Source organism: uncultured Marinobacter sp., from assembly GCF_947259545.1.
Lineage (GTDB): Bacteria > Pseudomonadota > Gammaproteobacteria > Pseudomonadales > Oleiphilaceae > Marinobacter.
Genome location: NZ_CAMYMK010000002.1, coordinates 571,903 through 628,148 on the forward strand (window position 1 = coordinate 571,903; position 56,246 = coordinate 628,148).

The window sequence follows — 56,246 nt, forward strand, 5'->3', positions numbered from 1 at the left end:
GGCTGTTATACGCGTTACTGGGTGATCAGGTCATGGAGTGCGAGACTCTGGCCCCGGTAAGCAGTTTTACCCGGGCCGAAAGGAAGCTCTTGATCCAGTCGCTCAGGGCCGGCCTGAACGCGCCGGAAACCTCAAGTGTGGGGCGACTGTTTGACGCGGTGGCGGCCTTGTCTGGCATTTGCCAGCAGGCGAGTTACGAGGGGCAGGCGGCGGGCGAGCTGGAGGCGGCCTGTGGTCGCGATAACAGGGCATCGCCCTATCCGTTCGAGTTGTCGGCACCGGAGGCAGGCCGCCCCTGGCAGGTGGATTGGGCGCCGGCGATTGATGCGCTGTTGGAAGACGTCCGGCGCGGGCGATCTGTGTGGGGGATATCTGCAGCCTTTCACCAGGGGCTGGTCAACGCCATTGTGGCGGTGGCCAGACAGGCTAAACTGTCGAGAGTTGTGCTGGCTGGCGGGTGTTTCCAGAACGCCTGCCTGCTGGAGTCGACCATAACAGCCCTTGAGGGCGCCGGATTCCAGGTGTTCTGGCCGTGCCGGATACCGCCTAACGATGGCGGGCTGGCGCTGGGTCAGTTGGCCTGGGCGAGCGGAGCACTTCGGGGCAGGGAGGGGGCATGTGTCTGGCCGTACCGGGACGCCTGATTAGTATTGACGGCGACGATCCGCTTACCCGTCAGGGGCGCGTCGATTTTGGCGGTGTTATCAAGTCAGTCAATCTGGCTTACGTGCCGGAGGTGCAAGAGCAGGACTATGTGCTGGTGCATGTGGGATTTGCCATTACCGTCGTCGACCCGCTTGAGGCCGAGCGTGTTTTCGAGTACCTCCGCACCCTGGAACAGGAGGCGGACGAGCCGCAATGAAGTATCGTGACGAATACCGCACCCCTGATGCCGCCCGCGGCTATGCGGATGCCATCGCCCGCATCACCACAAGGCCCTGGACCCTCATGGAAGTATGTGGTGGACAGACCCACGCCATCGTGCGCTTCGGGATCGATCAACTGCTGCCGGACACGATCTCCCTGATCCATGGCCCCGGATGCCCGGTGTGTGTGACCCCCATCGCTTACATTGACAAGGCTTTGGAAATTGCCGGACTCACCGGGGTCATTCTCTGTACCTTCGGCGATATGCTGCGGGTGCCCGGGACGCATTCGGACCTGTCCGCTGCCCGGGCGTGTGGGGCGGATATCCGGGTGGTGTATTCGCCGCTTGAAGCGCTGACGGTGGCCAGAGAGAACCCTGGCCATGAAGTGGTTTTCTTTGCGGTCGGATTTGAAACCACCGCCCCGGCCAATGCGATGGCGGTATATCAGGCCGAGCGGGCAGGGCTTGAGAATTTCTCGGTGCTGGTCTCCCAGGTGCTGGTGCCACCAGCCATTCGCGCCTTGCTGGAACGTCCGGGCAATCAGGTTCAGGGGTTTCTGGCCGCCGGCCATGTCTGCACCATCACCGGGTATGAAGCGTACGAGCCCATTGCCCGCAAGCACGGTGTTCCCATTGTGGTGACCGGCTTCGAACCCCTGGACATTCTTGAGGGGGTGTACCGTTGCGTGCGCCAGCTGGAGCAGGGTGAGAGCTGTGTTGAAAACCAGTACAGCCGGGCGGTCCGCCGCCCGGGTAATGCCATGGCCCAGCATGTGATGCAGGCGGTCTTCCAGGTGGTGCCCAGGCAATGGCGGGGCATGGGAGGCATCCCGGACAGTGGGCTGGGGGTGTCACCGGCCTACAGATCCTTCGATGCAGAAGCCCGTTTCGGCACCGTGAATGGCGAGGCTGAGACGCAGGGCGAATGCCTCAGTGGGGCCGTGTTGCGGGGCGAAATCCGCCCTGACCAATGCCCCGCCTTCGGCACCCGCTGTACTCCGGAGCGTCCGCTGGGGGTGACGATGGTGTCCGAGGAGGGCGCCTGTGCCGCCTATTACCGTTATCGCCGACCGGTGGGAGATCAAGCGCATGACTGACAGCTGCAACAATCAATGCCCTCCGTTGAACGATGATCACGATGTGGTAAAGATGGCCCACGGTGGTGGCGGCCGGGCGATGGCGCAGTTGCTTGACGATATTTTCCGCCCGGCATTTGATAACCCCTGGCTGGCACAGCAACACGACGGCGCGGTAGTGGAGATGCCCGGGGCCATGGCGTTCACGACGGACTCTTACGTGGTGCGGCCGCTGTTCTTTCCGGGATCTGATATCGGAACCATGGCGGTGCATGGCACAGTCAATGACCTCGCCATGTGCGGAGCCAGGCCGCAATACCTGAGCGCCGGTTTTATCCTCGAAGAAGGTCTGCCGCTGGCCACGTTGCGCCGGGTCGTGGATGCCATGGCCGCCGCAGCCGTCGAAGCCGGCGTGCAGATAGTGACTGGCGATTTGAAGGTAGTGGAACGCGGCAAGGCAGATGGCGTGTACATCAACACCGCTGGGGTCGGGAAAGTGATGGCCCCCAAATCTGTGGAACCCACCCGGGTGCAGGCCGGTGACCGGATTCTGCTCAGTGGCGATCTTGGACGACATGGCGTCGCGGTGATGACCGCACGGGAGAAACTGGACCTGGAATCAGCGATTGAGAGCGATTGCGCTTCAGTTGTGCAGCCGGTCCTGGCATTACTGGAAGAAGGGATAGACGTTCGCTGCCTCCGTGACCTTACTCGCGGGGGGCTCGCCAGTGCACTGGTGGAAGTATCGGAAAGTGCCGGTCTGGCAGCCGAGATCAGGGAAGTGGATATTCCGGTGCGGGAGGATGTATCGGCGTTTTGCGAGCTGCTGGGACTGGATCCCCTGCATGTGGCCAACGAGGGCCGCTTTATTGCCATCGTGGCCGAGCAGGATGTGGCTCGGGCAGCCGATATTCTCAGGCGGTATCCGGTGAGCGAGGGGACGGTTGAGATCGGCCATTTCGTGGAAGGAGCCGCCGGATTGGTAACAGCATCCAGCATGATTGGTGCCAGCCGCGTCATCGACAGACTGTCTGGCGAACAGCTGCCTCGTATCTGTTAGGACGCAGGATCAGCAAATTTCGCTCGACTGAAGCAGCGAGTAAACAACTTGACGGGAAAGGGGTGTGCTGGGATCTTTGTGCCTGTTGCGTTTCCAATCACTCACTTTGATGCCAGCTTTTCAGGAGAACAGGCCCGTGACCGAACTTGTTAGTTATGAACTGAACGACGGAATTGCCACGATTACGATAGCCAATGGTAAGGCTAACGCCTTAAGTCATGAGGTATTCGAGGGCCTGAACAGCGCGCTGGATCAGGCGGAACAGGACAAGGCGGTGGTTATCCTGACCGGTCAGCCAGGTGTTTTCTCCGCTGGCTATGATCTGAAGCAGATGCAAAAGGGCCCTCAGGAGGCCGCTGAACTTGTAAAGGTTGGTTCCACGTTGACGCGCCGCCTGGCCGCCTTTCCCCTTCCGGTGATTGGTGCCTGCAGTGGTCACGCGATCGCTAAAGGTGCGTTTATCCTGTTGTCTGTGGATCATCGCATCGGGGTCGAGGGGCCGTTCAAGCTGGGCCTGAACGAAGTGGCCATCGGAATGACCATGCACCACGCTGGTATCGAGATTGCCCGTCATCGTCTGGCGCCGGCGCACTTCTATCGCTCGGTGGTGAACGCGGAAATCTACAACCCGGAAGGCGCCGTCGAAGCCGGTTTTCTGGACGAAGTGGTACCCCAGGATGCATTGCTTGAGCGGGCCGGGGCACTGGCCACCCAGTTCAAGCAGCTCAACATGCGCGCGCACCGCGAGACCAAAGTGAAAGCCAAGGCGGACTACCTGGCGTTGCTGGACCGTTGTATCCAGCAGGACGCCGAGAGTCTGGGGTTGAACGGCTGAGAGTCTTATCCCGGTTGCCGGGTGGCTGGTTGCCCGGCCGTTGATTATCCCTTCTGAAAGGTGTCGTTAAGAGCCTGCAGGTGGCTCCGCAAGGTTGGTTCGAACGCCATTTTGAAGACCGTCAATGGTGGTTGCTCTATGGCCTTGCGCGCGGCTTCCGGTGGGTGTGTCATGTGCCAGCACCCGATCAGCGCCTGCTGGCACTGCATCAGGAACTGAAAACAGGCGGCCTCATCGCGGCCGCTGGCGGACTTGATGGGTTCTGCCAGTTGCCGTGACTGTTCCAGAAGGAACAGTTTGAAATCACGAGCCTCCTGTTCGGTCAACCCGGTTTCCAGAGCCATGTGCAGAATGGCGGTCAGGCTGCAGAAAAGCGGGTGCGCGATTAAAAGATCGGTCAACTCGTCGGACGAGGCCATCGAAGCCCTGGATTGTGCGTCCTGCACCAGAGCTTTGAATGCGCGCTGGTAAATGGCGATGAACAACAGCTCCTTGCTTCTGAAATAACGGTACAGCGCAGCCTTGGTCAGTCCGCTGGCCGCAGCGACGTCCGCCAGTGTCAGCTGGTCGTAGCGGCGGCTGACGAACAGGTCTGCGGCCGCATCGAGAATCTGTTGTTCCCGCGTGATCTTTTCCGCTTCCGTACGTGCCCGTTTTCTGCCACTGCAAAGCCTGCTCTTCATAGTGTCTTTATGCCTGTAGCCATCCCGCAATGCGCCGGTTAATGAGTCGGGGAGAAATTTTGCCCAACCATACCATCAACCGGTTACGCAGTCCCGGAATGACAATGGCGTTGCGGCGCTTGGCGAGCGCCCGTTTTACGACGGCTTCAGCCGACATGGCGCCGGCCTTGAAGAGCTTGGTGTCGGTCATGTTGGCTTCAGCCGCGAACTCTGATTGGGTCGCGCCCGGGCACAGGGCATTGACTGCCACGCCAGAATCCCGCAACTCCTCATGCAGAGCCTCGGAGAAGGACAGCACAAAAGCCTTGGTAGCGTAGTAGATGGCCATATTGGGGCCGGCCTGGAAGGCGGCGGTGGACGCGACATTGATAATGAAACTGCCCTGGTTTTCCTTCAGGTTGGGTAAGAGCTTCCAGGTGAGTGATACCAGCGAAGCCACGTTTACCTGGATCATGTTCAGCTGACGCTCCAGAGAAAGCTCGCTAAAGGCGCCCCGGTCGCCAAACCCGGCGTTGTTAATCAGGCCGCCAAGCTGCCAGCCGGAGGATGCGACCGCCGCGGCAACCTGTTCGGCACCATCCCCTGCGGCCAGGTCTGCGGCCAGAACTTCAACGGACACTCCATGCTGTTCAGACAACTCGCTGGCCAGAGCGGTCAGGCGATCTTCTCGTCGGGCCACGAGAATCAGGTTCTGCTTTTCTGCTGCAAGTTCGCGAGCAAACACTTCGCCAATGCCGGCACTGGCGCCGGTGATCAGTATATAGTTCATGGTTCCAACCTCATTAAGTGAACGATGGTTACTTAATATACGGAAGCCTTCCTGTGGTGTAAATAACCATTGGTCACTTATTTCTGAAGCCTGATCAGTTATGGGCCGGTAGAACCCTTTGGCTGGGCGATGGGGGTCAGCCAGCCGTGGCACGCGATCTTTGCTGCCGCCCGGCGAGATCATTCCGTTGCCGGGAGTAGCGTTTGGGTTGACTCCAATCAATCTTGCGATTTCCAGATCAGTGCTACTCTGATAACACACACATAGGAAAGAGGTTTCGTCATGGACAAAGGTTCCCAAAGCATTGTTGTTGCCTGCGATGGTTCGGCACAATCGCTGAGCGCAGCAAAAACGGCCGCTGACCTGGCTGATGCCACGGGCCACCCACTGAAACTGTTAGCGGTGTCGCCTTATTCACAAACCGAAACACTGGTGATTGCCGGCTATGAGCAAACCAAGGTTGATGCTGCCAAGGAACAATATGGCCGCAAAGTGTTCGATGCCACCAAGGAGGCTCTGGGTGGCCGGGCTGACTCCGCGGAAGAGATTCTGCTCAGCGGAGATCCGGCGCATGAAATCATCGAGTATATACACAGCAACCCCGGCACCCACCTGGTACTGGGTCGACGCGGTTACTCGGCGGTGCGCAGTCTTACCCTTGGCAGCGTAAGCGAAAAGATAGTCAGGCACGCCACCGGACCCGTTACCGTGGTAGGGCCATAGACCTGTCCCGGGCTTTCGCTCGCCATGGGAGAATAGCGGCAAGGGGGAATGAATATGCGGCGCTTTATACGTCACCCTACGGATTTCCCGATCCTTGTGTTCTCAAAGGATGACTCCCATGGCGACGAGGCCAGCTTGTGTGACATCAGTCAGGGTGGTCTGGCCTGCAATCTCAAAAGAAAGTTCCGGCGTGGTGAATCGGTTGCGCTTGGGATTCCATCATTACAACAGGATTACCAGATCTCGGGCCAGATCGTGAGATGCAGACGCTGCGGCAAGGGCTATCGGGTTGGCATCCAGTTCAGCGATGAAACCGAAGCCTTTAAAAGCAAAATGGTAGAGCAGGTCTGTCAGATAGAGCACTTCCGCCGGGAGCTCTGCCGGGATGGCTGTGAAATGGACATTGAAACAGCGGCGCGTGAATGGATTGAACGCTATGGTAGTCAATTTGCGGATATCTTTTCAGGATAGATAAACGTGGGCTCAGGGAGGCGTGTTATTGGAAGTATTTGAGCTCGTGTTCAAAGCATGGTTATGGCCTGGGTTATCGGCAGTTCTTGCCGTGGTCGTTACGTTTGTAATCTACCGGCTGGCTCTGGCACTGGTTCGTCATTTCTCTGAGTCGAGAGCTGTGCCGAGATTGTTTCTCGATGCTGCGGCCAGAGCCCTTGGTGTGGTGGTGTGTCTGCTGGCACTGACAGGGTCGTTAAAAGCAGCGCCGGACGATTTGCCATGGTTGGCCGGGATTCAGCAAGCCACGACTTTATTCCTCATTCTTGCGTTGACTTGGGTGGTGGTTCGGCTGACTTCCGCCATCGGCGATGTCATTGTCGTACTGAACCCGGCATTGGAGGGCCAGTGGAAACGGGCCCGCAAGGTGGAAACCCAAACCCGATTCCTGGTCCGGGCCCTGAACATTCTCATCGTGATCATTGGTTTTGGCGCGGCCCTGATGACCTTCGAGTCGGTTCAGCATATGGGGGCGAGCCTGCTCGCTTCCGCCGGTGTTGGCGGCCTTATTCTCGGGTTCGCAGCCCGCCCGGTGCTGAGCAACCTGCTGGCCGGGATGCAGATTGCACTCACACAGCCATTCCGTATAGACGATGTGCTGTATGTACAGGGCGAGTGGTGCTGGGTGGAGGAGGTGACTGCCACTTATGTCGTGTTAAGGGTCTGGGACCTGCGCCGGCTGGTCGTCCCGTTACAGTGGTTTATTGAGAACCCGTTCCAGAACTGGTCCAGAAACAGTTCCGATTTGCTGGGCACGGTGTTTGTCTGGGTGGATTACACCATGCCGGTAGAGCCACTTCGACAGGAGTTCAACCGTTTGTTGGGTGAGTCGAATCTTTGGGATGGTAAATTGGCGACGGTGCAGGTCACGGACACCAGTGACCAGGCCATGCAGGTGCGGTTTTTGATGAGCGCCTCAAGCTCCAGCAATAACTGGGACTTGAGGTGCGCTGTTCGTGAGGGGCTGGTCAAGTTTATTCAGGAACACTATCCCGCCCAACTGCCCCGCCTGAGGGCTCGGGTGGTTGATAGTTGAAGGCGAGTTCATGCAACCCGATTACGCCCATTGCTTTTAGCCTGGTATAGTGCTTGGTCTGCCTGGGTGATAAAGCGATCCTCGTCCATATCGATAGCTGGTATCACTGTAGAGACGCCAATGCTGATGGTTAGCCAGGGGCTGGTCGGTGACGCTTCGTTGGGGATCCTCAGGTCGGCTACCGAGTGGAGTAATCGATTCGCCAGCTCCCTGGCTTGGTCCTCAGAGGTATTACTCCAGATCAATGCGAACTCCTCTCCGCCATAGCGGGCACAGCTGTCCCCCGGCCGGTTGGTGAATCCGGTGAGTGTCTGTCCGACCTTTTTGAGACACGTGTCGCCTACGGGGTGTCCATAAGTGTCGTTAATCAGTTTGAAGTGGTCAATATCCAGCATGGCTAATGATAATGGCTGGCCTTCCCTTCGTGCCCGCTGCCATTCATCGTGGAGAGTCTGATCAAAGGTGCGCCGGTTTGCCAGTCCGGTGAGGGCATCGACCCGGGATAACCTGCGGACTTGCTGTTCGGCCAGTTTCCGGTCGGTGATATCCTGATGGGTAATGACATAGTATTGATGGCTCGCCAGATCAAACGGCGTTACCCTCATGGTAAACCATCGTTTTGTCTGGGGGCTGTGGCATGGATATTCGTAATAGAAATAGGGCAAAAGTCCTTTGATAACCGCGCGGACTCCCTCAACTGCCTCTCCGGCAGTTTTATCCCCTCGCCATACCGCACGGTCGCAAATTTCCAGGTAGTTCTGGTGTAACCAGTCTCCATCGCGAGTGCACGCGTTGTCCTGCCCGAATGTTATCCAGCTATTGTTGACAAAGGCAATGCTGCCATGACAATCGATAACAACAATATGCTCGGTAATAGAGTTCAGAACCGATCTAAGAAAACCATCAGGAATGTTTGGAAATTCAGGCATTGAGCTCATCCTGGATTAAGGTTCCAGCAGTTTGTCATTGTGGTAACCGCTTGCCAGACCAGTTCTCCATCAGCCGGCAGGTGATGAGGTCTCCGGTGACGTTAATGGCAGTACGGCACATATCCAGAATCCGGTCCACACCCATTATCAGGGCTATCCCGCTGGGAGGCACGCCCACTGACTGCAGTACCATCGACAGGATAACGATACCGACCCCCGGTGTTGCAGGCGAGCCAATGGAGGCGCCCACGGCCATAGCGACCACGAGCGCCATACTGCCCAGGCCCAGATCAATGCCGTAAACTTGTGCCAGAAAAATGGTTGCAACGGCCTGATAGAGAGCCGTCCCGTTCATGTTGATGGTGGCGCCAAGCGGAATCACAAACTGGGAAACAGAAGGCCGTACCCCTAGTTTGTCTTCCGCTGTGCGAATGGACAGCGGCATTACAGCGGCGGAGCTTGATGTCGAGAATGCAAGCAGCAATACATCCCGGCTGTCTTTCAGGAACCGCAGCGGTGACTGGTCCGCCAGAAACTTCAAAATGAGCATATAGAACCCCAGCAGTACGATCAGTCCGGCAATAACGGTAGCCACATAGGATGCCATGCCCAACATTGCCCGAAATCCAAGCGTCGTCGTCAGCTGCGCCATCAGACCGAACACCGCAATGGGGGCAAGCCGCATGGCCCAGCGAACGACCGTCATGCAGACTTGTTGGAGGGAGTCGAGTAAATCAAGCAAAGGGCGGGATTTTTCCGGAGCCATGCTGACCAGGGCAATCCCGACAATGATGGAAAAAATCACCACCTGCAGCATCTGGCCCTCGACCATCGCATCCAGGGGATTGCCCGGTAACAGTCCAATCAGGGTTTTTGGCAACTCATCGATGCCCGGCATCGTGGCGGCGGGTACGTTGTTTTGTCCGGTCACGGCTGGGGTCGCCAGTCCTTTCATCATGCTGCCGGGATTGATCAGCCCACCAATCCAGAGACCAATCGATGCCGCAATAGCGGTCGTGACGATGAAGAAACCGGTTACCCTCAGCCCGAGTTTTCTCAGTTGATCCAGATCCTCGCTGGCAGCGAGACCTCTCACGACGGAGGCAATCACCAGGGGAATCACGATCATCTGGATGGTGGCAAGGAACAGTTGCCCCGGGAAGGCCAGCCAGTTACCAAACAGGGTTCCGGTTTTCGGCTCGACCAGGCCCACGGAGGGACCAAGCAATGTGCCGGTCACCAGCCCGAGAAACATACCGACCAAAACTTTCAGCCAAAGCTTTCCCTGCACGAGCCCTGAGAGATAGCTGCTCAGGTGACGAAGAGGGCGGGGATAAAGGTTGCCCGCGTGGTTTGCCATAGCCGCGAATTCTCCGGGATTCCTGAATTTTTCCAACAGAAAGCTTAGTGCATCTGGCCCAGGAAAAGGCTGAGCCAGATCAAGAAGAAAGGCAGCGACAGGTTAATCTTGGGCGAACGTTGAGCGGTCAGGCTAGCGTCGCAAGCAGATCGTTAATCGCCCTGGCAAAGGGCACCGGTGAATCCTCCTGGAGGAAATGACCGCCTTTGAGGGTGACATGAGGCTGATCTTTGGCGCCCGGAATTCGCTTCTGCATGTACGCATCCCCCCCGCGGGTAATCGGGTCGCCGTTGCTGAAGGTGGTGAGAAAGGGTTTCTCCCAGCGTTCGAGAACCTTCCACGCCTTGCGGTTGGCTTCGCTTGCCGGGTCATCCGGGCGCATCGGAACCAGGCGAGGAAATGCCCGGGCGCCTGCCTTGAATTTCTTGCTTGGGAAGGGAGCATCATACGCCCGTAATTCATCCGGGCTCAATTTCCGGAATGAACCAACATTGATGATTCGGCCAATTGGAAACCATGGGCTGTGCAGTGCAAAGTTCTTCCAGATCTTGAACGCTGCTGGTGCTTGCTGGTCACCGGTGGGCAGCATCCCGTTTCCGATTACGATGGCACGGAAACGGTCAGGGTTTTCGGCGGCGAGCCGAAGGCCCAGAAGGGAGCCCCAGTCCTGGCACACCAGCGTGATGTTGTTCAGTTCGAGCTTATCAATGAACAGCTGCATCCATTCCATATGCCGTTGATAGCTGTAATCATCGATGGAAGTGGGTTTGTCGGATTTGCCGAAGCCAATCAGGTCTGGCGCAATCACCCGATGGCCGGCCGCTGAACATATGGGAATCATGTGGCGGTAGAGATAGGACCACGAAGGCTCCCCATGCATCATGAGAACGGGGTTGGCATCGCTCGGCCCTTCATCCACGTAATGCATCCGCAGGCCGTCCAGCTCGACATAATGTGGATCGAAGGGGTAGTCGAGCAGTCGATCAAAGCGTGCATCCGGGGTTCTTACAAAATCCATAACCTATGCCTTTCTGTTCTTTATTGTGTGGGAACTTCCTCGAACAGTCTGCCCAGTCCAGACTGGGGTGTCAGTTTCCCACATAAACGCAGGGCTTCCCAGAAACTGACCTGGTTCGCTGTCAGAACTGGCTTGCCAGTGGCTTGCTCCAGATCGGTCAGCCACGCGGCAGAGTGCAGGGCGGTGTCAGGAATAAGCAGCGCGTCAGCGTCCTGACGGGTGTTTTCCAGTGCAAAGCTGATCACTTCTTCTTTGCCCAGGGTGCCAACTTCGGCCGCCGTTACAATGCCCCGGCTTGCATGGTGTACCACACTGATATCGAAGTGGTTGAGGAACTGGCGGAATCGCTGGGCAATGTCTTCCGGATAGGTGGCGGCAATGGCCACCGTTTCTGCGTCAACGGCTTTGACCGCCCGGGCAAACGCCATGGCTGTTGTGGAGGCGGGTACACAGAGCATTTTCTCAAGAGCATCAATCTGTTTGCTGATGCCATCCAGGCCGAGGACAAAGCTTGCGCTGGTGGAGGTCCACATGACGGATTCAATCTGTGAGCCGGCAAGGGCTTCCGCGCCTTTTGATAGTCGGCCGATACTGCCCATTTCACTGAGTGCTTCAACGGTGTGGGCGTCTTCGCGAAACTCGGTGTGGATCAGGGTGATCTGGGCTGGTGGCTCTATCATGGTAGCCATCAGAGGGTAGTCATCCTCGGCCGCGTAACCTGGATAAAGAAACCCGAGTCTGGCTGGAGGCGATGTCTGGCTCATGTGTCGCTCCTTGTGTTCCGCGCGAATTAAGGGACCGGTCTATCTTCCCCGGACTATCTCCTTCAGTGCGTTCCCGGAGGCGCGTTCCGAGGCAAGACTCCTGGACTTTACGCATAGGGCGCCACTCGCAGCGGCGAGTTGCAGGCATTCGCGCTCCGGCAAACCCCTCAGGTAGCCAAACAGGAAACCACTGAAAAAGGCATCACCGGCGCCGTTGCTGTCCTCAACCTGGTTGACCGGGTAAGCCGGCTGTTCCAGCCACTCGCCTTCAGCATTGGCCAGGGTGGCGCCAGCCGCTCCATGGGTACAGACCACCAACCGTTTCCCCTGCAGTAGAAGTCGTGCCATAACCTGACGATAGTCCGGCAGGTTGTCACTGGCCAGGAACACAACGTCAGCAGCGTCGATAAAGGCCTGGTGGTGGGCATTGCTGCCATCGTAATCGTGCAGGTCCGTCCAGATCGGGACACCGAGCCTGACGGCTTCCTCCAGTATAGGACGGGTATAGTCCAGAATGTTGATAACCGCGATGCTGCAGCCCTTCAGGGCTTGATCGATGGAGGACCATTCCAGCGTTACCTTGCGAGCTGGCGGCTGGACGAAGATCGAGAGACGCTCACCCGTGGGTGCCATGAGGTTGACGTGCTGCTCGGTTGGTTCTGCGGTTTCGCTGATGAGAGTCTCGACCCCAGCCTGTTCCAGTGTCTGGCGGATCATCTGTCCCTCCCGGTCGTTTCCCACCACCGCATGAAGGGCAACCGGGACTTCAAGAGCCTCGAGGTTCAGTGCCTTACCTACACCGGTGCTGCCAACAGCCCGATAACTCCGGTTCGGCCAGACGGTCTGCGCGTAAGCCCCGGGAAACGCATCGACATGTACGATGGTGTCGAAAGACGCTCCACCCACTACAAATACCGGTTTTATTGTTTGTTCCATCTGGCTTCTCTCCCTGGCAGGGTTCATTCGGTTTTAATGCCAAGATACGCTCTTCGAGACGCTGGCAGCTCCTTCCTGCTTGCGCCTTTCGGGAACGATCCTCAGGGCGTAGCTGCAAGCTAAGCCAGACAGGTGGTCATAATCCATGGATCCGTATGGACTAGCTGTGCGTCAGCTGGAAGAGGAACTGAGTCATCCACACACCGGATCCCAGTGGAGGGAGATGGTCAGGAAAATGATGCCAGTGGGTAATCGTTGAAGAGTACTCGGAAACTGTCTTTTCTCTGCTATCGACCTCAGCCATCCTGGGAGTCCGGGATGGCGAGGGGGCGACCCGTATTATTCTGAAGCCCGTCCATCAGGGGCATCATGTCTCTGGGATGGATTTCTTCGCCGCACTCCGAACAGCGTAACTCCGGGCTGGTTTTATGGCCGCAGGGTTTGTGGACATACTCCAGTGGGGGGTGGCTGCCGTCTTCGTTCATCCAGGTGTTTCCCCAATTGGTGAGCACCAGCATTACCGGGTAAAGGGCCAGCCCCGCTTCGGTCAGTTTGTACTCATAGCGTTTGGGCGCTTCCTGGTACAGAACCTTCTTAAAGACCTTTTTCTCCACCAGCCGATTCAGACGATCCGAAAGCAGATGGCGGGTAATGCCGAGCTGTTTCTGAAAGTCCTCGAATCGGCAGGTGCGCAGAAATGCATTGCGGATAATCAAGAGCGTCCAGCGATCGCCCAGAATAGACAGGCTGCGCGCGACCGGGCAGTTTTTTTCTCCAAGTTCATGCCATTTCATGCCGGTTTCCCCTCGTTATCCCAGGACAACCTCGCCGGTCAGGGCGTCGTTCAGAATGGGACAACTGTTATGCAAGTTCTAAAAAGGTATGGATTCAAATAGTAGCACAGGATAGCTTTGTGACGGTAAGTTCCATTTTAGAACGCAGAGAGAAAATCCGTTATGACGACTGCCAACAACCAAGCTTCTACCTCGTTCCCTGTGCGACGCATGGATTATGAGTTCGACGACATGCCCAAGTACTGGTGCGATAACGAGCCATCCCTTACACACTATTTCACCGGGCTTTCGACGCTTTTTCCCGAAGGGGAGTCTTACTTTGTGCGCTCAGTGCGTGCACTGCGGCCCCGGGCAAAAGCCAATAAGCAACTGGATCGGGACATTGGCGCGTTCATAGGTCAGGAGGCGATGCACTCCAAGGAACATCATGCATTTCATGTCAGTGCTCAGAAGTACGACCTGGATCCGGAGTCGCTGGAGCGCGTCACCGGTACCGTCCTGAAAGGGATAGAGTCTCTGTTTCCTGAAAAATGGAACCTGTTGGTCACGGTTGGCCTGGAGCATTACACCGCCGTGCTGGTGACCACCATGATGAGAAGCACCCACACCTATATGAAGGATGAGACCATTCGTAACCTGTGGTTGTGGCATAGCATTGAAGAAACCGAACATAAGGCGGTTGCCTTCGATCTGTATCAGTATCTTTATGGTGAAGGGCTCACTGCCTACGTACCACGGGTCGCCATTTTTACGTTGAGTCTCGCACTGATTACGACCCTGTCGACGGCTTATCACATTGTGCTGATGAAGCGAGACGGGCAGCTATTCAACCTTAAAACCTGGCGCAGGTTCGCGGCTTTTGCCCGGCAGCACTACAAAATATTCATCCCTCAGTTTCTGGATTACTACCGCACCGATTTTCACCCGAACGATGTGGATGAATCCGATCTGGTTGCGCGAACCAGGGAGATGATTGGTTTGGGCGGTGAGGCCGCCCAAGCGACTCACTGAGCCTGATGATTGAACGTAATTGACTGAGGGAGTAACGAAAGATGATTGATCCAAAAGAAATGACCGGGCTCGAAATCATGCAGGCATTTGCCCGGGGATTGTTTCCGACACCCGGCATTGCCAAGACCATCCCGATGAAACCTTCTGAAGTGGAGCATGGGCGTGTCGTATTTATTGCCACGGCGGATGCCAGCCACACCAATCCGTTGGGCGGGGTACATGGTGGTTTTGCTGCTACGGTGCTGGACTCTGTCACCGGTTGTGCGACCCACACGCTACTGCAGGCGGGCGAGGGCTACGGTACAACCGATCTGAATATCAAGATGTGCCGACCGATTCCCTTCAACGCCAACCTGATTGCTGAGGGAAAAGTCATCAATGCCGGTCGTTCACTGGTGATTTCTGAAGGCTACCTCCGTGATGAAGCCGGTAAGCTGTATGCCCATGCCACAGCAACCAATATGATTGTTCGATAAGTCCTAAGCAAGACCCCGGGAGCCTGCTCCCGGGGCGATCACGATAACAGGCTTCTTAACCTTTTTTCTTGGGGCGAGCCCGCGCACCTTCGTCATCACTTCAGTGGTTGTCCTTTCGGGCCTTTCTCGGGACAAAACGGAACACAATGTGATGTTTCGTCGTTGTTCTCGTTGAACTAGCGAATTACAAAAACAAGGACAACTAATCATGTCTTATTCTTTACGCCGCTGTGCGCGTATAACGCCCTTTGTTCCATTGCTGCTGACCCTGACCGTTGCCGGTTGCGGTGGATCTGGATCTGGATCTGATGATGCCGCATCGGAACAACCCTCCGCCGTTGCGGGCGAGTCCGAGCAACAGGGCTGCGAGAATCCGGGTAACGGTTCTGCTTCCCAATGCGAATTGCCGGATGTGGTCCCGGTTTCCTGTTCTGAGGATACGCAGACCGAGGGCGGGCGTAGCTACCCGGTTATGCTGAATTCGGCCAGCGGTGAAACGATTGCCTTTCAGGTACTCGAGCCGATAGGCGGTATCGACTGCAAGGTGGGGCATCCATTGGTACTGCATGGTCATGGTTTTGGCGGGTCACGCAATACCGAAGGATTCGAGAACTACCGTGAAGCTGGTTTTACGGTCATCTCCATCGACCAGCGGGGATTCGGTGAAAGTACCGGCACCGTGCGTGTGATGGACCCCGAGTTTGAGGGCCGCGACCTGATACAGATTATGGACTGGGCCGAGGACAATCTGGAATATCTGCAACACCGGAATGAGCCTGATCTGCCGAAGGAATTGAACCCCAACCTCGTGGCGGGCGCTATTGGTGGCAGCTATGGTGGTGGTTTTCAGCTCCTGCTGCACGGCCAGGATCCGGGTCAGAGGCTGGATGCCCTCGTGCCGGACATCACCTGGTACGATCTTCGTTATAGCCTGAATCCCGGCAATGTGATCAAGACCGGATGGGATCTTGTGCTAGTGGCAGGGGGCGAAGCAGGTTCTACCGCCATTGGGAATGACGGTCTGGATCCGATCATCCGCGAGATTCTCGCTCAGGGGGCAACACTGAACCGCTTCCCCGAGGCCGGTCTCGATTTCTTTTACTATCACAGTCCAGCCTATCGTTGCACGGGCGAGCCGGTGTCGGTATCTGACACTCCTGATTTGCTGAACTACCAGATCAATCCGCCCGCCTTTGATGTTGACCCCACACCTTATCCGAAGGTGGACGTGCTGCTGACTCAGGGCATGAAAGACACGCTGTTCAACTTCAATGATGCCTGGCGTAATTTTGAATGCCTGCAGTCCCGTGGTGGTGATGTTCGGCTTCTGACCCATCAGACGGGTCACATCCTGCCGGTGGAGGCGCCGGATGAGGCGCAACCAGCTGAATACGTGGATCCGACGGCAGGATTGCTGGAGATTCCCGGGTTTCAGGGCGCGGCGGGTCAGTTTGCCTGTGGGGATATCTCAATATCAGACGCAACGTTGAACTGGCTTGAGCACCATTTGCAGGGTAAACCGCTGGCCGGTTATTTTGATGGCACCGATTCGGAGGTCTGCCTCTCCCTGGATGATGGCCAATCCATCTCAGTGCCCATGGACTCATTCCCTGCGCCTGCCCTTGAGGGTGGGGAGCTCCAGGGGGACTCGGTGGTCGAGCGGACCGTGGTGACAGATATGCCGGTCGCCTCCGGATATGAAGCCGTGGCAACCGCCACACAGCCACCGGCGGCACTGGTGCTGGGGCAAGCAGGTGAGAACGGTGCAACCCTGGGCGGCATCCCCACCGCCAGACTCACGGTATCGGATCTGACCGGTCGTTCTTCCTGTGAGGTGGAGCTCGACCCATACGCAGCCGGTTGTGATCCGATTGTGTTTATCGGCCTTGGCAAGCGCGCTGAAGGTGAGAGCCGCTGGCAACTGATCGATGATCAGATCAAGCCGGTACGAGGTCTGAAGGACCAGGAAGTTATCGAGCTGGTCGGCGTGGCTGAGGCTCTCGCACCCGGAGACGAGCTGGCTCTGCTGGTTTACGGTTTCCATCCACAGTACCCTGTCAGCTGGTCAAGGGATGCGCTGGTCCCCTTCGTCAACCTTGAGGGCACGGTACAGGTGCCGGTGTTGCAGGGCGAGCTGTAACACAGGTTGTGATCACGGGGCTGGGAGCGGGTCCGGGTTAACCGGATCAGCCCCAGCCCCGTTTTTCTGAAGCGTGCCTGAGCGCCTCTTTCGTCTTGAAAGGTTTTTTCATGTTTCGATCACGCAATGCTTTTCTTGTTCCGCTATTGGGTCTTTCGCTGGCTGTTGCCGGATGTGATGCCGGCCCCGAGCAGTCAGAGGAAGCCAATCCCGCCGGGCACGGCGCGCCGACAGCCAGCACCGCCAAAGCCAATCAACAGGTGCTTGAACAGCGGCCGTTTGAAAATCGTGATGATTTCGAGAATGCCCGCCGCGGGCTGATTGCCCAGCATCCGGAACTGGTGGTCGAGCACCTGGAGGGCGGTGACGTCTGGAACATGCCGGACTATGATTTTATTGATGGTGACGGCGAGAACGCCCCTGCATCGGTGAATCCCAGCCTCTGGCGTCAGGCGGCCCTGAATAATATCCACGGTCTGTTCGAGGTAACGGAAGGGCTTTACCAGATTCGCGGGTATGATCTGGCCAATATGTCCATCATCGAGAGCGACACTGGCTGGATACTGGTGGACCCGCTGACCGCCCGGGAAACCGCCAGCGAGGCGTTCCTGTTTGCCCGGGAACACCTGGGGGAGAAGCCGGTCCGGGCGATTGTCTTTACCCACAGTCATATTGATCACTTTGGCGGTGTTCAGGGTGTACTGCAGCATCTGTCAGACGACGAAAAAGCCAACCTGCGCATCATCGCGCCGGCCGGTTTTGAAGAAGAGGCCACCAGCGAGAACATCATTGCCGGCCCGGCGATGACCCGTCGTGCCATGTTCATGTATGGCAAACAGCTTGGTCGCGACGAACGGGGTCACGTTGGCACCGGTCTGGGCAAGGGCCCCGCATTCGGGACCTTTGGTTTCGCCACGCCAACGGACAGTATCAGCGAGACCGGTACTGAACGCACGGTTGATGGCGTGCCGATGGTTTTCCAGATTGTATCGGGCTCCGAGGCCCCTTCGGAATTCACTTTCTACCTGCCGGAGCAGAAGGCGTTCTGCGGCGCGGAACTGGTTAGCCGCAACATGCATAACCTCTACACTCCCCGAGGTGCAAAGGTTCGCGATGCCAGAATCTGGAACGGGTTTATCGATGAGGCGCGGACGCTCTTCTCCGAGGCCGATGTTTATTTCGGAAGCCACCACTGGCCCCTGTGGGGGCAGGAGAACATCCAGGATTTCCTGATCAAGCAGCGTGATACCTACAAGTTTATCCACGATCAGACGGTGCGCATGATGAACCGGGGTGCCACGCCCCGGGAGCTTGCCGAGGACCTACAGCTGCCGCCAGCGCTGAACGAGGATTTTCACAATCAGGGCTATTACGGCACTGTCTCCCACAATGCCAAGGCGGTGTATCAGTATTACATGGGTTGGTTCACTGCAAATCCGTCCAGGCTGAACCCTCTGCCTGAAAGCGAGTCGGCCAAACGGTATGTCCGGATGATGGGCGGTGCTGAAAAGATTCTGGACCAGGCTCAACAGGAGTTCGACGCAGCCTCTGATATGAATGCCACCGAGGGCCGGAATACCTATCGCTGGCTGGCGGAATTACTGGACCATGTGGTCTTCGCCAATCCTGACAACGGGGACGCCAAAGCACTGCTGGCTGACGTCTACGACCAGCTCGGTTATCAGGCAGAATCAGGCCCTTGGCGGGACTTCTACCTCACCGGCGCCTATGAATTGCGGCACGGTGCGCCGGAAGAAGGCATCAAGCCGGCCATCATGCGGGAGATTCTGCGCCATACGCCCGTGTCGCTGTTCTTTGACAGCATGGCTGTGCGGGTGAAAGCTGACGCCGCAGAAGGAAAAACCAGAACCATCAAGGTGACCTTCACGGACCTTCAGGAAAGTTACCTGCTGACCCTGCAGAATTCCGTACTGCACCACCGGTTGACCGGCGAGGATACGCCTGCGGACGCTACGCTGATTCTGACGCGACCCATGTTTGTGGATATCCTGGTAGGCGAGGCCGGCCTCAAGGAACTGCTGTTCAGCGACGACATCCGCTTCGAGGGCAGCAAGCTGGACCTTATCGGGTTCTTCAGCATGCTGGACAAGCCCGACGGCCGGTTCAACATTGTGACACCCTGACGGTTTTGCCTGATGATTCAGCCGGATCGTCAGGCAGGTTTTTGAAGGGCCGTCGGGTTTTCGGCGAGCACTTTCCATGCGTCATAAGTGCTGAGATAAATCTGCCCGGTCAGTTCTTCACAGAAATGGGTGCGCTTGAGGCGATCCATGACCGGGCCTTTCACTTCGGCCAGGTGAAGCCGGATACCGGCATCGTCCAGCCGGCTGTTGATCGCTTCCAGGCTTTCCAGAGCGGACGCATCAATGTCATTGGTCGCCTGACAGGCCAGCACCAGGTTTTTCATTTTCGGGTGGCTGGAGGCCAGCTCCATAACGGTGTCTTCCAGGTACCGGGCGTTGGCGAAATACAGGCTCTCATCCACCCGGATAATGACAGTTTCCTCATCGGTCTCCACCTGATGCCGCAGCACATTGCGGAAATGCTCCGTACCCGGAATCCGGCCGACGATGGCGCTGTGAGGGCGACTGGTACGATAAAGGTACAGTCCGATGGAAAGTGCGACGCCTGCAGTGATGCCGGCCTCAACACCGTGTACCAGGGTCAGGATGATTGTCGCCAGCATGGCCGCACCGTCCGCCTTCGAGTAAGCCAGAGTCCTTCCGATAGCTGGCAGGTCGATCAGGGTGCTGACGGCAATAATGATGGTTGCCGCCAGGGTCGCTTTGGGAAGGAAGGCCAGAAGGCCGGTCAGAGTCAGTGTGGCAACGGCAATACCCACGGCCGTCAGCATGCCGGCGATGGGTGTCTGGGCTCCGGCCTCGAAGTTGACCACGGACCTTGAAAAACCGCCGGATACCGGGGACCCGCCGCTGACACCTGAGGCCATGTTGGCCAGGCCCAGGGCAATCAGTTCGGAGTCCGGGGCAATCCTCTGGCGCCTTTTGGCGGCAAGGGTTTGTGCCACGGAAATGGACTCGACGAAGCCCACCAGGCTGATCAGGATGGCGGCAGGAACCAGAGTGGCCCAGATTTCCGGATCCATTGACGGAAGGCTGATATCGGGAAGTCCACTGGGTACCTCTCCGACCAGGTTGACGCCGGCAGCGCCGAGATCGAAGTGCCAGGCCGCAGCTGTGGTGACGATAACCGCGGTCACCGGAGCGGCCTTGGTGGTGAGATCCGCCAGCCGATCGGGAAGTCCCGCACGTGTCAGCCCGGGTTTCAGAAACTTGCGGCAAAGGTACAGGAAGAGCAGGGCACCACCGCCAATCTGCAGGGTAATGGGATTGAAGTCATCCAATTGCTGCCAGAGTCCGTGAACCATCTCAAGCAGGTTATGGCCCCCACCGGTGACGCCGAGAATGTGGCCAAGCTGACTGCCGGCAATAAGGATCCCGGATGCAGTGACGAATCCGGATATCACCGGGTGGCTGAGAAAGTTGGCGAGAAAGCCCAGGCGCAGCAGTCCCATGGCGAAAAGTACCAGGCCCGAAAGTGTGGCCAGCACCAGTGCGGCACCAACGTACTCCGGTGTTCCCGTTTCGGCAATTCCGCCAAGCGCTGAAGCCGTCATCAGGGACGCCACGGCCACTGGTCCCACGGCCAGCGTGGCGCTGGTTCCGAACATGGCATAGACCACCAGCGGGATCATGCTGGCGTACAGGCCTACCTCGGGGGGCAGTCCTGCCAGCAACGCATAGGCCAGGGCCTGGGGCACCAGCATCAGGGTGACGATGACTGCTGCCAGCGCGTCGCTGGCAAAGGTGTCGCCACGGTAGCCCTTCAGCCAGCCCAGAATGGGCAGGAACTGGATAAGCCGATTCCTCATATTTCACTTCCCCTGTCCATCAGGCTCATTACTCAGAATCTACTTTTCCAGCATTTCCCGGATTGGCTGGGGATCATGGCCGGCCTCATGGGCTGCCTTGAGCAACAGGGGGATGTTGCATTGGGGATCCAGGGCGCGGGCCTGGGCCCACAGGTGAACTGCGCGGCGGCCGGTTCGGCAGAAGCCGAGGACTGGCGAGGGAGCGCTTTCCAGTGCCCTGCCAAAGGCTTCCACGTCGGCTTCCGAGTATTCACCGGGAGCCACCGGGATACAGACCCACTGCAGACCGGCCTTTGCGGCAGCTTCTGCATAGGCATTTTCGCCCGCGTAGCCTTCTTCGCCGGGCAGCCGGTTACAGATGACGGTGCGGAAGCCCTGGCCCCTGATGTCTTCGAAATCCTCAGGAGCCACGGTGTCAGCAACGGCGAATTCCGGTTCAAGGTAGTGAATCTTCATGCCATACCCTCCTTCAAAAGCGGTTGATGGGAACTTTCAGGTACACCTGTCCGTTGTCCTCTGCCGGAGGCATCTCGCCGGCTCTCATGTTGACCTGGACCGATGGCAGAATCAGGCGTGGCATGTCCAGCGTGGCGTCGCGCTCGGTCCTGAGCTTGATGAAGTCGTTTTCACTCATGCCCTCGTGAACGTGGATATTGTTGGCGCGCTGGTCTGCCACTGTTGTCTCATGCTGGAATTCATCCCGGCCAGGTGCCTTGTAGTCGTGACACAGGAAGATCCGGGTTTCTCCCGCAAGCGCCAGCACCTTCTGAACGGAAAGGTAAAGCGTATGGGCATCGCCGCCGGGAAAGTCACAGCGAGCGGTACCAGCGTCCGGGGCAAACAGGGTGTCACCCACAAAAGCTGCATCACCGATAACATAAGTCAGGCAGGCCGGGGTGTGTCCGGGCGTGTGCAGGATGTGTCCTTCAAGGTTGCCAATACGGAACGTGTCGCCTTCCTCAAACAGCTGATCGAACTGGCTGCCGTCACGGGCAAACTCGGTCCCGGCGTTGAAGGCTTTGCCAAAGATCTCCTGAACGTCAACGATCTTTCTGCCAATGCCGGTCCTACCGCCCAGCTTTTCATGCAGGTAAGGCGCCGCGGACAGGTGATCGGCGTGAACGTGGGTTTCAAGTATCCATTCGACCGTCAAGCCGCCGTCTTCGATGTAGCGGATGATCTCGTTTGCCGAGCGAACATCTGTCCGTCCGGCCGCATAATCGAAGTCCAGAACCGAATCGATAATTGCGCAGGCATTGCTTTCGGGGTCTTTTACGACGTAACTGAAGGTGTTGGTCGGTTCATCAAAGAAATGTTTGACTACTGGCTTTTGCATAGTCGTTCCTCCATGTGGAGCGTCTGTCATTAATAGTACACACTTAACCACATTTTGGGTTCTAAGCATAGATCATTTTGATATATGTGTCATTATGACGCTGATAGAAAAACCTGATGACGGGGAGATTTCCGACCGACTTTTGCTTGTATTTTGTGTAGATGCCCCGATTTCTTGATTTATTGAACTGACAGAGGCTGACCTATGACTGGCGATATACAACACCTGGTATGCCCCCACTGCCACAAGGTAAACCGTGTGCCCGCCGACAAAGTGGCATCCGGCGGCAATTGTGGTGCCTGTAAACGACCACTCTGGCCGGACCAGGTTCTCGAATTAACGGACCAGTCCTTTGCCATCCATACCGGGCGCAGTGACGTTCCGGTACTGGTGGATTTCTGGGCCAGCTGGTGCGGGCCCTGCAAGATGATGGCACCACAGTTCGAGCAGGCGGCGAAGGACTGGCGTGGGAAAGTACGCTTCGCAAAGCTGAATACTGAGCAATCCACAGGGGCGGCTGGCCAGTTTGGCATTCGCAGTATTCCCACTTTGATCCTGTTCCGGAATGGCAGGGAAGTGTCGCGACAGAGCGGCGCCATGAATCAGGCGCAGATCAACCAGTGGCTTCAGGCGCAGGATATTTCTATTCGCTGACGAATGCCGGAATGGGCGCTATAGTTGGATGATGCATAGAATGTACCGTCCCCTTTTGGTTGTTGGGATATCCCTTTCCAGCCTTTGTGCCTGGGCTCAGCCTCATACGGAAGACTGTGTTGCCAGCGAGGTTCAGCCCGAGTCGATTGATCTCGATCAGCCCCGCGACCAGTTGGCGCGCCAGAGTGATCTGGTGATCCCTGAAGGGGCTCTTATCGGTCGGATTCGGGTGGTTCGCCGGCCCATCTTTGATGTCAGTGATCCGGAGCAGGACAATTTTCTTTACCGGACACTGAACACACTCAATGTTCCCACCTGGGAATCGGCGTTGCGTGCTCAGCTGGTATTTGACGAAGGTGATGTGTACCAGCCAGATCTGCTCGCCGAGTCCGAACGCACCCTCCGTCAACGTGAGTATCTGACTGCAGCCTGGGTCGGTGCCACCCATGTTTGTGGGAGCGAGGTAGAGGTAAGTGTTCTGGTGCGGGATACCTGGACGCTGTTGCCGAGCGTTGGGGCTTCGAGGGCGGGTGGAGAGAACACGACAAATACCGGGTTGTCGGATCCGAACTTCCTCGGCTCAGGCAAGAGTGTGGGCGTGTCCTACTCAAGGGATCCCGACCGCACCGAAACGAGCGTGTATTTCGACGACCCGAATGTCCTGGGCTCCCACTGGCAGAGTGGCTTTTCCTACGACAGGCGCAGCGATGGCCGCGGCCGTGGCGTCTACCTGGAGCGCCCGTTCTACAGCGAGCAGGCAGACTGGCGTTTCGGGCTCAGTGGTGTGGACGATATTCGCGAGGAGTCCCGTTTCGTGGGGGCGGTAGACATTGCGGAGTACCGCCGTAGTCGTGAGTTCGCCAGTGTCGACGTGGGTTGGCGGCTGGCCGAACGTAGTGATCGCCAGCTGCGGTTGCTGGCCGGTTATCGCTACGATGCTCTGGAGTTTGAACGCCTGCCGGATGAGCCTGGACTGGACGTGCTGCCGACAGACCGGACTTTGAGTTATCCGTGGATTGGCTTTGATTACCGCGAAAACCGGTTCCGGGAGATGACAAATCTGACTCAGTTGCAGCGGGTGGAAGACGTGCGGGATGGGTTCGTGTGGCGCACGGAACTGGGCTACTCTTCGACCGGCCTTGGCGCCACTGAGGACCGTGCTGTGCTGAACATGGATTTTCAGGACGCACTGCTGGCCACTGAGACCAATTTCGCCCGCTACGGGATCAGCCAGAGCGGAACCTGGCGGTTCGACGAGAACCGTGTCGAGAATCTGTTGGGTACCCTCAGCGTGGAGTATTTCCACGGTGGCTCGGTGCGTTGGAATAGCTGGTATAGCAATCTGTCCTTCACTGCGGCCCATAATCTGACTGTGGATCAGCAGCTCCTGATCGGCGGTGACAATGGCTTGCGGGGCTATCCCAGCGAATACCAGCAGGGTAACCGGCGGGCACTGTGGACACTGGAACGCCGCTACTTCCCCGACTGGCACCCCTTCAAGCTGTTCCGCCTGGGCGGAGTGCTGTTCACGGACGTGGGGCGGGCCTGGTTCAGTGACGGCCGGAATAACGGTCCGGATGAGGGCGTGTTGAAAGACGTCGGCTTCGGGCTGAGACTGGCATCAAGCCGGATCGAGGTCCAGCGGATGCTGCACCTGGACTTTGCATTCCCGCTGGATGGTGATGACAGTATTGACGATATGCAGGTGTTGTTGCGGGGAAGGACGCGCTTCTAGCAGAATACCCGGCTCCAGTTGCAAGCCCTTACGTCAAAGGAGAATCACGGCTAATGTCTGAAGATCCCCTCAAATCCCTGTCCGACATGGCCAGTGATGCCCATGCCCGCATCCAGGCTGCCCATCAGCACATAAATCCGGTGGTGGAAGTGCGCCGCGGCATGCGCGATGCCGGTATACCCGCCGATGTCATGACCATTGACTGCCTGCGCACCCGTCGACGCATCACGCTCATCCTGCACGATGGACAACCGGGGATGGTGCTTTACCAGTTCGTGACCATGGATGATGAAGTGGGTAACGACTTTAAACAGATGCCCTTGTCCGATGTGGCTGTGGACACGCTGTTTGACTGGATGCAGGATTACTTCGGCTGAGCTGAAGCACTCGGCCGGTGATTCTTGTCCGGTTCACTCCAACACCTGTGGCCAGCTCTTGTCCGCCTGACGAATAAAGGTTTCAGTATCTTTCAGCCAGCACCGGTGTTGGTGAGAAGGCCGGTGTAGACGGGATCTTCACCGGCCAGGGCGCTGGTTCTGGCGATACTCTCCGGGAGAGCAGCCCATCCAGCGCCGGAACGCGCGGGTAAAGCTGGCGGTATCGGTGTATCCGAGATGGATGGCCAGCTCCTCCAGTTTCATGTCGCTGCCGTCGAGAAACTGCAGGGCAATTTGCCGGCGTTCGTCTTCCACCAGAGTGCGGAAGCTGGTGCCTTCCTGATCCAGTTTACGGCGCAGACTGCGTGGTGACAGAGCCAGTGCCTGGGCAATTTCGTCCAGTGAGGCGACCAGGCCCAATGGGCCGTGCAGCTTCTGACGCACCTGACCCGCCAGGCCGCTGGTCTGCAAACGCTCCAGGCGTCGGCGACACTGGTCGTCCAACATGCGGACAAGGTGCGAGTCGTAAGTGGACAGCGGCTGATCGGCAATATCGCTGTGAACCACAATGGCGTTTCTTGCACTGTGGTATGTCGGCGTGATGCCACACAATTGCCCGATGCGCTGGGCATGCTCCGGCGGAGCTCCCTGAAACTCCAGGGCAACGATGTCGACACTGGACAGGCTGAGCTCCTTGAGGAGATTGAGCCCCGTGGCAAGATCACGCTCCAGGAGGAACGAGCGCAGATGATGGGGAATGGGTTGCGCGTCCATCGCGACTCCGAAACAGTTGCCCTCATCAATTCTCGATATTCTGCAATAAGCGGTACTCAGCGGCAGGTACCGCATGGCTCTTGCAATCGCTTCCCGCAGGGTCCGACTGGTGCGCATGGCAAACCCCCAGATCCCGAAGGTCGCAAGGCTGTATTGCAGGCCGAGCTGGAAACCCAGCGCGGGCGTCTCAGGCAGGGCAAGTATCAGGTTCTCGATCAGGCGCATTTCCTGCCCCCGGGTAATCAGCGCCTCGCCGTCGAACAAGTCCTGGTCGCTAATGCCGGTGCCTAACAGGCAAGTATCCCGGTCCACCCCGTGGCTGGCGGCAAAGTTGATCATGACCTGGCTGATCGCGACGGGATGCAAAGTGTTTTCAAAGTTCGACATGGTGGAAAGTCTACCCCGGCACCGTCATCTTGGACAGTAATCTGACGCCTTGGCCACAAATGCCTTCCGAATGGCCATTGCGGTCCTGTCTGGCTGTTCTGGCCCTGATTAGACTGGCATTCGTACCCACGTCCAATCCGGAGGTTTTTCAATGTCACAGGATCTTGCCGTACTCAATAAACAGGCGATTGCATCCGCCAAACGCTACATGGGGCATGTGTCCTGGCCCACTGTCGTTCTGGTGGCAGCCGTGGTTGTCGGATTTGTGCTGAATCTGGCGCTGTTTGCTCTCGGGGTGATATCTGCCTGGGTGGCTTTGCCTGTCCTCGGAGCCCTGACCTACATGTCCTATACGCCGTTGCATGAAGCGGTGCATGGCAATATCCATGGTGGACAGGAGAGGTTGAAGTGGCTGAACGATCTCTGCGGCTACCTGGTCGCGCCGATGATTGCGATACCCTACGCATCACACCGGGTTGAACACTTTACTCATCACCGCTACACCAATCAGCCGGACAAGGACCCGGATTATATGGTCAGCGGAATGGGAAAGGGGCTGATTCCCGCGGTGGTCACGGTGATCGGATTCCTCTGGGTTCAGAACAGCTTTTTCGTCAAGCAGCACTGGGGCACGGCATCGTTTAAGGATCGCGCTATCTATTGCCTGGAAGTGCTGGTGTCTGTGGGCTGGCGAGTGGCCTTCGTTGTGGTGGTCGATCAGCCCGGAACCCTCAGCGTTATCCTGCTGGGCTACCTGCTGGGCGGCTTCTTCACGGCTTACTGGTTTGCCTATCGTCCACACATTCCCTATCAGGACGCGAAACGGTATCGCAACACAAACAGTCTGATCATGCCGAAGTGGATGAAGCCGCTGGAGTGGTTCTGGCTCGGCCAGAACCTGCACTCGATTCATCACCTGTTCCCGCGCGTGCCGTTTTACCGATATCACGCCTTGCATCGGGATATTGAGCCCATACTGCGTGCCCATGGCACACCCATCGTGGGCATTTTCAGTCGTCAACCGGTGGCGGCAGATGCCGAAAATCTCTGACAGGCATTAGTGAGTCCCGGGATCGTTGGCTTGGCTCGGCAGTGGAAGACCTTTATGATCCGGGGCTCACATCACTAAATTGGAACACTTTCTATGCAGTTCCCCAAAGCGACCGTCATACTGGTGTCTGCAGCGCTGATCTTTGTTGCATGGGAACACTTCCGCGACCGTCCCGATTCCCCTGATTCCGCGCGTTTCACCAATCTTGCTTCTAACCCGGCAGAGCGTAGCGAGGTCGTTGACTGGGTGGTCACGCAGATCCCTGAACTATGCCAGGAGGCCTCGGATGGCGAGCAGGGGAGCGACGCGTATTCGGAATGTGTTAAGCGTGGCGAATCCCGAACGTCTGCCTGCCGACGCCAGATCTACGACGCGTTTCCCGCCATCATTGCTTCCGACAGGATTTTTCGGGATGTGTCGATCACCATGATGAATTGCCTGGTACCCCAATCCGGGTTAATTAACCCGCAACAATAACAATCTCAGAGGAATACTCATGCCGACTCAAACCATCTGGATTACCGGAGCCTCCTCGGGAATTGGTGAAGCCCTGGCTGTCCGCTTTGCCCGGGACGGGGCCCGTCTTGTGCTCTCTGCCCGGCGGGAAAGTGAACTGGAGCGGGTTGCGGAGCGATGCCGGGAAGCGGGTCTTGAGGCTGACCAGGTCCTGGTGCTGCCGCTGGATGTGACGGACTGGGAAGGCTTGTCGGTGTCGGTTCAGCGCGTGCTCGATACCTTTGGGGGCATTGATCTTCTGGTTAATAATGCCGGTGTGTCCCAGCGTTCGCTATGCAAAGATACCGATATGTCGGTTTATCAGAAGTTGATGGATGTGGACGTGATGGGCCAGATCGCGCTCACCAAGGCGGTATTGCCACACATGCTGGAGCGTGGTGCCGGCCACCTGGCAGTGACGGCCAGCGTGGCTGGCAAGGTGGGCGTGCCTCAGCGCACGGGGTATTGTGCCGCCAAGCACGCGGTCATGGGCTTCTTTGATGCCTTGCGGGCGGAAGTGGAGGAACAGGGTGTTCACGTTTCAACAATCACCCCGGGCTTCATCCGGACGGATATCTCCCGTAATGCGCTGGCCGGCGATGGCAAGGCCTTCGGTCAGGAGGATGACGATATTGCCGGTGGTATGGATGTGAACGAATGCGCCGAAGTGATCTTCAAGGGACTCAATGCGAAGAAACCGGAGATCGCGGTAGGCAAGGGCAAAGAAATGGCTGCGCTCTGGATCAAGCGGATTTCACCGAATGCGCTGTTCCGGATTGTAAGGATGCAGAATCGGAAAAACTGATGAGCGAATACACCGATCACCTCCACGAAGTCTTCCAGCACTTCGGGCCCATCACCATTCATTGAGGAAGTTATGTTGATTGGTTAAAATTTAACCATCAGTCTGATTGGAGTACGAATCTTATGATCTCCTCAGGCGCTTATTCTGAATCTTCCATAAGCCTGCGTGCAGTTCGTACGTTTTCCTTGTGGTTGTCTGCTGTCTTACTCTGCCTGCTGATAACCTCGACTGCTGGAGCTGAAGAGGTCCTGGCGCAGCCAGCGGATAATGCGCCGATGTCGGTTCTGGATGGTAAGACCTTCAAGGCCACGCTGGGGAGGGGGGATGATGCGCCGATCGACGATTTTCTGGTCTTCAAGGATGGCCTGTTTGTGTCTAAAGAGTGCGAGGCGCGTTGCGGTTACGCGGAGGCCGAATATTGGGTGCGGGCTGAGGGAGACACCATTGAGATGTTGGCGGAGTCGCCCTGCTTGAGATCCGACGCAATTATTATCTGGGAAGGGACGATCAAGGGCGAAGAGATAGAAGGGACATATACCTGGATTAATAAACGTTGGTACTGGACGTTCGAGAAGGAATTCGAGTTCAAAGGTCGGTTGGTGGATGTCTCTACTGCAACCAATAACTGATCTTTACAGCAACAGGCTGATTCATGGACACGCAGGCTAAAAGAAAACTGGCTGGCATCCTGAAGCTCCTCATTCTGATCGCGCTGATTGTCGTTGGTAATCTTTTCACCCGGGGTGTCCTGGAGGGCATGGAGGTTTCGATTCGGCCCTCTAACGAGCCAATGCTGCACCGAATCATCGTTACCTCGATGATTGCTTATGTTTTCCTGATGGCGATTCCGTTTGTTCCTGGCGTAGAAATCGGGCTGGCCTTGATGATGCTTCTGGGGCCCAAGATTGTTCCGCTGGTCTATGGCTGTACTCTGGTTTCTCTGTGTCTGGGGTTTATGGTAGGGCGCTTTCTTTCTGAGGCTATGATCAGCCGGTTCCTGATGGATTTGCATCTTTTCAGGGCAGGGCGATTCATTGAAAGACTGCAGGGGCTGGACAGCCAACAGAGGCTGAGTTTAATGCTTGAAAAATCGCCTCGCAGGCTGGTGCCCGTGCTTTTGCGGCACCGTTTTCTTACCTTGATGGTTGTGATCAACCTTCCGGGTAATATGATAATCGGTGGTGGCGGCGGTCTGGCGATGGTTGCGGGAATAAGCCGTTTGTTTTCCATCCCTCAATTCGTCCTTCTAATTGCAGTGGCCATCTCCCCCTTGCCGCTATTACTGTTGCTTTTTGGTGACATGGTGGGAGGCTGGCCGGTTTAGTACAGTAAATACCGCCATCCTGACGGATAAGCTCGGGAATGCGCTGTCCCGGATTGTCAGGAAACAGAACTGGAAAAACTGATGAGTGAATACACCGATCACCTCCATGAAGTCTTCCAGCACTTCGGCCCCATCTCCATTCGCAAGATGTTCGGTGGCTATGGCATCTACCATGGCGGCCTGATGTTCGCACTGGTGGCCAACGATGCTCTTTACCTGAAAACCGATGGGGAGAACGTGAGTGACTTCGAGCGCGAGGGCCTGGGGCCATTCGAGTACGATAAGGGCGGCAAGGTGGTCAAAATGTCCTACTACCTTGCCCCGGACGACGTCCTGGAAGACTCGGAGCAGGCGGCCATCTGGGCCCGTCGCTCATATGAGGCTGCCTTGCGGGCGCGCAATAAAACCTAAAGCCTGTTAAGGCAGAAACGTTAAAGTGAGTGAGTCCATGAAACATGATGAATTAAAGAGCGTTCTCGAGTCAGACGGCGAAGAACGGTACGACTACTTCCTGAGCCAGGTGCTCGAAGAACGTGAGATCTGGATTCTGGTGAACGCAGAGAATCGGTTCCTGAAAATCGTGTCTGAAGACGGCGATGTGGAGCACTTGCCAGTCTGGCCGAGCGAGGCCTTCGCGGCAGAGTACTGTAAAGATTCCGGTGATCTCACCCCGAAAAGCATTTCCTTGCCGGATTTCTTCCGGAAATGGGTGCCGGGTTTGACGAAAGATGGTCTGGATATCGGGGTGTTTCCCGGTCTGGATGACACCCTTTGGATAACAGAGCCGGAAGAGCTGAAGCGTGACCTGCAGGATGAGATGTCGAGTTTCTAACGAGGGGAAGGGGCATGGAAGCATTATTCATCGTTCTGGTTGCCGGCATTATTTTACTCATTCCTGTCGGCTCGCTCCTTGGATTTCTCGCCTTTCGACAGCGTGGTGATCAGTCCTCCCGGCTCGACCTCCTATGGCGGGAAGTATCCAGCCTGCGGGAGGAAGTTGCACACCTGAAACGCCAGCTGGGCCGTGAGGAGGAGTTACCGGCGTCACAACCCGATACTCCCGAAGAGCCGGCTCCCGCTGAACAAACATCATCTCCGCAAGCCGTCGCGGCCGCAGATTCCGCATCCAGTGATTGGACCGAACAGGCAGTGCCGGTGGCGCAATCTGAACAGTCGGAACCGGACCGTGTTTCCCGCCTTACCACCGCTCTCAAGGAAAACTGGATGGTCTGGCTTGGTGGCCTGAGCGTTGGGCTGGCCGGAATTTTCATGGTCAGCCATTCCATCAGCGCCGGGCTGATCGGGCCGGTACAGCAACTGTTGCTCGCGCTGTTCACCGGTCTTGCCCTGCATGCCGGCGCGGAGTTCCTGCGTCGTCGCAACCGGGGCGCGGATCAGGTGTTTGCCGCGTTGGCGGGGGGCGGCAGTATCACGCTGTATGCGGCGCTGCTTGCCGGTGTTCACCACTATGAGCTGATCAGCCCATTGACCGGCCTGGTGGGGCTTGCGGCGGTCTCCCTCGCCACCATGGCGTTGGCCCTGGTTCATGGCCCGTTGCTGGCCATTATGGGGCTGAGTGGTGCCTATCTGGTACCTCTGTTGATCGGGGGTGAGGACGGCAGTGTGGCGTTTGTGCTGTCGTACAGTTTCGTGATTACCCTAAGTTCGCTGCTGTTAATGCGTTACGTCTTTCGTGATTGGCTGTGGTTCGCGACGTTGGCCGGCGCGCTGTTGTGGTGGCTGGTCACCCTGTCCTCGGCCCCGGTTGGGGTACCGACGGCCTGGTATATCGCCGTCCTGTTTGCAGTCTTTGCAATCCTCGCGGGTAACCTGCAGGCAGGCGTGCCACGCCTGCGGGAAACGCTGCTCGCGCTGTTGGCCCTCTGGGGCTTGTCGATCGCTGATCAGTCCGCCGACAGTCCGTTGTTCTGGAGTTGGCTGCTTATCCTACCGGTAGCCGCATTGGTGCCCCAGAGCCGCGGGACATTCTGGTACCTGCCCTGGGTAGCGGTGATGATCACTGCCGCTGGGTGGCTGGTCTATATGGTTCGTGAGGTGCCAGGTCATGTGTACCTGGAACAGATGCCCGTCGCGCATCAGGGCGGGTTTCTTTCCTACCTGATTGCCGCTGCGATACTGACTCTTGGCCTCGGCCTGTGGCACTGGGTGCGTGACCCGGAGCGCCGCCGCTGGGCATCGCTTACGATGCTCTCACCGCTGGTGTGGCTGACTCTGGGCTGGTTGCTGCTGCATGGCTACGGCACATCCTCCATTTGGGCGGTTGGCACACTGTTGCTTGGCGGTTTGTACGGTGCTCTGGCCTGGCAGATGGAAAGCCGTGAGCGCTATCGTACGGGGGTGGTCTGGGCCATCCTGGCCGCGCACGTCAGTTACTCGCTGGCGGCGGTTATGGTGTTCCGCGAAGCCTCACTCACATTGGCGCTGTCCGTTCAGTTCATCAGTCTTACCTGGCTGGCGCGCCGCTATGAGATGCCGGAACTGTACCTGCTGCTCAAAGTCGCGCTGGCGCTGGTGGTGGCGCGGCTGACCTTCAATCCATGGTTGCAAAGTTACGATGCCGGTGTGCATTGGTCACTGTGGACCTACGGTGGCGCGACGTTGTGTGCGGCCGTGGCCACCTGGATCGCGAGCCGGAATCACCGTATCCGCCCCTGGCTGGAGGGCGCGACGTTACACCTGCTGGTGTTATTCCTGGGCTCGGAAATGCGCTACTGGCTTTACGACGGCAATATCTTTGCCCATGAATACAGCTTTACCGAGGCGACGATCAACACGCTGCTCTGGGGTGCGCTCAGCCTGACCTATACCGTTCGCGCCAAGGCCAGTGAATCCCTGGCCTGGCTCTACCGGCTGTTTGCATGGATTCTGCTAGGCCTTGCCTGCCTCAGTTATCTCACGCTGATCACCGTGCATAATCCCTGGTGGGGTGGCAGTGCCATTGGTGATACGGCGATCTTCAATATCCTGTTGCCTGCCTACGGCGGACCGGTGCTGCTGGCCCTGATTGCCAGCCGGTTCCCGACGTTGGTGCCAAGGTTCTGGTCACTGTGCGTGGCGGCTGCGAGCTTTCTGTTATTCACAGCCCTGGAGATCCGGCAACTGTGGCAGGGCAGCGAGATGGCGCTGTCCTTCGGGATCACCGAGGGTGAGCTTTACAGTTATTCCGTTGTGGGGATGTTGTACGCCATCGCTGCAATCATTTACGCCACCGGACGCAATAATACGACGCTGTATAAGGCCGGTATGGCCTTGTTGGGGCTGGTGATTGCCAAGATCTTCCTGATCGACATGGGCGGACTGCAAGGCCTGTGGCGGGTTGCTGCCTTTATGGGATTGGGGCTTGCTCTGCTGGGATTGGCCTGGCTCTACCGGAAAGCTCAGGGAGCTCCGGAGCGGGGTTAGGGCACCCCTTCGGTGAGGGGCGGTCAATTTACGGTCATATTCCTGAAACGCCCGTTTTAAAGCCCTTGGGAGTACCTATCCTTGCGTTGCTAACACAGTTATCCACAGATTCTGTGGGCAACTTTCGGTGCTCCGGCCCTCTCGAACCGGAGCAACTGTCCATCAGTGGGCGGTTGTTGTCTTCATTCTGGCTTTACGCCGATTCCCGTCACGGAATTCCGGGGCGATGCTGTCCTGCACGGCGCGCTTGAACTGGTCAATGAGTTCGCTGTTGTCATGGTCCCAGGGGTGGAACCCTGGTTTGAAATAGCGCAGCCACTCGCCTGTCAGACTCGAGAACGCCCCGTTAATGCCCCACATCCGCCACAATCCCTGAAGGGTGTCGGTCAGTGACGGTCGACCGTCTCGGGCCATCATGCGAAGGGTGCCATAGGTGGTGAACACCGCCAGTATGGCGGTGCTCATGACCAGCCACCCGGTTCGCTCAATATAGTTGCTGCCGTCAACCGCCTTGTAAACATTGAACGCCACACCCTTGTGTTCGGTCTCCTCCACGGCGTGCCAGACCCACAGTGGACGCATGGTTTCGTGCATGTCTTCGCGAATGTCATCCCGTGCCAGCAGCAGGTCGGCGAGCATGGCGGTCAGGTGTTCCAGGGCACAGGTGATGGCCAGATGGTGACGCTTTGGAAGCATCCGAACCGCATCCAGCAGAATCTTCAGGTGTGCTTCGATCTCCTCGGTCGGCATGCCCTGGTCGTGGACGTGCTGGTTCATGGCGACGTGTTCCAGGGAGTGCATGGCCTCCTGGCCGATAAAGCCGGAGATTTCCTTCTGCAGGACCGGGTCCTGTACCGATGCGCGGAAGTGCCGGACGGCATCAACAAAGAAGGTTTCGCCCTGGGGGAAAAGCAGCGACATGGTATTCATGGTATGGCTCATCAGGCGATTCCCCCCCAGCCAATAGCGGGGCACCTTGTTGTTGAACGTGAAGCCCATGCGTTGAGGCTTGATACTGACGTTTTCGGGGGTAGGGCGTAGCGGGGTTTTCCTGGTTTCGGGTGATTGCATGGTGATGTCTCCGTCTGTTCGGTGATGCATGAAGAGAAAAAGAGGACCGGTCGCAGGAGCAGAGCCGGCCCTAAAGGTTCGGGGTTATTCGGTTTCGGCGACTTCCCGGACCCGCTCGGAAGGCAGGACTTTGCGGCCGACGCCGAACTCGAAGTCGGTCTCGTGAACCCGCCGGGTCCAGAGCCAGAACTTCCAGGTGGAATAGGGCCAGACGGCGAAGTTCTTACCGTCGGCCTGCTGGTACCAGCTGGTGCAGCCGGTGGCCCAGACCGTGCCATCGAGTGCCTTCTGGGCGTTTTCGTTGAAGCGTTGCTGGGCCTCCGGTTTGACGTCGAGGTAGTCTGCGTAGCGCAGGCGGGCGCCTTCCATGCACTTGAGGATGTAATCCACCTGGGCCTCGATCATGAAAATGATGCTGTTGTGTCCCAGGCCGGCATTGGGGCCGACCAGCTGATACATGTTGGGGTAGCCGCTGACCATGGTGCCCATGTAGCCCTCCACTCCGTCTTTCCAGTCCTTGCCAAGGGTGTGGCCTTTGCGTCCCTTGAGGGTGAAGTCTTTCATGTACAGGCGCGGGTCCACCTGGAAACCGGTGCCCAGAATGATGCAGTCGGCCGGGTGCTCGACGCCGTCGCTGGTCACAATGCCATTCGGGGTAACCCGGTCGATGCGTTCGGTCACCAGTGACACGTTTGTGCGGTTGAACATCGGGTAGAACTTGTTGGAAATCAGTACCCGCTTACAGCCAATGGTGTAGTCCGGGGTGAGCTTGCGGGCGGTTTCCCGGTCGCGGACCTGCAAGCGAATAAACAGCTTGGTGAGATGCTGCAGACTGCGGGCCAGCGCCGGGTTGAAGATGGGCCAGACCCGGGATTCGTTGGACCAGTAAAGGCGGGCCCGGTGCAGCTTCCGCAGAGCCGGGACGTGCCTGAACACGCTCTTTTCAAGGCCGTTGTAGCTGCGTTCGTCCCGGGGGATGATCCAGGCAGGTGAGCGCTGCATGACCGTCAGGTGGTCCACCTCCGGAGCGATCTCCGGACAGTACTGGATCGCGCTGCCACCGGTTCCGATGGACACCACTTTTTTACCCTTCAGATCGTAGTCATGGTCCCAGCGGGCGGAATGAAAGACCATGCCCTTGAAGCCGTCCAGCCCCGGGATGTCCGGATACTGAGGTACATGCAAAGGGCCGGAAGCCAGCACCCAGTGATGGCAGTCGAACTTGTCCCCGGTTTCCGTGGTCAGCGTCCAGCGCGCCCGGTCCTCGTCAAACTCGGCGGCGATGACCTCCTGGTTGAAGCGGACGTGCGGGCGAATCTGGTATTTGTCGGTGGTGTTCAGGATGTAGTCCTGAATTTCATTCCAGGGCGCATAACGTTTGCTCCAGTCCGGCTTGCCCTCGAAGGAATACGAATACAGGTGCGACTGCACATCGCATGCACAGCCCGGGTAGGTGTTGTCGCGCCAGGTGCCGCCGACTTCGTCGGCTTTTTCCAGCATCACAAAATCGTGGATGCCGGCTTCCTTGAGTTTAATCGCCATGCACAGGCCGCCGAAGCCGGCCCCGACGATCACGACCTCGGTCTTTTTGATGCTGGGGGTGTGGGGTGTTTTTTGTTGACCCATAGCCCGGTCTCCTATTGCTGATGTTGTCATGTGTGAGGTCGAGTGTATGAGGAGATCACGGGGTTTCTCGGTTCAGAAACGGCCATGCGGCATGCCCGATGGGACATGAGGGGGTAATGAAAGGGCAGGCTTGCGTCAGGTCAAAAAAGAGTCAGTTATTGGTGAGGAAAGGCCGTTGTGGCGTGAATTGATATGGACGGGAGTGGTGTACCTGGTTGCTTTGCCCGGACCCTGGTGTTCCTTCTGATTCTTGCACGGGCTCGAAGTAGCGGTTGAGCAGATCCGGGTCGTCGAAATGGCGCTTGCCGATAAAGGCGGTGGCGTGGTGGCTCCATTGCCGCATGGCTCCGGGTGAGAGTACACCGGTGCCCCAGAGCAGGAATCGCTCCAGACGTTCTGTGCCGGCGACCAGGCCGTTGGGCAGGAACAGGCTGCGGTACACGCCCTTACTGTCCGGTAACGCCCTGAGCCGGTCATAGTGAATCAGTTCATAGGGTGTTGATTCTGTGATCGGCTTCGGTGGAGGCGAAAAACTCACATTGGCAACGTAGTGGGTACCGCTGGCCAGGTGAACAATCGGGCGGGACATAGCCTGCTGGTTGTCTGGGGCTCTTAGAGGCAACACCGTCATGATTTCGTCCCCCACTGCGTCGGGGTTGAGCCGGAGTCGGTCCTGGAGAGGATACCATTGGTGATAGCAGCCACAGGGGTGGACGCTGTCATACATCAGGACTTGTCCGTTCTCATCCAGCGTGACGCGCCAGATCAGTCCATCCAGCCGTCCGCCGTAGATATCCAGGGGGTGGGGCTTGGGTCGTTCATCGAACCAGAACACATAGACCAACTGCGGTAGCCATTGGTTCTGCCAGCGAACCTGAGTGATCAGCGTATACGCCCGGGCGGGTGGCTCGATTACCCAGCGGCTGTCTTTCCACCGCGGTGTTCCGGGTCGGTCATAGGGGTTATCCGTTGCCATGATCAGATGGGGAGCGTGATACGACAGTAGTTTTTCGGCCCCTTCCCGTGAAAACACTGGCAATCCCAGCCGGTCCCGGGAGCGTTCATGGCCTAGAATGGACGTTACAAGCGCCGCATCAGGTTCCGGTAGCCCCGGCGAAAACTGACGGGCCCCGGCATTGTCAGTCTGCTCAGCAAATAAATTTACCTGTGACGCCTGGAGTCTGCGTACCTGATAAGCCAGCACAGGCCGGATCAATGGATAGGCGCCAATGGTGCGTCGCCAGTCCAGATAGGCATCCGGCACCTGCACGTTGGCAACAAGGTCTGCCCACTGGCGCGCATCGGTCGCCAGCACTGCCACCTGTTGTGTGGCGCAGTGCATCAGCCAGCCGGGGTCGGACATATGACGCTTTTCTAGCCGGGCGAGTCGGACACGCAACGCCCGCTCCCCGTTATATAGTGCATGATATAACCAGTCATGGCGTTCTGCGGGTGAAAGGGCGGCGAGGTCAAAATCGGCCAGCGTCCGGTTAACCCGCAGGTAAGGGTAGCCAGGGATCCGGTTTCCCTGAGCATCCTGGATGCCGGCCTGTTGCAGTTGCCGCTCAACATCCTGCCAGGCCGTGGTGCAGGCTTCGCTGGTCAGGGACATCACCGGTGGTGTTGTGGGTTGGCCGGCACAGCCACCAACTACCCAGACCATAAACATCAGGGTCAGGAGGTTGTAATTAAACGCCTGGTGCGGCCTACAGAGTTTGAGCATTTGCCTGGCTGCCTCGGGTGTCTCTAGCGCTATTGACCCTGGGGTCGCGTGGAAGTTTCAGGAGAGTTATATGCACACCAGTTTAGCCACCACGAATATCATAATGACCGGCATGCCGGGTAGCGGTAAAAGTACCGTGGGCGTATTGCTGGCCAAGCGCCTCGGGCTTGGCTTTGTGGATACCGACCTGCTGATCCAGCAACATGCCGGTTGCACGTTGCAGGACATCGTGGACAACGAGGGGTACCAGGCGTTGCGGGCAGTTGAGGAAGGCGTGCTGCTCAGGCTGAACGTGGAGCGCCACGTGATTTCCACGGGGGGAAGCGCCGTTTACAGTGCAAAGGCGATGAACCACCTCAAAGGCAATGGTGTGGTGGTGTTTCTGGATATTCCCCTGGATCTGGTCATCAAGCGCATTGGAGATTACAGCCTGCGCGGCATCTCACGCCGCCCGGATCAGTCGCTGGACGAACTGTTTGAGGAACGCTTTGAACTTTATAGCCTTCATGCGGACATCACTGTTTCCTGTGCCGGACGGGATCAGGATGAGGTGTGCGAGGCAGTGGTTGCGGCCCTGGAAACGCGGCTTGCCCCCCGATGAGTTGGCTGCCAAGAAGGGCGGCTGCCAGGTAGCAAAGGCTCGCAGCCGCCATCAGCACCGTGAATCCCCAATGCATGGCAATCAGCACCGCCGCCAGTGAACCGATGACGCTGGTAAAGCCGTTGATGCCCCAGGCCCAGGCGATGGTGGAGGCGCCGGCGGCGCGAACGCGGAGCATACCCTGGGGCAGGGCGCAGCCCATGGGAAAGGCAATGGCGAAGACCGCGGCGGAAATAAAGCTGGCGCGGGCCGCGAATGACCAGTCCGCGGCAAACTCGAAGCCATGGGCGAACAGGACCATGAACAGCGGCGCGAGGCCGGCTGGCAGGAGGAGCCAGCCGACCAACGCACGATCGGTCAGCCGCCTCCGGCCCAGCCAATAACTGCCAGCCCCGGCGCCAACCAGCATGGCAGCTACCACTGTACTGAAAGCGCTGCTGGTGGCATCAAGCAGCAGGGTGCTCTTTTGCAGCAGCCCGATTTCCACAAACATGAAACCCAGGCCCAGGGCGCTGAAATAAAGGCCGGTGGGGAACTGCCGTACCCGGTTTTCGCGTGCTGGAGCACGGTCCCGGCGGATGAATGCCAGGGGCGCAGCAATGGCCACCAGGGCCAGCACGGCCCCGATCAGCAGGGCGGCCCAGTGCAGCAGGTAGCCCCAACTCAAGTGGGCTCGCCAGGTTGGCCCGAAAGTGTCGCGTAATGTGCCCAAGCCCTGGCGGCGAAAGAATTTGTCGAAGAAAGGGCTGTCGTCGGTGGTGGGCTGGACGTCGAAGGCATAGTTCTCCTGAAAGGTCGTCGCTTCGTCCTCAATAAACGCCTTGAAGGGACCATAGAGACCACCGTTTCGCCGGTGATGAAAGCGATTGGTGTCCGCTTCCTGGAGCCCTGGCAGAGCCACCAGATCAAACCGCCAGCGCTCGGCGAACGCGCGCAATGCCTGTTGTCGGTCGTCATCAATGGAGGTCTGGGTGACGAGCAATACGAGGTTGCGCCAGTCCCGAATCGCTGCGATGTGCGTGGAGGGGCTCTTGCCCATCTGTCGTAGTGCGCGTGCTGCGGTGGCGACCAGCCGCAGGCTGTGCTGGGGCATGGCCTTGATGTCGGTCACGACCGCGTAGACACCGCCCTGGCTCACATCGGCCAGTACGTCCCGGAAGGCTTCCACCGTGGTGTCGTAGCGCACGGTGCCCGCCGCAAGCCCGGCTTCTGGCGCGGAAATGGTCAACATGACGACATCGAATGGGCCTGGATGAGCGGCATGAAACCGCCGCGCGGTCATCGGCTCCAGCTCTACCCCGGCAGGCAGGTAGGGGCGTGCCGGGCCTGCGTCACCGGTGAGCAGACGGCGCAGGTTGGCGTTTTCCTCGCTGGCCTGAATGCGTTCCGGATCGTGGAATGCGGCGACCCAGGCTTGCCAGCTACCCCCAAGTGAATGGAGCAACACCGTGGGCTGTGGCGGTGCCAGGTGAAAGGCTGCGCTTGATATGACCGATTGCATCAGGGGCGGTGGTGCTGACACGTCCAGCAAGGGCGCTCCAAGATCACCGTCAAAGAACAGCTGTACCTGGGGTGGGGCTTCCGCGGTAGAGGCGATACTCATCCCTGGCGCGCTGTGAAGGCCGGGGGCATCCAGCACCGTGAGCCGGGTGTCGGGCGTGTCTCGCTCCCAGAGTATCCGGGCATCACGGGTGTTCAACTGGATGGACAGCTCCTTGTACTCGGCGGGTTGAATGGGCAGGCCGTCGATGTTGTGGATGGCAATCACGATGCCGGCCAGACCGGCGCCGATGGCACTGTTGCGGACGCCAGCCCTGGTCAGGACGACGGCCATCGCTGCTGCCAGGGAGAAGAAAATCAGCAGGTTTTCCAGTGCCATGATTTGCAGGGCGAGCGGTACGCTCAGGGCGCCAGCGGCGCTCCCGGTGAGGTCGGCGGCATAAAGTTGGCCGATGTGCCCCGACCAACAGATGAAGCAGGTGGTGACAAACAGTGCGCCGAGGAAGAAGGGGACCAGGAAACAGGCCACGTAAAGGCCAAACCCGAGCAGTTCCTCCGGACGCCAGGCCAGAGCGGGCAGGGTCATGTCGATGTGTCCGGACAGGATCACACTAAGCGGCAGGGTCAAGGCAAAGCTGGCGGCGGATACCGTGAGCCAGACCGCGCCATGGCGTCGGATGGTGTCGGCGAACAGGCTGGCAAAGGCGCCAGCGGCCGCGAAGCCGAGCAGGCCCAGGGCAATGATCACTGATGCGAGGTGATGCAGGTGTTGTATCGCGATGATGCGGGTGAGCGCCACCTCAAAGCCGACAATCCCGGCGGCCACCAGACCCAGCGCCAGGAGTAGGGTGCGACGGGGTGGGGCGTCGGCGGGGTGCATGGGTCAGCGCAGGGATTTACTGGTCAACGGTACAAACCGGACCGGTAACAGGCTCTCGGTGGTGGTTTCGCCGGCCTGGTCTTTGGTGACCAGCATAAGCGTTTGCGCCCCCCAACGGGGGCCGACCGGAATGATCATTCGCCCGCCGGGCTTGAGCTGCTCCAGAAGGGGTGGTGGAATATGGGCCGCGGCGGCGGTCACCAGGATACGATCGAACGGGGCCTGCTCCGGCCAGCCGTAATAGCCGTCACCTTCTCGGGTACGTATGCGGTCGTAACCAAGGTTAGCCAGCCGTTCCACGGCATCCTTCGCCAGGGGCTCGATGATTTCGATGGTGTAAACCTGGTCCGTCAGTTGCGCAAGAATGGCCGCCTGATAGCCGGAACCGGTACCCACTTCCAGCACTTTTTGGGTGCTGTCCACATCGGCCAGTTGCGTCATCAGCGCAACAACGGTCGGTTGCGAGATGGTCTGGCCATGACCAATAGGTACGGGCTTGTCCAGATAGGCCTGGTCCTGGAGCCCGTCCGGCACAAAACGGTGCCGAGGTACATGCAGCATGGCCGCACGGACGTCCGGGTCGTCGATCATCAGGTCGGGCGCGACACCGCTCAGGGACTGGACCAGCGCTTGCCGTTCCGCCTGCCGGTCCGAGTCGGCCAGGACTGGAGACGTCTGGCCAAGTACCACGTGCACACCCAACCACATCAGGATCAATACGGAGGCGCTTCGTCTCATGGCAGGTGAGGGCCGGTACGGGCTGCCATACCGACCCTATAGTCTTCAGAAATGAAGCACTTGTGGGTGAACCAGACGGTCGTAATCCTGGTAGCTCATCCGCATGACCTCGCTGTGGCTGCCGGCGTTAAAGACGATGTGTTCGTCCTCCCGCAGGTGCTCACTGACGAACACGTCCATGTTGTACAGGTTGCCGAATGGCGGCATGGCGCCGATCTCACAATCGGGGAATGCCGCATTGATATCATCCTCATCCGCCAGTTCCAGCTCTCTGGCACCCAGCGCCTGTTTCAGCTGGTCTACATGTACGCGGTCTGTGGACGGCAGAACCGTCATGAACAAACGGCCGTCTGCTTTGACAATCACTGTCTTGGCGAATTCGCGGCCCCGTACATGGGCGGCCTGTGCGGTTCGTGATGCGTCAACGGTGGGCTCGTGAGCTTCTGTCCGGTAGCTCACTGCATTGCTGTCGAGAAATTCCCGAAGTTTCTGGTTGATCATGGCGGTATCCTCCTTCACCTCAGTGAAAGTTCCATGATGTTTACATAAATCAGTTTAGCATGTGATCCGACCGCTGTCGGAATACCTGCGGAGCCCGGGGTGATAGGACCGGTTGCACTGGTTTGCCGCTTTTGGACTTTTCAGTGTCGTATTGGTTCATTCCCCGTTGACCAAACACGGTCACATTAAAGCTATCGGAAACCCGAGAAAAGGGGAGATAGCCATGGCGGTTAAATTTGAGAAGGCGCTGCTGGATTATCCACAGCAACGAGCCGGCGCTGCACGGCAGCCCGGAAGTGTCGACCAGTCGGACCGCAAGGTTCCGATCAACCTGCGTCAGTCCGGGCCCACACCGGTGGAAATGCTGATTTCCACCCGGGTCCGCAAGTCCCCGTACTGGCACCTGGCGTATGAAGCCGGCTGTTGGCGGGCCACAGTGTATAACCGTATGTATCATCCCCGTGGCTATGTCCGTCCGGAGGACGGCGGCGCTATGGTGGAATACGAGTCCCTGATCCACGACGTCACCATGTGGAACGTGGCGGTCGAGCGCCAGATCCAGGTCAAGGGTCCGGATGCGGAGCGGTTCGTTAACTATGTGATCACCCGGGACGCCACCAAAATCAAGCCCATGCGTGGCAAGTACGTCATCCTCTGCAACGAGGAGGGCGGCATCATCAATGATCCGGTATTGCTCAGGGTTGCCGAGGACGAATTCTGGTTCTCCCTCTCCGACAGCGATCTGGAACTCTGGATGCGTGGCGTCAACATCGGCATGGGCTTCGATGTCAGTATTGCGGAAATCGATGTGTCACCCGTCCAGATCCAGGGGCCCAAGTCCGAAGCACTCATGGCCGATCTGTTCGGTGAAGCTGTGAGGGATATTCCCTTCTACGGGCTGATGGAAGGCCAGGTGGCCGGCCACGACGTGATCGTTTCCCAGACCGGTTTCACGGGCGAAAAGGGCTACGAAATCTACCTCAAGGAAGCCACCAAATACGCCGAGGATCTCTGGTATACCGTGTTGTCCGCCGGTGAGCCCCACAACCTGCGGGTGATCGCTCCGGCACATCATCGCCGGATTGCCGCGGGCATTCTTTCCTGGGGCCAGGATGTGGACCAGGAAACCCTGCCGTTCCAGTGCAACCTGGCCTACCAGGTGCCTCGTAACAAGGACTCGGACTATATCGGCAAGGAGAAGCTTGAGAAGGTTCGCGAGCAGCTTGATGCCGGTCGTCCTCCCTTCAGCCACATCATGGTGGGTATCCGCTTCGGCGGCGGCCAGGTGACTGACTATGCCAACGACTTCTGGCTGATCAGTGAACAGGAGGGCGGTGAGCCGCTGGGATATGTGACCTCGCCCTGGTACTCCCCGGAACTGGAAACCAACATCGCGCTGGCCTACGTGCCGTTTGACCTGCGCACCGTTGGTACCCGGCTGACCGTGCACCTGCCAGTGGAGTATGCCGCAGCAGACGGCTCAACCGAGGTGGAGGCGGAAGTGGTGGAAGTACCGTTCCGGCCATCAGTCAATCCCAATGCCCGCGAGCGTGCCAGGGCCAAGGGGATCGACTTCGCGGATTAATCCTTCAGGGACATCGGTTGACGGAGGTGAAGTGTCATGAAGCTGGCATACCAACGGCAGAATGGAAAGGCTGAGGATCCGCAGACCGTTGCGCTTGTGCGGGAACTGGTTCGCGCCGCCTCGATTGAGGCGACGCCCCGTCAGATTCTGGAAGTGGACGCCATGTCGGAGCTGCTGCCGGTCGGTACCTGGGTTTACGTTCCCTTTCTGCCCCACGGTCAGTTCAGTGAGACGTTGCCGGCCTGTCAGCGACTGATCGATGAGGGAATGCTGCCGGTGCCCCACCTTCCCGCGCGGTTGGTCGAAAGTCTCGACCAGCTGCGGGACTGGCTGGGGCAACTGAGAGAAATTGGCGTTGACCGCCTGATGTTGATAGCCGGTGATAGTGAATCGGTCGCCGGCCCCTTCCCGGACACCCTGGCATTGCTGGAGTCGGGTCTGCTGGAGCAACAGCGATTCCTGCACCTTGGTGTTGCCGGTCACCCGGATGGTCATCCTGTCGCCAGCCCGGACAGCCTGCGCCGGGCCCTCTCTCTCAAGCGTGACTACGCCAGGGTCACCGGCACGCGGTTGTGGGTGGTGACCCAGTTCGCCTTCGAGGCAGATAGCTATACCGCCTGGCTGCAGGCACTGGGAGATACCCTGCCGGAGGTGCCGGTCTATATGGGAGTGGCAGGCCCCACCAACCTGAAAACATTGATTGCCTATGCCGCGCAATGCGGCGTGGGTGTCTCAGCCCGGACCATGTGGCGCAAGCCCGGCAGCGCCCGGCTGTTGAGATCCTGGACTCCCGACGGTCTGGTTCACGCCCTGGCGCGTCACCGACAGGACTTTCCGGACACCCGGCTTGCAGGCATACACCTGTTTCCGTTCGGTGGTCTGCAACGGTCTGCCCGGTGGATACGCGAGTATGGCGAAACCGACGAGCCAGACGAGGCTCGAGGCAGCCTGTCTGACCCCGTGTCCGACGGTGTGTGATGCGTCGGTAGCGGACAACGGGGAAGAGCTTCAGCGGATATAAGGGGATGAGCCTCAGCCAACATATAGGGGAATAGAAACGTGAGTCTTCAATACAGTAAGTACAACGACACAACCCCGACTCCGGAGAGACTGCCGCCAGGCACCCCCGATATCGTGATTGCCCGTTCCGTGCAGCCGCAGTCCATCCTGTTGCTGGCCCAGCAGCGTCTCGGCCTGCCGGCGGACAGCCTGATTCCTTTCGGCCACTACAAGGCCAAGCTGAATATGGCGCATGTGGATACCTCCGCACGGGCAGCCAGGGGCAAGCTGGTGATGGTGACGGCCATCACGCCCACCCCTGCCGGTGAAGGCAAGACCACCACCAGTGTCGGCCTGAACGATGGCTTTAACTGTCTGGGTGTGAGGTCTTCGGTGTGTCTGCGGGAGCCCTCGCTGGGGCCCTGTTTTGGTATGAAAGGTGGGGCTGCGGGCGGCGGCCGTGCCCAGGTGATTCCCATGGAGGATATCAACTTGCATTTCAATGGTGACTTCCATGCCATCACCACCGCCCACAACCTGCTGGCATCGATCCTGGATAACCACATGCACTGGGGCAACGAGGTCGGCCTTGATCCCCGGCACGTATACTGGCGTCGGGTCATGGATCTGACCGACCGGTCCCTGCGCTACATGGTGAGCGGTCTGGGTGGCAGCGCCCATGGCACCCCGCGGGAAACCGGGTTCGATATCACCGTGGCTTCGGAAATCATGGCGATCCTCTGCCTGGCGGATGGTCTGCCGGACCTGCGCCAGCGTCTGGGCAATATCATTGTCGGCCGGCGTACGGACATGTCGCCGGTCACTGCGCGGGATCTGGGCGTGGAAGGTGCGCTGACGGTCTTGCTGAAAGAGGCGCTGTTGCCCAATCTGGTCCAGAGTCTGGAGCACAATCCGGTGTTCATCCATGGAGGCCCGTTCGCCAACATTGCCCATGGCTGCAATTCGGTGACCGCCACCCGCGCGGCCCTGGCGCTGAATGATGTGGTGGTTACCGAAGCGGGCTTCGGCGCCGACCTGGGCGCGGAAAAATTCATTGACATCAAGTGCCGCCAGACCGGCCTGCGCCCGGATGCGGCGGTACTGGTATGCACCGTTCGCGCCCTGAAGATGCAGGGTGGTGTGCCCCGCAAAGATCTCGCGACTCCGGACCTGCAAGCGCTGAGAGCCGGCGCTGTGAACCTGGAGCGGCACATCCGTAACCTGCGGCGGTTCGGGTTGGTGCCGGTGGTCTGTATCAACCGTTTCCCAACGGACAGTGACGAAGAGCTGGCTCTGATCCAGTCCATCAGTGCCGAATGGGGGGTACGTGCAGTAACGGCGACCCACTGGGCGACGGGGGGCGAGGGCGCAACGGACCTGGCCCAGGCGGTACTGGACCAGATGGACGAAGGCACACCGGAGATCCAGCTGCTCTACGAAGACGACATCCCCCTGGCGGACAAGATCGAGACCGTCGCCACCCGGATCTACGATGCGGCCAGGGTGGATTTTACACCGGCGGCGAAGCGCCAGCTTGAAGAGTACGAACAACTGGGCTTTGGCCACCTGCCGGTATGCATCGCCAAAACCCAGTACAGCTTCTCGGCGGACCCGTCGTTACGAGGTGCTCCCAGCGGTCATGTGCTGCCGGTGCGTGAGGTGCGCCTGTCTGCCGGCGCCGGGTTTGTGGTGGCGGTCTGTGGCGACGTCATGACCATGCCCGGTCTGCCGCGCCGCCCGGCGGCCCTGGATATTTCGCTGGATGAGAATGATCAGGTTACCGGGCTGGCGTGAGGCTGGCTTCCAGGGCCCTGATGGCCTCCACGGCTGCAGGGCTCAGACCTTCGCCACCGGATTCCAGGTAGGCAACAATATCCGCCTTCATGGAATGGGCCCAGAATTTCTGGATATGGTTGGTGGTTGCCTGGGTGACTGCCGCTGGATCCCCCTGAAAGGGACAGTTGGCGGCGATCTGGTTGATCATCTTCACCAGGTGAGCGGTGGATTCCTTAGTCATGTGAGCTGTCTCCCGAGGTGTAGACGACCTGGCGGCCTCGGCGGGCAAAACCGATCAGGTTGAGCCCGGCGTATCGGGCGTCGCGGATTGCCATGGCGGTCACCCCTGACACCGTTACCAGGGTGCCGAGATCCGCTTCCGCGGCCTTGGCCACCATCTCATAGCTGCCCCGGCTGGATACCAGCGCAAAGCCATTGCACCGATCGTATCCCCCATGCTTTAGGGCGCCAATCAGTTTGTCCAGGGCGTTGTGCCGGCCGACATCTTCCCGCAATAACTGGATTCGCCCCTCTTGGTCGCACCAACAGGCGGCGTGCATTGTGCCGGTCAGCTGCTGCAGGCGCTGGTGCTGGTCGAGGCCGGTAAGGGCAGTCTGCACCTGTTCAGGACCGGGCAGTGGCCTGGGCTGGCGTGTGGGTAACGGCTGGCGGATCTGTTCCAGGGTGGCTTTGCCGCAAAGGCCGCAGCCGGTGGGACCGATCAGGTTACGCTGTGCCAGCTTGAGGGCGTTGGCGCAGGCGCCGTGGATGTGCATTTGCAGTTCGATGCCCTGTTCGCCGTGATCGACAATCTCGGTCTCAAATATCTGCTCGGGTTCGGTCACAATGCGTTCGGACAGGCTGAATCCGAGCGCGAAGTCTTCCAGATCGGTGGGGGTGGCCATCATTACCGCATGGGAGATGCCGTTGTACACCAGTGCCACCGGGCATTCCTGGGATACCGAGTCAGAGAGGGTGCGCTGTACCCAACGATCGTCCTGGCGCTCCCGCACCCGGATCTTTTCCGATTGGTGGCCATTGCCAGCCAGGTCGTCTCGCTTTGGTGCCGTCATCATGGCTCCCGGGCCGGTGTGGCTCCGGCCAGATAGCCCCGCTGTTGACGGTCATCGGCCTGATGGCGTTTCTGCCAGTTGGAAGGCTGGTGCACCTTCTCGACCTGAACGGCCGTCACCTTGTATTCCGGGCAGTTGGTGGCCCAGTCGGAATTGTCCGTGGTGATCACGTTGGCGCCACTGACTGGATGGTGAAAGGTGGTGTAGACCACGCCGGGCTGGACCCGTGTGCTGATGCGCGCCCGCAGTACGGTGTTGCCGGCGCGGCTGGTAATGCCGGTCCAGTCGCCGTCGGCGATGCCCCGGTCCTCGGCATCCTGTGGGTGTATGTCCAGAACGTCCTCCTGGTGCCAGAAGCTGTTGCGGGTGCGCCGGGTCTGGGCGCCTACGTTGTACTGGCTGAGAATGCGCCCGGTGGTCAGCAGCAACGGGAAACGGCTGTTGGACTTCTCGTCCGTGGGCACGTAGTCAGTCTGCATGAACCGCCCGAGGCCAATGGGGAACTCCGCCACATGCATGATCGGGGTGCCTTCCGGGAATTCGTCGTTGCAGGGCCACTGGATGCTTCCGAGCTGATCGATCTTGTTGAAACTGACACCCCGGAACGTCGGCGTGAGTTGGGCGATTTCGTCCATGATTTCACTGGGGTGGCTGTAGTTCATGGGGTAGCCCAGGGCATTGGACAGGTCCTGGGTGACTTCCCAGTCGGCCTTGCCGGCCAGTGGTGGTATCACCCGGCGTACCCGGTTGATCCGCCGTTCGGCGTTGGTGAAGGTGCCGTCTTTCTCCAGGAAGGACGAGCCCGGCAGCAGCACGTGGGCGAACTTGGCGGTCTCGTTGAGGAACAGGTCCTGGACGATAAGGCATTCCAGTGACTCCAGCGCGTGCTCCACGTGACGGGTGTTGGGGTCGGACTGGGCGATGTCCTCGCCCTGTACGTACAGCCCCTTGAAACTGCCATCCACCGCGGCATCCAGCATATTGGGAATGCGCAGTCCGGCCTCACGGCCGATGGATACGCCCCAGGCCCGTTCGAACGGCTCGCGCAGTTCGTCCACCGCAACGTGTTGGTAGCCCGGCAGTTCGTGGGGGAAGGAGCCCATGTCACAGGAACCCTGGACGTTGTTCTGACCCCGCAGGGGATTCACGCCCACGCCTTCCCGCCCAAGGTTGCCGGTGGCCATGGCCAGGTTGGCAATGCCCATGACCATGGTGGACCCCTGGCTGTGTTCGGAGACCCCCAGGCCGTAGTAGATGGCGGCATTACGGGCCTTGCCGAAGAGTCGCGCTGCTTCCCGTACCTGTTCAGCGGATACGCCGGTGACCGCTTCGGTCGCTTCCGGGGCATGGCGCGGATCGGTGATAAAGGCCCGCCACGCGGTGTAGGTGTCCGGCTCACAACGTTGATTGATGAAGTCCTGATCTTCCAGGCCCTCGGTGACCACCACATGGGCGAGGGCGTTGATCAGTGCCACATTGGTACCGGGCCGCAGCGGCAGGTGGAGCCCTTCGTCGGCATGAACCGTTCGCAGCAGATCGATGGAGCGGGGATCGGCGACGATCAGTCGGGCGCCCTGACGCAGGCGGCGGCGCAACTGGGAGGCGAACACCGGATGGGCGTCGGTGGGGTTGGCGCCGATCACCAGGATCACATCCGCCTGCATCACCGAATCAAAGGTCTGGGTGCCGGCAGACTCGCCCAGGGTCATTTTCAGGCCATAACCGGTGGGGGAGTGGCAGACCCGGGCACAGGTGTCGGTGTTGTTATTGCCGAAGGCCGTACGTACCAGTTTCTGTACCAGGTAGGTTTCCTCGTTGGTGCAGCGGGAGGAGGTGATGCCTCCAATGCTGTCACGGCCATGGCGGGCCTGGATATCCCGCAGTCGACGGGCGGCGAAATCGATGGCCTCGTCCCATTCGACCGGGCGCCAGGGCTCATGGATGCTGTCGCGAATCATCGGACTGGTAATGCGGTCCGGGTGGGTGGCGTAGCCAAAGGCAAAGCGACCCTTGACGCAGGAGTGGCCGTGGTTGGCGTGGCCGTCCTTGTGGGGCACCATGCGCACCAGATCGTTGCCTTTCATCTCGGCCCGGAACGAACAACCCACGCCGCAGTAGGCGCAGGTGGTGACCACGCTGCGATCGGGCTGACCGATCTCGATCACGCTGTTTTCCATCAGGGTCGCGGTGGGGCAGGCCTGAACACAGGCGCCGCAGGAGACGCATTCGGAATCCACAAAGGGATCATCCTGGCTGGCGGCCACGGTGGAATCGAAACCCCGTCCCTGGATGGTCAGTGCAAAGGTACCCTGGACTTCCTCGCAGGCCCGGACACAACGGGAACAGACAATGCATTTGCCCGGATCAAAGCTGAAATAGGGGTTGGAGGTATCCGGTTTTGCGTCCAGGTGGTTATCGCCGTCATAGCCGTATCGCACCTCCCGTAGCCCCACCGCGCCGGCCATGTCCTGCAGTTCGCAGTTGCCGTTGGCGGAGCAGGTCAGGCAGTCCAGGGGGTGGTCGGAGATATACAGCTCCATCACGTTACGGCGCAGGCGGGCGAGTTCCGGTGTCTGGGTCTGGACCGCCATGCCGTCTTCCACCGGCGTGGTGCAGGCGGCGGGGTAGCCTCGCCGGCCCTCGATGGCCACCATGCACAGGCGGCAGGAACCGAAGGCCTCCAGGTTATCGCTGGCACAGAGTTTGGGAATACGGTGCCCGGCCAGCGCTGCTGCCCGCATCACCGAAGTGCCGGCGGGCACGGTAACCGTGACGCCGTCGATGATCAGCTGTACCTCGGTGTCCGATGCGACTGGCGGAGTGCCAAGATCAATGTCGGCTGCGTGTGCGGGATCGTAATATTGCAGCATGGTCAGGCTCCCTCGTTGCCCGTTGCTGGCCGGGCAAAATCGTCCGGGAAATATTGCAGGGCGCTGCGTACCGGGTTCGGGGTCATGCCGCCCATGGCGCAGAGTGAACCCATTTCCATGGTGTCACAGAGATCCTGCAGCAGGGTGAGGTTATCGGTGCGGTCCTGGTTGGCAATGATGCGGTCGATCACTTCCACGCCGCGCACGGCACCGATACGGCAGGGTGTGCATTTGCCGCAGGATTCCACCCAGCAGAACTCCATGGCGAAGCGGGCCTGTTGCGCCATATCCACGCTGTCGTCAAAGGCCACAATACCGCCGTGGCCAACCATGCCGCCGGCATCGGCCAATGCCTCATAGTCCATCGGCGCGTCCCAGTGACTCTCCGGCAGGTAGGCGCCGAGCGGTCCGCCGACCTGCACGGCTCGTAGCGGGCGACCCGATTCGGTGCCACCGCCAAAATCGTACAGCAGGCTTCGCAGGGTAACGCCAAACGCCAGTTCCACCAGTCCGCCCCGAGCCAGGTTGCCCGCCAGTTGGAAGGGCTGGGTTCCCCGCGAGCGGCCCATGCCGAAATCAGCATAAGCCTGCCCACCTTCGGCCAGGATGTAGGGTACGGCCGCCAGGGTCAGTACGTTGTTGACCACCGTGGGCTGGTCGAAAGCGCCGTGGTGGGCTGGCAGTGGTGGTTTGGCCCGGACCATGCCTCGCTTGCCTTCGAGGCTGTTGAGCATGGCGGTTTCCTCGCCACAGATGTAGGCCTCGGCACCCAGGCGGAGGTACAGGTTAAAGGTCCGGCTACTGCCGAGCAGGTTGTTGCCAAGATAGCCCTCGGCTTCTGCCCGGGCGATGGCGTCGGTGAGTATTCGGTGGGCATTGGGGTATTCCGAGCGCAGGTAGATAAACCCGGTGTCGGCGCCCACGGCCAGTCCGGCAATCACCATGCCTTCAATCAGGAGGTAGGGATCGCCTTCCATCAGCAGCCGGTCGGCGAAGGTGCCGGAATCGCCCTCATCGGCATTGCAGACAATGAATTTGTGGCCGCTCCAGGGCTGTCCCGGCCGCTCCGGGTCGGCTTCCAGTACGGTGCGCCATTTGCGTCCGGCGGGAAACGCTGCGCCACCCCGACCGCGCAATCCAGAGCACTCTACCTCATCCACAATCTGTGAAGCCCCGACTGTCAGCGCCCGTTCCAGGCCCCGGAAGCCGCCGTGATTGCGATAGTCGGTTATCGATAGCGGATCGGTGATGCCCACGCGGGCGAAGGTCAGCCGTTGCTGATTCTGGAGGTAGGGTATGGCCTCTGTGTAGCCCTGGCAGAGGGGATGGCTTCCGCCACCGTCGAGCATTCCCTGGTCCAGCAGATCGGGAATGTCGTCCGATGTGACCGGGCCATAGGCCACGCGACCCTCAGAGGTGTCCACCTCAATCAGTGGCTCCAGCCAGAACAGTCCGCGGGAGCCGTTGCGTACCAGTTGGGCGGACAGGCCTCGATGCTGGATTTCCTGCTCGAGTCGATCCGCTACGGCATCCGCACCCAGTGACAGGGCAGTGGTGTCCCGGGGCACATAAACATTGATCATTGGGCCTCCCGCTTGTTGTCACTGGTTTCGGGGGGCAATGGCTGAGACTTGAACCGCAGGGGCTCTCGGGTAAGGTCGTCCAGCAAGCGGTCCATGGCTGCCGGGTCTACCCGGCCGAGAATCCGGTCACCAATGCGAACACTGGGGCCTGTGGCGCAGTTGCCGAGGCAGTACACTGGCTCCAGGGTTATCTCACCATCCGCCGTGGTCTGGTGAAAATCCACCCCCAGCCGTTGCCTGGTATGGTCGACCAGTTGTCGGCTGCCCCGCGCCTGGCAGGCTTCTGCACAGCAAACCTGCAGGACGTTGCGACCGCAGGGTTGGGAGCGGAAACCATGGTAGAAACTGATGACGCCGTGAACCTCAGCGCGGCTCAGCGCCAGGGATTCGGCAATGGCTGGCACGGCACTGGGGGGAATGTAGCCGAAGGTCTGCTGGATTGCATGCAACAGCGGCAGGAGCGCGCCTGGCAGGTGCTGGTGTTGCTCAATCAGTTGCATTATGCGGTCATGCTGATCGATGTGGCTCGGTGCCTGCATTCGACGCCTCCCGCTGCCTGGGCAGCGTTCATGGGAACGGTCAGTTGATGGCCCCGGATGACCCTGAAGGTGGATTCTCCGGGCTGAAAATGCCGTAAGTCGGCTCCACCCGCGCGCGGTACAGGGCCATAATCGAGGATGAGGGCAGGCTCTGCATGGTGTCGGTTATGGCAGTGCCAGCGGTTGCCGGGGGTGCAGTCTCCATTCGTTCATGCTTCGGGGCACGTCCCATGAGTTTGCGGTAGCAGCGGCTGAAATGGGTTGCGGATACAAACCCGCACATGGATGCGATTTCGACGATCGAACAGGATGTCTGTTTCAGCAGCCGGCGGGCCCGATTGAGTCGAATCCGCAGGTAGTACCGTGAGGGTGTGCATCCCAGATGTTTCAGGAACAGCCGCTCTAGCTGGCGGCGGGAGATGCCGGCCAGGCTCGCCAGTTCCTGCAATTCGATAGGCTCCTCGATGTTGGCTTCCATTAGCTGGGCGGCCTCGGCGAGTTTGGGCTGTGCGCAGGCCAGCTTGGGAAGCATGGGCACGGGCTGCTGCTCCTGCTCTTCACGTACCCGGTCACAGACAAACATGTGGGATACTGCATTGCTGAGTTCCTGGCCATGGCGACGTGCCAGAAAACTGAGCATCATATGCATGGGTACGGTGCCGCCGGTGCAGGTAATCCGTTCACGCTGGACGGTAAACAGGTGATTGTTGGTTTGAACCCGGGGGAATCGTTCCTGTATGGCTTCCAGGCATTCCCAGTGGGCACTGCAGGAATGGCCATCGAGCAGGCCGGCACTGGCCAGGACATAGGCTCCGGTGCATACCGCCCCCAGCAGGACATGTCGGCGGGACAGCTGTTTCAGCCAGCTGACTTCCTTCGGCGAGAAGCTGCGGGTGACATCCACGCCGGCTACGACAATGACCAGATCGAAATCAGGTGCGTCGTGTATGGACGCATCCGGCAACATGGTAATGCCGTCACTGGCCCGGGCAGCTTGGCCCTCCGCGGTCAGCAGCTTCCAGGAATAGAGTTCGGCGCCGGCCAGCTGGTTGGCCATTCTCAAAGGCTCAACGGCCGTGGCCAAGGCGATCAGGGTGAAGTTATCAATAAGCAGGAAACCGACCCGATAAGGCGCCTGAGCTGGCTTGACTGTGTGCGAGTCCGTACCTGTGGCCACTGTGTTTTCTCCTCGCCTTGAACCTGAACATTACCTACTGTCATTAGACCGTGCAATTAATGATCAGTTCCGGCTCAATTCCATTTTACGGCGTGGTATCGGTAGCGAGTGGTCCACAACCGACACCACTCGCTCCCGAATGTTCCATATGCGACGTTTCTGTCGCGTCTTGCCCGGTCAATTGCGCTTCCACAATACCTCTTCAGGTTTTCACCCGTTCGTTGTCCGGATCAAACAGTGCCCGGTAACCCACCGCTTCAATTCGGATGGGGTAATGCTCCTGGAAGTATTCCAGAGTGAGTTCCCGGCCCTCCTGTGCGTAGTCAGCCGGGATGTAACCCAGCAGGATGATCTTGCCTACCGAGGGGCCCCAAACAGCACTGGTGTTGTAGGAGCGACGCCCCTGGCTGTCAACCAGCACCTCGCCGGTTTGCGGATCCAGAATGGGCCACTGACCTACCGGATAGCGCAGTACGCCATTGGCATCACGGTGCTCCAGCATAGTCATGGTGCACAGATAGGCGGCCTGCTGTGGCAGTGCCCGTTGTTCCAGGTAGGCGGCCTTGCCATGGAAGTCCGCTTCCTTGACCTTGGGGCGCGCCAGCCCGGCCTCGTACAGGTTGTATTCCACCTCCAGATCCACGTTCTGCAGTCGCAGGCTCTTCTCCAGGCGGCGGGTATTGGCGTAGGTCTCGATACCAACCGGTGTGACGCCTGCTTCGTAGAGCAGGTCCCAGATCTTCAGGCCATAGCTGAACGGGAAGTAGAGTTCCCAGCCCAGCTCACCGACATAGGAGATCCGGAAGGCCCAGACCGGCACGCCCTGCACATTCAGTTCCCGGGCGGTGGCAAAGGGGAAGTTCTCGTGGGACAGCTCGTCCGGATTGCTGACCAGTTTCGCCAGGGTCTCCCGCGCTTTCGGCCCCCACAGCCCAAGAGTGGCCAGTTCATCGGTGCGATCCTGAATGCGAACATTGTCCAGGCCTTTTGCCCGGGCCATACGGGTGATCCAGCAATAGTCCCGGTGGCCGGTATCTCCGCCACAGATCACCCGGTAGTCGTTGCCGCCCCGGCGGATGATGGTGAGGTCGGAGCGTATGCCGCCCCGGTCATCGAGGAAATGGGTGTAGACCCCTTTGCCATGGGGCGTGGTGCCACCCACCTTGGCCACGGAAAGGTACTCCAGCAGGGCCTCGGCATCGTCGCCGGAGATGTCGAAGATGGCGAAGTGGGACAGGTTGATCATGCCCACGGATTCGCTCATCTCCAGTTGTTCGGCGTTGGAGACTTCCCAGAAATGCCGGGCATCCCATTCGTGTTCCCGCACTGGTATGTGGTCCCGGTACTTCTCCAGTAGCGTTGCCTCGTTGGCGGCATAGCCATGGGCCCGTTCCCAGCCGGCCGCCTCCATGAAATAGCCGCCCAGTTCCACTTCCCGCAGATAGAAGGGACTGGTGCGCATCTGCCGGCCGGTGAGGTAGGGCTCCCGGGGATGGATCGCCGGGGTGTAGATTTTCTTCGCGGTCTCGTAGCAGCGGTTGTACACATAGTCCGGTGTTTTCTGCAGCGGATAATGTCGGGCGATATCGACGCTGTGTGGGTCCATGTCCGGCCGGCCGTCGGTCATCCAGTCCGCCAGAAGCTTGCCGGCGCCGGGGCCATCCTTGACCCAGACCGCCTCACCGAACCACAGGTTGCGCACCTCGGGAGATTCACCCATCAGTGAGCCGCCATCGGGTGTGACGGAGAGCAGTCCGTTGAAGGAGTGTTTCTCCTCCCAGCCCAGTTCACCGAGGATGGGAGTCATCTCGATGGCTTTTTCGTACGCATCCATGACCTGATCCAGCGACAGGTCCCGCATGGACGGAGACATCCGCGCATCTTCCGGCTCTGCGATGGCACCGGGATACACCAGGCGCGGATTGTCCGCTTCGTAGTAGCCCCACTCAATGTGACCACCCTCGGTGGTGGTTGGATCGCCCGTGTCTCGCACATAGGCGGAATTGCCCTGGTCGCGGAAGAGCGGGTAGACGATCTGTTTGCCGGTACCGTTCAGTGCCTCGTAGGGGCCGAAGAACAGCAGCGGGTGTTCCAATGGCATCAGCGGCAGCGGGGACGAGGCGGTGTTGGCCATTAACGGTCCCCAGATGCCCATGGAAAGCACCACGTATTCGGTTTCGATGTAGCCCTTATGAGTTTCCACACCGCATACCTGGCCGTCCCGGACATCAATGCGGATCGCGGGGGTGTAGGGGAACGCCTGTAATTTGCCGGTGGCAATAGCTTCTTCCACCAGGTCGCCGGCCACTTTCTGGGACCGGGGCACGACCAGCCCGGCATCCGGGTCCCACATGGCTCCCTGGATGCAGTTCTCATCCACCAGCGGGAACAGTTCCTTGGCCTGTTTCGGTGAAATCATGCTGACGTTGGTGCCAAAAGCCTTGCCAGAACCTACCTTGCGACGCAGTTCGTCCATGCGCTCGTCGTCATCAATGCGTGCCACTTCCATACCGCCGCATCTCTCGTAGTTCCCGCGCTTTTCGTAAAACGCCTGGCTGTACTTGGTGGTGTAGATGTTGAGCTTGTCGTGGGACGTGGTGAAGCAGAAATCCGAGGCGTGGGAGGTGGAGCCGATATCCGTGGGAATGGCGGACTTCTCCAGTCCGACGATGTTGTCCCATCCCCGTTCGATCAGGTGGTGGGCGACCGAGGCGCCAACGATTCCTCCCTGCCCAATGATCA

52 protein-coding genes (2 of these 52 only partly in view) are annotated in these 56,246 nt (G+C 59.0%); 27 read left to right on the top strand and 25 right to left on the bottom strand.

All coding sequences use genetic code 11. The features are described from left to right. From hypF to Q0Y21_RS02795, 5 genes are all read left to right on the top strand, one after another. Positions 1–644, top strand: the 3' portion of a protein-coding gene (gene hypF, locus Q0Y21_RS02775; RefSeq protein WP_297791309.1) for a carbamoyltransferase HypF. 1,702 nt of this gene lie to the left of the window's left edge; only the last 644 of its 2,346 coding nucleotides appear in the window; the start codon falls outside the window, past its left edge; the stop codon is at positions 642–644. Further along, a complete protein-coding gene (locus Q0Y21_RS02780; RefSeq protein ID WP_297791311.1) occupies positions 617–862 on the top strand; it encodes a HypC/HybG/HupF family hydrogenase formation chaperone in 246 nt (81 codons plus the stop codon). Before hypF ends, Q0Y21_RS02780 begins: the two co-directional genes overlap by 28 nt. Next, positions 859–1,965, top strand: a complete 1,107-nt coding sequence (hypD, locus tag Q0Y21_RS02785) for a hydrogenase formation protein HypD (RefSeq protein WP_297791313.1) — start codon at positions 859–861, stop codon at positions 1,963–1,965. Before Q0Y21_RS02780 ends, hypD begins: the two co-directional genes overlap by 4 nt. After that, on the top strand, positions 1,958–3,004 hold the full coding sequence (gene hypE / locus Q0Y21_RS02790) for a hydrogenase expression/formation protein HypE (RefSeq protein WP_297791315.1): 1,047 nt from the start codon (positions 1,958–1,960) through the stop codon (positions 3,002–3,004). The genes hypD and hypE overlap by 8 nt, the downstream gene beginning before the upstream one ends. A 136-nt stretch (positions 3,005–3,140) precedes the next feature. Beyond that, entirely contained in the window at positions 3,141–3,839 is a 699-nt protein-coding gene (locus tag Q0Y21_RS02795; protein ID WP_297791316.1) for a crotonase/enoyl-CoA hydratase family protein, read from the top strand. A gap of 44 nt (positions 3,840–3,883) precedes the next feature. Here Q0Y21_RS02795 and Q0Y21_RS02800 read toward each other — a convergent pair whose 3' ends face one another. Beyond that, positions 3,884–4,522 (bottom strand): TetR family transcriptional regulator, encoded by a 639-nt coding sequence (locus Q0Y21_RS02800; RefSeq protein ID WP_297791317.1) that lies wholly within the window; start codon positions 4,520–4,522, stop codon positions 3,884–3,886. A gap of 7 nt (positions 4,523–4,529) precedes the next feature. Then, complete coding sequence (locus tag Q0Y21_RS02805; RefSeq protein WP_297791318.1) at positions 4,530–5,291, bottom strand: SDR family oxidoreductase; 762 nt, start codon at positions 5,289–5,291, stop codon at positions 4,530–4,532. 282 nt (positions 5,292–5,573) lie between these two features. Between Q0Y21_RS02805 and Q0Y21_RS02810 the strand changes: the two genes are divergently transcribed. Genes Q0Y21_RS02810 through Q0Y21_RS02820 form a run of 3 tightly spaced genes read left to right on the top strand, consistent with a single transcriptional unit; the run spans position 5,574 to position 7,560 of the window. Further along, complete coding sequence (locus Q0Y21_RS02810; protein WP_297791319.1) at positions 5,574–6,014, top strand: universal stress protein; 441 nt, start codon at positions 5,574–5,576, stop codon at positions 6,012–6,014. Between the two features lie 54 nt (positions 6,015–6,068). Then, a complete protein-coding gene (locus Q0Y21_RS02815; RefSeq protein WP_297791320.1) occupies positions 6,069–6,485 on the top strand; it encodes a PilZ domain-containing protein in 417 nt (138 codons plus the stop codon). Between the two features lie 22 nt (positions 6,486–6,507). Next, the gene (locus Q0Y21_RS02820) at positions 6,508–7,560 is read left to right on the top strand and encodes a mechanosensitive ion channel family protein (protein ID WP_297791321.1); all 1,053 of its coding nucleotides are present in this window, start codon (positions 6,508–6,510) and stop codon (positions 7,558–7,560) included. Positions 7,561–7,568: 8 nt separating this feature from the next. On the opposite strand, the gene Q0Y21_RS02825 is transcribed toward Q0Y21_RS02820, so the two are convergent. The 6 genes from Q0Y21_RS02825 to Q0Y21_RS02850 all read right to left on the bottom strand — a co-directional run bounded on the left by Q0Y21_RS02825 (position 7,569) and on the right by Q0Y21_RS02850 (position 13,361). Then, positions 7,569–8,489 (bottom strand): sensor domain-containing diguanylate cyclase, encoded by a 921-nt coding sequence (locus tag Q0Y21_RS02825; RefSeq protein ID WP_297791323.1) that lies wholly within the window; start codon positions 8,487–8,489, stop codon positions 7,569–7,571. Between the two features lie 34 nt (positions 8,490–8,523). Then, complete coding sequence (locus Q0Y21_RS02830; RefSeq protein WP_297791325.1) at positions 8,524–9,849, bottom strand: dicarboxylate/amino acid:cation symporter; 1,326 nt, start codon at positions 9,847–9,849, stop codon at positions 8,524–8,526. A 127-nt stretch (positions 9,850–9,976) separates the two neighbouring features. Further along, positions 9,977–10,867, bottom strand: coding sequence for a haloalkane dehalogenase (locus tag Q0Y21_RS02835; protein ID WP_297791327.1), 891 nt, complete (start codon positions 10,865–10,867; stop codon positions 9,977–9,979). A 20-nt stretch (positions 10,868–10,887) separates the two neighbouring features. Then, entirely contained in the window at positions 10,888–11,631 is a 744-nt protein-coding gene (locus Q0Y21_RS02840) for a maleate cis-trans isomerase (protein ID WP_297791329.1), read from the bottom strand. A 39-nt stretch (positions 11,632–11,670) separates the two neighbouring features. Next, positions 11,671–12,567 carry a carbohydrate kinase family protein gene (locus tag Q0Y21_RS02845; protein ID WP_297791331.1) on the bottom strand — a complete coding sequence of 299 codons (897 nt, stop codon included), beginning with the start codon at positions 12,565–12,567 and terminating at the stop codon, positions 11,671–11,673. 296 nt (positions 12,568–12,863) lie between these two features. Beyond that, entirely contained in the window at positions 12,864–13,361 is a 498-nt protein-coding gene (locus Q0Y21_RS02850; protein ID WP_297791333.1) for a helix-turn-helix domain-containing protein, read from the bottom strand. A 162-nt stretch (positions 13,362–13,523) separates the two neighbouring features. Between Q0Y21_RS02850 and Q0Y21_RS02855 the strand changes: the two genes are divergently transcribed. The 4 genes from Q0Y21_RS02855 (at position 13,524) to Q0Y21_RS02870 (ending at position 19,132) form a co-directional block, all read left to right on the top strand. Beyond that, on the top strand, positions 13,524–14,372 hold the full coding sequence (locus tag Q0Y21_RS02855) for a metal-dependent hydrolase (RefSeq protein ID WP_297791335.1): 849 nt from the start codon (positions 13,524–13,526) through the stop codon (positions 14,370–14,372). A gap of 41 nt (positions 14,373–14,413) precedes the next feature. Further along, a complete protein-coding gene (locus Q0Y21_RS02860) occupies positions 14,414–14,848 on the top strand; it encodes a PaaI family thioesterase (RefSeq protein ID WP_297791337.1) in 435 nt (144 codons plus the stop codon). Positions 14,849–15,056: 208 nt separating this feature from the next. Next, positions 15,057–16,988, top strand: coding sequence for an alpha/beta fold hydrolase (locus Q0Y21_RS02865; protein ID WP_297791339.1), 1,932 nt, complete (start codon positions 15,057–15,059; stop codon positions 16,986–16,988). A gap of 110 nt (positions 16,989–17,098) precedes the next feature. Continuing rightward, positions 17,099–19,132, top strand: coding sequence for an alkyl sulfatase dimerization domain-containing protein (locus tag Q0Y21_RS02870; RefSeq protein ID WP_297791341.1), 2,034 nt, complete (start codon positions 17,099–17,101; stop codon positions 19,130–19,132). A 29-nt stretch (positions 19,133–19,161) separates the two neighbouring features. Here Q0Y21_RS02870 and sulP read toward each other — a convergent pair whose 3' ends face one another. From sulP to Q0Y21_RS02885, 3 genes are read right to left on the bottom strand one after another with little or no spacing between them, the layout of a single operon-like run. After that, positions 19,162–20,901 carry a sulfate permease gene (gene sulP / locus Q0Y21_RS02875; protein WP_297791343.1) on the bottom strand — a complete coding sequence of 580 codons (1,740 nt, stop codon included), beginning with the start codon at positions 20,899–20,901 and terminating at the stop codon, positions 19,162–19,164. A gap of 39 nt (positions 20,902–20,940) precedes the next feature. After that, positions 20,941–21,357, bottom strand: coding sequence for a TIGR01244 family sulfur transferase (locus Q0Y21_RS02880; RefSeq protein WP_297791345.1), 417 nt, complete (start codon positions 21,355–21,357; stop codon positions 20,941–20,943). A 13-nt stretch (positions 21,358–21,370) separates the two neighbouring features. Further along, positions 21,371–22,237 (bottom strand): MBL fold metallo-hydrolase, encoded by an 867-nt coding sequence (locus Q0Y21_RS02885; RefSeq protein WP_297791347.1) that lies wholly within the window; start codon positions 22,235–22,237, stop codon positions 21,371–21,373. Positions 22,238–22,441: 204 nt separating this feature from the next. Between Q0Y21_RS02885 and trxC the strand changes: the two genes are divergently transcribed. Genes trxC through Q0Y21_RS02900 form a run of 3 tightly spaced genes read left to right on the top strand, consistent with a single transcriptional unit; the run spans position 22,442 to position 25,003 of the window. Continuing rightward, positions 22,442–22,891: a thioredoxin TrxC gene (gene trxC / locus Q0Y21_RS02890; protein WP_297791349.1), complete on the top strand. Its 450-nt coding sequence runs from the start codon at positions 22,442–22,444 to the stop codon at positions 22,889–22,891. A 40-nt stretch (positions 22,892–22,931) separates the two neighbouring features. Continuing rightward, on the top strand, positions 22,932–24,626 hold the full coding sequence (locus tag Q0Y21_RS02895; RefSeq protein WP_297791351.1) for a BamA/TamA family outer membrane protein: 1,695 nt from the start codon (positions 22,932–22,934) through the stop codon (positions 24,624–24,626). 53 nt (positions 24,627–24,679) lie between these two features. After that, on the top strand, positions 24,680–25,003 hold the full coding sequence (locus Q0Y21_RS02900) for a hypothetical protein (RefSeq protein WP_297791353.1): 324 nt from the start codon (positions 24,680–24,682) through the stop codon (positions 25,001–25,003). A 138-nt stretch (positions 25,004–25,141) separates the two neighbouring features. Here the strand turns inward: Q0Y21_RS02900 and Q0Y21_RS02905 are convergent, their stop codons facing one another. Then, a complete protein-coding gene (locus tag Q0Y21_RS02905) occupies positions 25,142–26,164 on the bottom strand; it encodes an AraC family transcriptional regulator (protein WP_297791355.1) in 1,023 nt (340 codons plus the stop codon). 151 nt (positions 26,165–26,315) lie between these two features. Between Q0Y21_RS02905 and Q0Y21_RS02910 the strand changes: the two genes are divergently transcribed. The 8 genes from Q0Y21_RS02910 (at position 26,316) to Q0Y21_RS02945 (ending at position 33,262) form a co-directional block, all read left to right on the top strand. Beyond that, positions 26,316–27,215: a fatty acid desaturase gene (locus Q0Y21_RS02910; protein WP_297791357.1), complete on the top strand. Its 900-nt coding sequence runs from the start codon at positions 26,316–26,318 to the stop codon at positions 27,213–27,215. Positions 27,216–27,308: 93 nt separating this feature from the next. Then, a complete protein-coding gene (locus Q0Y21_RS02915) occupies positions 27,309–27,692 on the top strand; it encodes a hypothetical protein (protein WP_297791359.1) in 384 nt (127 codons plus the stop codon). A 19-nt stretch (positions 27,693–27,711) separates the two neighbouring features. Further along, positions 27,712–28,515: an SDR family oxidoreductase gene (locus Q0Y21_RS02920; RefSeq protein WP_297791361.1), complete on the top strand. Its 804-nt coding sequence runs from the start codon at positions 27,712–27,714 to the stop codon at positions 28,513–28,515. A 122-nt stretch (positions 28,516–28,637) separates the two neighbouring features. Continuing rightward, a complete protein-coding gene (locus Q0Y21_RS02925) occupies positions 28,638–29,144 on the top strand; it encodes a hypothetical protein (RefSeq protein ID WP_297791363.1) in 507 nt (168 codons plus the stop codon). 23 nt (positions 29,145–29,167) lie between these two features. Then, complete coding sequence (locus tag Q0Y21_RS02930; protein ID WP_297791365.1) at positions 29,168–29,839, top strand: hypothetical protein; 672 nt, start codon at positions 29,168–29,170, stop codon at positions 29,837–29,839. Between the two features lie 81 nt (positions 29,840–29,920). Beyond that, positions 29,921–30,250, top strand: coding sequence for a TfoX/Sxy family protein (locus Q0Y21_RS02935; RefSeq protein WP_297791367.1), 330 nt, complete (start codon positions 29,921–29,923; stop codon positions 30,248–30,250). 37 nt (positions 30,251–30,287) lie between these two features. After that, entirely contained in the window at positions 30,288–30,671 is a 384-nt protein-coding gene (locus Q0Y21_RS02940) for a DUF2750 domain-containing protein (RefSeq protein WP_297791369.1), read from the top strand. A 14-nt stretch (positions 30,672–30,685) separates the two neighbouring features. Further along, positions 30,686–33,262 (top strand): DUF2339 domain-containing protein, encoded by a 2,577-nt coding sequence (locus Q0Y21_RS02945; RefSeq protein WP_297791371.1) that lies wholly within the window; start codon positions 30,686–30,688, stop codon positions 33,260–33,262. A gap of 162 nt (positions 33,263–33,424) precedes the next feature. On the opposite strand, the gene Q0Y21_RS02950 is transcribed toward Q0Y21_RS02945, so the two are convergent. The 3 genes from Q0Y21_RS02950 to Q0Y21_RS02960 form a co-directional block, all read right to left on the bottom strand. Then, positions 33,425–34,333 (bottom strand): metal-dependent hydrolase, encoded by a 909-nt coding sequence (locus Q0Y21_RS02950; protein ID WP_297791372.1) that lies wholly within the window; start codon positions 34,331–34,333, stop codon positions 33,425–33,427. A gap of 84 nt (positions 34,334–34,417) precedes the next feature. Continuing rightward, a complete protein-coding gene (locus tag Q0Y21_RS02955) occupies positions 34,418–35,959 on the bottom strand; it encodes an NAD(P)/FAD-dependent oxidoreductase (protein WP_297791374.1) in 1,542 nt (513 codons plus the stop codon). Between the two features lie 151 nt (positions 35,960–36,110). Then, entirely contained in the window at positions 36,111–37,682 is a 1,572-nt protein-coding gene (locus Q0Y21_RS02960) for a hypothetical protein (RefSeq protein ID WP_297791376.1), read from the bottom strand. Positions 37,683–37,752: 70 nt separating this feature from the next. On the opposite strand from Q0Y21_RS02960, the gene Q0Y21_RS02965 reads away from it, so the two are divergent. Next, positions 37,753–38,283 carry a shikimate kinase gene (locus tag Q0Y21_RS02965; RefSeq protein WP_297791378.1) on the top strand — a complete coding sequence of 177 codons (531 nt, stop codon included), beginning with the start codon at positions 37,753–37,755 and terminating at the stop codon, positions 38,281–38,283. Here Q0Y21_RS02965 and Q0Y21_RS02970 read toward each other — a convergent pair. From Q0Y21_RS02970 to Q0Y21_RS02980, 3 genes are read right to left on the bottom strand one after another with little or no spacing between them, the layout of a single operon-like run. Further along, a complete protein-coding gene (locus Q0Y21_RS02970; RefSeq protein WP_297791380.1) occupies positions 38,198–40,663 on the bottom strand; it encodes a hypothetical protein in 2,466 nt (821 codons plus the stop codon). The genes Q0Y21_RS02965 and Q0Y21_RS02970 overlap by 86 nt on opposite strands. A 3-nt stretch (positions 40,664–40,666) precedes the next feature. Continuing rightward, positions 40,667–41,401: a protein-L-isoaspartate(D-aspartate) O-methyltransferase gene (locus Q0Y21_RS02975; RefSeq protein WP_297791382.1), complete on the bottom strand. Its 735-nt coding sequence runs from the start codon at positions 41,399–41,401 to the stop codon at positions 40,667–40,669. Positions 41,402–41,446: 45 nt separating this feature from the next. Beyond that, on the bottom strand, positions 41,447–41,902 hold the full coding sequence (locus Q0Y21_RS02980; protein WP_297791384.1) for an aminoacyl-tRNA deacylase: 456 nt from the start codon (positions 41,900–41,902) through the stop codon (positions 41,447–41,449). A 223-nt stretch (positions 41,903–42,125) separates the two neighbouring features. On the opposite strand from Q0Y21_RS02980, the gene Q0Y21_RS02985 reads away from it, so the two are divergent. The 3 genes from Q0Y21_RS02985 (at position 42,126) to Q0Y21_RS02995 (ending at position 46,280) form a co-directional block, all read left to right on the top strand. Then, entirely contained in the window at positions 42,126–43,487 is a 1,362-nt protein-coding gene (locus Q0Y21_RS02985) for a glycine cleavage T C-terminal barrel domain-containing protein (RefSeq protein ID WP_297791386.1), read from the top strand. 36 nt (positions 43,488–43,523) lie between these two features. Next, the gene (locus Q0Y21_RS02990) at positions 43,524–44,465 is read left to right on the top strand and encodes a methylenetetrahydrofolate reductase (RefSeq protein ID WP_297791388.1); all 942 of its coding nucleotides are present in this window, start codon (positions 43,524–43,526) and stop codon (positions 44,463–44,465) included. Positions 44,466–44,546: 81 nt separating this feature from the next. Then, entirely contained in the window at positions 44,547–46,280 is a 1,734-nt protein-coding gene (locus Q0Y21_RS02995) for a formate--tetrahydrofolate ligase (RefSeq protein WP_297791390.1), read from the top strand. Here the strand turns inward: Q0Y21_RS02995 and Q0Y21_RS03000 are convergent. The 7 genes from Q0Y21_RS03000 to Q0Y21_RS03030 all read right to left on the bottom strand — a co-directional run. Next, positions 46,264–46,503, bottom strand: coding sequence for a formate dehydrogenase subunit delta (locus Q0Y21_RS03000; protein WP_297791392.1), 240 nt, complete (start codon positions 46,501–46,503; stop codon positions 46,264–46,266). The genes Q0Y21_RS02995 and Q0Y21_RS03000 overlap by 17 nt on opposite strands. Further along, positions 46,496–47,335 (bottom strand): formate dehydrogenase accessory sulfurtransferase FdhD, encoded by an 840-nt coding sequence (gene fdhD / locus Q0Y21_RS03005; protein ID WP_297791394.1) that lies wholly within the window; start codon positions 47,333–47,335, stop codon positions 46,496–46,498. Before fdhD ends, Q0Y21_RS03000 begins: the two co-directional genes overlap by 8 nt. Continuing rightward, positions 47,335–50,205 (bottom strand): formate dehydrogenase subunit alpha, encoded by a 2,871-nt coding sequence (gene fdhF, locus Q0Y21_RS03010; protein WP_297791397.1) that lies wholly within the window; start codon positions 50,203–50,205, stop codon positions 47,335–47,337. Before fdhF ends, fdhD begins: the two co-directional genes overlap by 1 nt. A gap of 2 nt (positions 50,206–50,207) precedes the next feature. Next, positions 50,208–51,788, bottom strand: a complete 1,581-nt coding sequence (locus Q0Y21_RS03015) for a formate dehydrogenase beta subunit (RefSeq protein WP_297791398.1) — start codon at positions 51,786–51,788, stop codon at positions 50,208–50,210. Then, positions 51,785–52,327, bottom strand: a complete 543-nt coding sequence (locus tag Q0Y21_RS03020) for a formate dehydrogenase subunit gamma (protein ID WP_297791400.1) — start codon at positions 52,325–52,327, stop codon at positions 51,785–51,787. Before Q0Y21_RS03020 ends, Q0Y21_RS03015 begins: the two co-directional genes overlap by 4 nt. A gap of 40 nt (positions 52,328–52,367) precedes the next feature. Continuing rightward, positions 52,368–53,504: a GlxA family transcriptional regulator gene (locus Q0Y21_RS03025; protein ID WP_297791402.1), complete on the bottom strand. Its 1,137-nt coding sequence runs from the start codon at positions 53,502–53,504 to the stop codon at positions 52,368–52,370. 202 nt (positions 53,505–53,706) lie between these two features. Continuing rightward, a protein-coding gene (locus Q0Y21_RS03030; protein ID WP_297791404.1) for an FAD-dependent oxidoreductase crosses the window boundary here: on the bottom strand, positions 53,707–56,246 show its 3' portion. Its footprint extends 31 nt past the window's final position; only the last 2,540 of its 2,571 coding nucleotides appear in the window; the start codon falls outside the window, past its right edge; the stop codon is at positions 53,707–53,709.

What these genes read in the sequence shown, in the direction of transcription:
- Q0Y21_RS02780 (WP_297791311.1), top strand. Translation starts at nt 617, where the DNA reads ATGTGTCTGGCCGTACCGGGACGCCTGATTAGTATTGACGGCGACGAT.
- hypD (WP_297791313.1), top strand. Translation starts at nt 859, where the DNA reads ATGAAGTATCGTGACGAATACCGCACCCCTGATGCCGCCCGCGGCTAT.
- hypE (WP_297791315.1), top strand. Translation starts at nt 1,958, where the DNA reads ATGACTGACAGCTGCAACAATCAATGCCCTCCGTTGAACGATGATCAC.
- Q0Y21_RS02800 (WP_297791317.1), bottom strand. Translation starts at nt 4,522, where the DNA reads ATGAAGAGCAGGCTTTGCAGTGGCAGAAAACGGGCACGTACGGAAGCG.
- Q0Y21_RS02805 (WP_297791318.1), bottom strand. Translation starts at nt 5,291, where the DNA reads ATGAACTATATACTGATCACCGGCGCCAGTGCCGGCATTGGCGAAGTG.
- Q0Y21_RS02810 (WP_297791319.1), top strand. Translation starts at nt 5,574, where the DNA reads ATGGACAAAGGTTCCCAAAGCATTGTTGTTGCCTGCGATGGTTCGGCA.
- Q0Y21_RS02815 (WP_297791320.1), top strand. Translation starts at nt 6,069, where the DNA reads ATGCGGCGCTTTATACGTCACCCTACGGATTTCCCGATCCTTGTGTTC.
- Q0Y21_RS02825 (WP_297791323.1), bottom strand. Translation starts at nt 8,489, where the DNA reads ATGCCTGAATTTCCAAACATTCCTGATGGTTTTCTTAGATCGGTTCTG.
- Q0Y21_RS02830 (WP_297791325.1), bottom strand. Translation starts at nt 9,849, where the DNA reads ATGGCAAACCACGCGGGCAACCTTTATCCCCGCCCTCTTCGTCACCTG.
- Q0Y21_RS02835 (WP_297791327.1), bottom strand. Translation starts at nt 10,867, where the DNA reads ATGGATTTTGTAAGAACCCCGGATGCACGCTTTGATCGACTGCTCGAC.
- Q0Y21_RS02840 (WP_297791329.1), bottom strand. Translation starts at nt 11,631, where the DNA reads ATGAGCCAGACATCGCCTCCAGCCAGACTCGGGTTTCTTTATCCAGGT.
- Q0Y21_RS02845 (WP_297791331.1), bottom strand. Translation starts at nt 12,567, where the DNA reads ATGGAACAAACAATAAAACCGGTATTTGTAGTGGGTGGAGCGTCTTTC.
- Q0Y21_RS02850 (WP_297791333.1), bottom strand. Translation starts at nt 13,361, where the DNA reads ATGAAATGGCATGAACTTGGAGAAAAAAACTGCCCGGTCGCGCGCAGC.
- Q0Y21_RS02855 (WP_297791335.1), top strand. Translation starts at nt 13,524, where the DNA reads ATGACGACTGCCAACAACCAAGCTTCTACCTCGTTCCCTGTGCGACGC.
- Q0Y21_RS02860 (WP_297791337.1), top strand. Translation starts at nt 14,414, where the DNA reads ATGATTGATCCAAAAGAAATGACCGGGCTCGAAATCATGCAGGCATTT.
- Q0Y21_RS02865 (WP_297791339.1), top strand. Translation starts at nt 15,057, where the DNA reads ATGTCTTATTCTTTACGCCGCTGTGCGCGTATAACGCCCTTTGTTCCA.
- Q0Y21_RS02870 (WP_297791341.1), top strand. Translation starts at nt 17,099, where the DNA reads ATGTTTCGATCACGCAATGCTTTTCTTGTTCCGCTATTGGGTCTTTCG.
- sulP (WP_297791343.1), bottom strand. Translation starts at nt 20,901, where the DNA reads ATGAGGAATCGGCTTATCCAGTTCCTGCCCATTCTGGGCTGGCTGAAG.
- Q0Y21_RS02880 (WP_297791345.1), bottom strand. Translation starts at nt 21,357, where the DNA reads ATGAAGATTCACTACCTTGAACCGGAATTCGCCGTTGCTGACACCGTG.
- Q0Y21_RS02885 (WP_297791347.1), bottom strand. Translation starts at nt 22,237, where the DNA reads ATGCAAAAGCCAGTAGTCAAACATTTCTTTGATGAACCGACCAACACC.
- trxC (WP_297791349.1), top strand. Translation starts at nt 22,442, where the DNA reads ATGACTGGCGATATACAACACCTGGTATGCCCCCACTGCCACAAGGTA.
- Q0Y21_RS02895 (WP_297791351.1), top strand. Translation starts at nt 22,932, where the DNA reads ATGTACCGTCCCCTTTTGGTTGTTGGGATATCCCTTTCCAGCCTTTGT.
- Q0Y21_RS02900 (WP_297791353.1), top strand. Translation starts at nt 24,680, where the DNA reads ATGTCTGAAGATCCCCTCAAATCCCTGTCCGACATGGCCAGTGATGCC.
- Q0Y21_RS02905 (WP_297791355.1), bottom strand. Translation starts at nt 26,164, where the DNA reads ATGTCGAACTTTGAAAACACTTTGCATCCCGTCGCGATCAGCCAGGTC.
- Q0Y21_RS02910 (WP_297791357.1), top strand. Translation starts at nt 26,316, where the DNA reads ATGTCACAGGATCTTGCCGTACTCAATAAACAGGCGATTGCATCCGCC.
- Q0Y21_RS02915 (WP_297791359.1), top strand. Translation starts at nt 27,309, where the DNA reads ATGCAGTTCCCCAAAGCGACCGTCATACTGGTGTCTGCAGCGCTGATC.
- Q0Y21_RS02920 (WP_297791361.1), top strand. Translation starts at nt 27,712, where the DNA reads ATGCCGACTCAAACCATCTGGATTACCGGAGCCTCCTCGGGAATTGGT.
- Q0Y21_RS02925 (WP_297791363.1), top strand. Translation starts at nt 28,638, where the DNA reads ATGATCTCCTCAGGCGCTTATTCTGAATCTTCCATAAGCCTGCGTGCA.
- Q0Y21_RS02930 (WP_297791365.1), top strand. Translation starts at nt 29,168, where the DNA reads ATGGACACGCAGGCTAAAAGAAAACTGGCTGGCATCCTGAAGCTCCTC.
- Q0Y21_RS02935 (WP_297791367.1), top strand. Translation starts at nt 29,921, where the DNA reads ATGAGTGAATACACCGATCACCTCCATGAAGTCTTCCAGCACTTCGGC.
- Q0Y21_RS02940 (WP_297791369.1), top strand. Translation starts at nt 30,288, where the DNA reads ATGAAACATGATGAATTAAAGAGCGTTCTCGAGTCAGACGGCGAAGAA.
- Q0Y21_RS02945 (WP_297791371.1), top strand. Translation starts at nt 30,686, where the DNA reads ATGGAAGCATTATTCATCGTTCTGGTTGCCGGCATTATTTTACTCATT.
- Q0Y21_RS02950 (WP_297791372.1), bottom strand. Translation starts at nt 34,333, where the DNA reads ATGCAATCACCCGAAACCAGGAAAACCCCGCTACGCCCTACCCCCGAA.
- Q0Y21_RS02955 (WP_297791374.1), bottom strand. Translation starts at nt 35,959, where the DNA reads ATGGGTCAACAAAAAACACCCCACACCCCCAGCATCAAAAAGACCGAG.
- Q0Y21_RS02960 (WP_297791376.1), bottom strand. Translation starts at nt 37,682, where the DNA reads ATGCTCAAACTCTGTAGGCCGCACCAGGCGTTTAATTACAACCTCCTG.
- Q0Y21_RS02965 (WP_297791378.1), top strand. Translation starts at nt 37,753, where the DNA reads ATGCACACCAGTTTAGCCACCACGAATATCATAATGACCGGCATGCCG.
- Q0Y21_RS02970 (WP_297791380.1), bottom strand. Translation starts at nt 40,663, where the DNA reads ATGCACCCCGCCGACGCCCCACCCCGTCGCACCCTACTCCTGGCGCTG.
- Q0Y21_RS02975 (WP_297791382.1), bottom strand. Translation starts at nt 41,401, where the DNA reads ATGAGACGAAGCGCCTCCGTATTGATCCTGATGTGGTTGGGTGTGCAC.
- Q0Y21_RS02980 (WP_297791384.1), bottom strand. Translation starts at nt 41,902, where the DNA reads ATGATCAACCAGAAACTTCGGGAATTTCTCGACAGCAATGCAGTGAGC.
- Q0Y21_RS02985 (WP_297791386.1), top strand. Translation starts at nt 42,126, where the DNA reads ATGGCGGTTAAATTTGAGAAGGCGCTGCTGGATTATCCACAGCAACGA.
- Q0Y21_RS02990 (WP_297791388.1), top strand. Translation starts at nt 43,524, where the DNA reads ATGAAGCTGGCATACCAACGGCAGAATGGAAAGGCTGAGGATCCGCAG.
- Q0Y21_RS03000 (WP_297791392.1), bottom strand. Translation starts at nt 46,503, where the DNA reads ATGACTAAGGAATCCACCGCTCACCTGGTGAAGATGATCAACCAGATC.
- fdhD (WP_297791394.1), bottom strand. Translation starts at nt 47,335, where the DNA reads ATGACGGCACCAAAGCGAGACGACCTGGCTGGCAATGGCCACCAATCG.
- fdhF (WP_297791397.1), bottom strand. Translation starts at nt 50,205, where the DNA reads ATGCTGCAATATTACGATCCCGCACACGCAGCCGACATTGATCTTGGC.
- Q0Y21_RS03015 (WP_297791398.1), bottom strand. Translation starts at nt 51,788, where the DNA reads ATGATCAATGTTTATGTGCCCCGGGACACCACTGCCCTGTCACTGGGT.
- Q0Y21_RS03020 (WP_297791400.1), bottom strand. Translation starts at nt 52,327, where the DNA reads ATGCAGGCACCGAGCCACATCGATCAGCATGACCGCATAATGCAACTG.